We start from the raw sequence: 57,671 nt of genomic DNA on the forward strand, positions 1-57,671 counted from the left end.
TAGTACTACCAATGTTACCAGAAGCAGTAGCAGAACGTTGTTCATTTGTACCTGGAAGCGATCGCCTGTCTCTCTCATTTTTGATTGCCATTGAGCCAGAGTCTGGAGAAATCTCGGATTGGCAAATTCAACCCAGCGTGATTAACGTAGACGCCACTCTGAGTCGCCAACAAGCAGAAGCCATACTCACAGGTGAATCTCAAGATGCATCGCCCAAAATAGTAGAAATGTTGCAAGACCTAGAAACCTTGCGAAAAGCAATCAAACAACTGCGCTTAAATCGGGGTAGCTTGCAGTTAAATTTGCCACCCCATCAAAATCCCTACAACGATGAAGGGATTTTAGGGGCAGTATTAGTTAGTGAGTTACCTGTGCGATTCCTACGGAGCGCTACGCTATCGCTCTTGACCGAATTGGTGCTACTAGTTAACGAATTAATGGCAAAACATCTAAGTGCATTAGGTATACCTGGTATATGGCGAACTCAGGGTACACCCGATGCCGAAGATGTCCAAGAAATGCTGAAATTGGCTATTAATTTGGGGGTAGAACTGTCACTAGAAGCAGATGTAGAACTGCAACCCTTAGATTATCAACAATTAATTAGAGCTTTTGCCGAATCTCCATCGGAACAAGTTCTGACTTATTTGTTACAAGACACACTAAAGCCAGCTACCTATAGCACCACAAAAGGATCACACTTTGGATTGGCACTAGAGCAATATACCCACTGTAGTTCTCCCTTACGAAGATACCCAGATTTACTGATGCAGAGAGTATATTATCGGCTCATAGAACACGGCCGCGATCGCCGCAACACCCGCGTGAAAGACCGTGTTAACCTGCGTCACTCTTCGTCCCATGACGAAATCAACTGGAACGTTCTGCCGCCAGAGTTGCAACAAGAACTCCAAAGTGATTTAAATCGGGTGATCATTCAAATCAACGACCGCGAAAAAGAAGTCCAAGAAGCCGAAGCCGACTTAGCGGGACTGCAAAAAGCCCAACTCATGAAACAGCGCATCGGTCAAGTCTTTCAAGGCGTGATTACTGGCGTGCAATCATACGGCTTTTTCGTAGAAATTGAAGTCCCCGCAGCAGAATCCCCGCCTGGTGAAGACAAAAGCGCACCTTTACGAGTAGAAGGACTAGTACATGTCAGTTCCCTCAAAGACGATTGGTACGAATACCGTGCTAGACAACAAGCATTATTTGGCCGAAAAAATCGGGCTTCTTATAGACTAGGCGATCGCGTAGCCGTACAAGTTAAAAGTGTCGATTACTATCGCCAGCAAATTGATTTAGTAACTGTTAGCAGCGATGCCATAAAAGGATTAGAAGTTAATGATGCCAACGGTGATGGCTCAGATATCTACTTACCCAGTGATTTAGATGCTTATGCTGAGGATGAATAAATTGCCGGGGGAAGGGGAATAGTCATTGCTCATGAGGCAGAAACTTCACCCCTGCTCCCCCAACTCCCCACCTCCCCAACTCCCCACCGTCTCAAAATAACCACGTGTCAAATCACTCCAAACCCCTTATCTTAGGCGTATCAGGTGCATCTGGTCTCATCTACGCTGTGCGCGCTCTCAAATACTTGCTCACAGCAGACTATGAGATTGAGCTTGTGGCCTCTAAATCAACTTACATGGTCTGGCAAGCAGAACAGGAAATCAGAATGCCAGCAGAGCCAACCGGACAAGAGCAATTCTGGCGAGAACAAGCGGGAGTTCCTCTTGGGGGTAAACTAAGCTGCCATCCTTGGGGTGATGTGGGAGCCGGGATCGCTAGTGGATCTTTTCGTACCTTGGGAATGATCATCATGCCATGCAGCATGAGTACGGTAGCAAAGTTGGCAGTTGGTTTGAGTTCTGACTTACTAGAGCGAGCCGCAGATGTGCAAATTAAAGAAGGACGTAAGCTGGTTATCGTTCCACGGGAAACTCCTTTTAGTTTGATTCACCTGCGGAATTTAACAACATTGGCCGAGGCTGGAGTTAGAGTTGTCCCTGCCATTCCTGCTTGGTATCACAATCCTCAAACCATTGAAGACTTAGTTGATTTTGTAGTTGCTCGTGCTTTAGATCAACTTGATATTGACTGTATTCCCATTCAGCGGTGGCAAGGATAAGCAAGTTATCGATTAAAAGGTAAAAGTGTAAAAGTAAAGATAGAGTCAGCCGATGTTGGGATTGAGGATTTGGGATGTTCACAAAAGAATCTAAAATCTATTGGTGGTGTTTGTACTAAAAATCACAAAACCATAGTATTTCCCTGTTCCCTGTTACCCTTCTCCTATCGGAGACGCTTTCCCTTTCTTGAAGTAACTTTTACCTTTCGCCTTTTCTATGGCTGTAATTCGTTTAATTTTATTGGTAACCGTACTAGGAGTCCTAACACTATTGTTAGTACAAAATTGGTCGCCTGTCTTATCGTTAGTGTTTTTGGGTATACGAACTCAACCCTTACCACTGGCAATGTGGGTGTTGTTTAGCACTGTAGCTGGCGCTTTGACATCCTTGTTGATCTCAATTTTGTTGAAATTATCAAATTATTTTGGCAGACAACAACGCCAAACCCCGCTTAAATCAACAGCCACTCCACCTCGAAGAACAGCGATTCCTAGAGAAGAACCTACGCCTCCGCCTTATAGAGCTTCATCCACCGCTAATAAAACAGAGCCTGTTACCAGTAACGCCTTTGATGATTGGGAAACAAATGACGGTGACAACGATGATTGGGAGTTCGATGAAAAGCAAAGAGAAGCACCTACTCCCAGTTCTCAAACTCCACCAGTGAGAGAACCCCAAACTTATGAACGCCAACAAGAACCCATTAGCAGTTCTCAGTCTGGTTCAGTTTACTCCTACAATTATCGCGAGCCAAAAAATACTGCTGTAGGAAAAACAGAATCAGTTTACGATGCTGATTACCGGGTAATCATCCCTCCCTATCAACCACCAACTACTAATCAAGTTGATGATGATGACGACGACTGGGAGTTTTTTGAAGATGATGATGTTGAGGATGACGACAATAACACCCGTAAGTGATAGCTATGGCAAAAATGATGGCAACAGATTAATGGACATACCCCAGATGCAAAAAGGGATTCCCAATCCAAAATCGACAATAATATGAACGCTGACTTTTCAAAGACTAAATACTACACTTTTCACGAGACTCCTGCTTGACCCTACCGTTCATGGCAGCATCTTGCAAAGTCATAAAAGCATTAAAATCTTCCAAATCATACCGAGTAGTTAACAGATGCCGTAGTTGATTTTCTGCTTCAACAGTCAAATAGCCAGTTACTAAAGCCTGTTGTACTACGTCACGAATTCGAGTCATGGTTGATGCCTCTTACATACCACATTTATTCATTTGGTCTTACTCCGGTGGGATATGCAGTAGTTTTTGTGCTTCAGTCTTCAAGTTAATTAACCTTGTTTGGTAAATTTGAAAATTTAAGTCGCATTTTACACATTTATCTGCCAAGATTTTTGATTGAAGCCTGCCATCACTACATTTTAGAAGTTTACTACTATGCTGTTAAAACACAGCTTTATGTAAAACTAAAATTGACCCAACCCAGAGAAAACACTGTTATTTTGTAATGACATAATTTCTTCACTTAAAGTTTCAAAGAAGCTATATAAATTTTTCATCAAGTGGAGAAGGATATAAATAGCAATTGTCAAGTCACCTAAAGAAAGATATTAAATTTATGGTCGGTAAATATTCAGAAAATTTAGGATTTTTGTTAAATCCAATACACCAGAAAACTGTAATTACTGCATTTGCTGAAAATCAAAAAAATATTTATTCAGTTTAAAAATAATGAATGGTGAAAAATAACATACGTATATACGTATATTTGAGAACTATAAAGGCGTTAGGATAAGAATCTAGACAATTAATAATGGAGTAAAGAGACGGTGAGCAGCTTATTGCAAGGAGTCAACCTGTACTTAGTTGGCATGATGGGCGCTGGTAAAACTACCGTAGGGAAATTATTGGCGCAGCATCTAGGTTATGGGTTTGTAGATACTGATGATGTGATTGCCCAAGCAGCAGGAAGATCCATCACCCAACTCTTTGCCGAAGAAGGAGAAGCCGCATTTCGCCAATTGGAAAGTGATGTGTTAGCTCAAGTGTGCGCTTATACCAAATTGACTATAGCAACTGGTGGGGGCATAGTGTTGCAGCAAAAAAATTGGAGTTATCTACATCATGGTTTAGTCGTGTGGCTAGATGTACCAGTTGAGTTACTCTACAACCGCTTGGCTGAAGATACCACAAGACCACTATTGCAAGACGTTGACCCCAAAGCTAAACTGCGATCGCTCCTCGAACAACGCACACCACTTTATTCTCAAGCTGATGTCAAAATCACTGTAACTGAGGGAGAAACGCCAGAACGAATTGCCCAAAGAGTCATAGAGACGATTCCCAGTGTGCTGAAATCTCAAGTTGCTCATTAAGTTAAAACCAGCTTTTGTAGTCTGCGATCGCACAGGAGGTTTTATGCCAGAAACTACTTCTAATTTGAGGTTAAAAAACCTTTGTGAAAGTGATTGACAAACTTGTGCTTTACACATAAAAGATTGTTACGTGTAACAAATTCTTTTACACTGACTGGATATGTTTTAACTTTTAACAGCCCTTCGTGATGGTTAACGATTCTGAATACATCAGGCAAGCTGAAGCCACTCGTGTACGTGTACTCAGCGAAGCACTACCTTACATCCAACAATTCGCCGGACGCACTGTTGTTGTGAAATATGGCGGTGCGGCAATGAAAGATAGCACCCTTAAAGATAAGGTTATCCGCGATATAGTATTTTTATCTTGCGTTGGCTTGCGTCCCATTGTTGTACATGGCGGCGGCCCAGAAATTAATAGTTGGTTAAATAAACTGGGCATCGAAGCACAATTTAAAAATGGTCTACGTGTCACCGATGCCCCCACAATGGATGTTGTGGAAATGGTGTTAGTCGGTCGAGTCAATAAAGAAATTGTTTCCCTAATTAGCCGGGCTGGGGGCTTGGCGGTAGGACTGTGTGGTAAAGATGGCAACCTGATTACAGCCCGTCCTCAAGATCAAGAAGGCATTGGTTTTGTGGGGGAAGTGAGTAATGTGAATATCAAAATTTTGGAAACCCTCTCTAGTAGTGGTTATATTCCTGTAGTTTCTAGCGTCGCTACAGACGAAAAGGGTCAAGCCTACAACATTAACGCCGATACCGTAGCAGGGGAAATCGCCGCCGCCTTGGGTGCAGAAAAGTTAATTTTATTAACAGATACACCTGGCATTTTAAAAGATTACACAGACCCTTCAAGCTTGATTCCTAAAGTAGATATTCGAGAAGCCCGCGAACTGATTGCCAATGGTGTAGTTAGCGGAGGGATGATCCCCAAAGTGAATTGTTGTGTGCGATCGCTTGCCCAAGGTGTCAGTGCAGCACACATCATCGATGGTCGCATTCCTCACGCCCTACTACTAGAAATCTTTACTGATGGTGGTATCGGTAGTATGATTTTGGGTTCCCAGTTCACACCAAAACGCGATTAGGCTAGGGAGTTTAGGGCTAACTTTTCACGGTATCTGGAAAACCTCTCTCTAAATCTCTCTCCTGCGAGGAGGAGCCACTGCGTTGCGCGGGTTCCCCGCGTTGTAGCAAGTGGCGTTAGAGACTTTGACTTTTTGATTTAGATGACGTGATTGGATTATCCCTTTGTTACCTTGTCCCTAATTACCACCCCCGCCGATACCGTGAATCTTGGATAATCACCCGCGATCGCCCTCTAAATGGTGTGTGTTGTCGGGAGTTATTGATAATCACCGGATTCACTAAAGTTGAATCACGAATTACGGGATTAATCAAAATGGGATTAGTTCGCCGATAATTATGTCCCCAATTTGGCCTGACTGTAGAACGACTTGGCATTAATCCTGTGGATGGATTTACAGGCATGGGGGTAGGAATGGGACTACCATAAATGAAAGAACCCACAGCAGGTTGTTGACTTGATCTCCCACCGTAATTAATAATTACCTGTTGGGCTGATGCTGGGGCAATTGAAGCACTGATAACAGAGAAAATTACTCCTATTCTCAGCCAATTCAGTGGTGAATGTTTAATTTTTAGCATCTTTTATTACCTGCATTTAATAACCTGAATTTTTATGAATAAAATAGCCACAGCTACTTAGTTAAAATTTTAAAAGTTTATTGAGTTGAATTTTGTCAGCTTTCAAAAAGATTTCCCAAAGATTGCTGACAATCACAAAAGTAATGCAGTGTTGATTGGTGTACAAAACGTGAGTACAGAAAGTTTAGAAATTGCTAAAAGTCGTTATCAGACTGGAAAACTTGCCTTTGAAAATGGGCAATATCGAGAAGCCGTAGAAAACCTAGAAAAAGCCAGCGCCCTCTTATTTCGTAATTCTCGTCTTGGGGGTGAGGTAGAAATTTGGTTAGTTACAGCTTATGAAGCAGCCGGACGCACTGATGAGGCGATCGCCCTTTGCCAAGCCCTCCAACGTCATCCTTTTCCAGAAACTAGCAAACAGGCAAAGCAGTTACTCTACATTTTAAAAGCGCCAAAACTCCAACGCCCCAGCGAGTGGATGACAGAAATCCCCGATTTGGGGGCAATATCAGATAACGATACCAAAATTCGGGCAGCCGCCAAACCTGGAAAATCCTCGCCTCCAGCCCCTGCTGAACCAGAAATTGTTGACCTCAGCCAAGTGAATACCAAAGATAATCGCTTTATTTGGGTGGCACTAATTGTTATTGTGTTAACACTCTCTTACTTGGCTTGGATGAGTTTTTATTAATAGGAAACTGAATACAGAGGGGGTTCAAATGTATGTGGACTTTTAAAACCAGATTCTAGTCAAGATTAATTAAAAATATTTGACTTTTTGGGAGATATATAGTGATGAATTCTTCTCTTTTCAGAAAGATGTTTATGTGGTTCTTCAGAGCATTTAGTTTAGTGTTGCTAAAAATGGCTTTACTCATCAAGCTAATTGGACAGAATCTCATGAATCGCATTTTTCCTCTCAAAAATCCTATTCTGTGGCTGGTAGTATTAACTTCTTTGCTGCTAACTGGTTGTGTTCATTATGATGCCGGGGTAAATTTTCAGAACTCCAATCGTGGCGAACTAGTACAGCATATTAAGTTAGGAGAAAGACTCACCAGTTTCAGTGGTGCTTATGTTTATGAATGGTTAAACAGCATAGAACGTCGCGCCCGTCAATTAGAAGGGAGCGCCAAAAGGATTTCTAAAGAAGAAGTTATTGTGACAATTCCCTTCAGTAATGGACAGGAATTACAAGAGAAATTCAACGAATTTTTTAATTCCTCTGCCAATGAAAAAGCTGAAGATAGTCAGAGTGAACCTGAATCGGAATTACCGAAAATTGAATCTAACTTACTTTTATTTCAGAACAACTTTGTGCTGTTAGTGAGAAATCGCTTAATTTATGATTTAGACTTGCGATCGCTTTCCTTAATTGCCAGCAAAGGTAACGTCCTAGCCGATACAGGCGCAATTCTCGATTTGCAATTTGCTTTAAAAACCCCTTGGGGAGCCAGAAATATCCAAAAAATTGAAACTGCTATCGAGCCACAAAAGCAAGGTAAACAACTAGTATGGCAACTCAAGCCTGGCGAACTCAACCATATAGAAGTAGTTTTCTGGCTACCCAGTCCCTTAGGTATTGGTAGTTTGTTAATTATCCTGTTTGTTTGGGGCGGAATTTACCTAAGATATAATTTTATGCCAGATCCCAGGGTTCAATTTTCACCCAAGGTAACAGCCACAGAGTAAGAGAGACTAGAGGCTAGGAATGGTTGCTAGTCCCTAGTCCCCACTTCTTAAGGTGACAATCGCTCAATTTTCCAATTGCTGTGATCTAAGTGAGTATACAGCAGGCGATCGTGCAGACGACTGGGGCGACCTTGCCAAAACTCAATTTCTCTAGGGATCACTCGGTAGCCTCCCCAATGAGGTGGCCGAGGAACTTCCTGATTTTCGTATTTTTGCTGGAATTCTTGCAATTGTTGCTCTAAAACTTCCCTCCCAGGAATGACTTCACTTTGATTAGAAGCCCATGCACCCAAGCGACTATTGGGCGGACGCATCTCAAAATAGCTATCAGATTGTTCTGGGGAAATTTTCTCTACTGTACCCACAATTCTGACTTGGCGTTCTAGTTCTGCCCACCAAAAGACTAAAGCAGCTTGGGGATTTGCTGCTAGTTCTTGTCCTTTGTGACTGTTGTAATTGGTGAACAAAACAAAGCCCTGTTCATCAAAATCTTTTAGTAGCACCATTCTTGCTGAAGGCTGACCATCTGGTGTAGCAGTAGCAAGTGTCATTGCATTAGGTTCCAGAAGTTGAGCAGCTAATGCCTGTTCAAACCATTTTTTAAATTGAATAAAAGGATTGGGATCACTCTCAGTTTCGCTTAAACCTTCCAAGGTGTAATCTTTGCGAAGGTCAGCTACGGTCTTTTCCATTATTATTTACAGGCTTAGTTAGAAGATTGAATAAATTTCTATCCTCAATCATTAGTAGTAGTTACTGGTTGTTGAGGGACTGGATTTTTTTGGCAGATTGCATAGCGCCACCAGTTAAACTGCGGAAATACAATCCTCCGACAGTTGATAAGAATATTACATAAGCGATCGCTTGTACGAGATACAGATGTTCTCTGTAGCCAAACAAAGATTTGAGAATGATACCGGGGAATTGTCCATCTGGCAAGATTTGGTCAGTATTCCAAACCATTGGCCCTAAAACACAAGAGTGGATTTTGGTAAAATGTTCGTAATAGAAACAAATATTTTCCGAGGCGCGACTGCTGAGGGCTAAGTTAGCTATACCTTCATCAAAATGCTTCAAGGCGGAAACTACTAAACCAGCCACAATCAATACTAGAAAAATTCCCATCACCTGGAAAAATTGGCGGATGTTGATTTTGACACCCCATTTAAATAGTAATACTCCGATGAGCGTCGCCCCAGCTAAACCGCCAATTGCACCTAAAGCCGGGACTAATCCTTGTTGAAAATTAGCAGCGATAAATAAAACAGTTTCAAAACCTTCACGCACAACGGCGACTAATATTAAGCCAAAAATGCCCCAGCCAGCATTTGAGTTTTGTGTTAAGGCTTCTGTAACCGATCCTTCAACTTGTGCTTTCATAACTCTGGCTTGTTTAGTCATCCAGATCAGCATCCAACTGAGCATAGCGATCGCCAGGACACTAAACACAGCTTCTAGCATTGGTTCAACGACTGAGGTGTATTGAGGATTTACTGCCCCTAGTACTTGAATTAGCCAAGTGAACAACACACCTATCAAGGCACTAATAACAATGCCAACGCCGACACCAGCATATACCCAAGGGTTGAGTCGGGATTGGTTGGCTTTTTTCAGCAAAGCTAGCACAATGCCCACAATGAGGGCGGCTTCTACTCCTTCTCGGAGTGTAATCACAAAAGTAGGTAGAGCAGTAGTCAGATTCATGATGAGGGGATGAGGTAGATGAGGAGAATCGGGAGGATGAGAGGGATGAAATTTGAGATTTTAGATTCCAATCAAAAATTGTTTCCCACTCTCTACTCCCTACTCCCCTAATTATTAGCTGAAATCGCGGAGCATTTTTTTCAGTTCGAGATTATGCATCTCTTCTTGCCCAATCATGCCACGGGCAAATTCTTCTAGATAAATGCTGGCATTGGTTACAGTTATCAACAAACTTTTGTACAAATCCAGCGCTTTCTTTTCATGAGATAGACTTTCTGCCAAAATATCCTTGACTGTGTGCTGGTAAGTTTCTTCCATTTGGGCAATTTTTAGAGAGGGATGCCCGTCTAAACCTGTGAGAATTTCTCCTACTTGTTGGGCATGAAGTAGAGATTCACTGGCCTGCGCTTTGAAAAAATCTACGATGGGAATGCGATTAGGGCCAGTCACCATCAAGGAATAATGGGTGTAGCGTACTACTCCCGCTAGTTCAAATTCCATGATGGCGTTCAGTAGATTGATGGTTTTTTCGTTGTCAAGCTCTTGCATCAGTTGTTAGTTAAATTTACAAATGGGAAGTCATCAGTGTTGAGTTAAGAGGTATACTTTCTACAGGTATTCAAAGCCCAAGCTATTTACACTGTAAACCCCTTAACTATCGCCTCACTTCTCATTCATTCTAAACTCCTCTCTCTGCATCACCAATTAAGTTAATGTGATCACCTTCAGCGTGACTTTGCCATCGCCTGGTCTAATTACTTGATGTTTTCATGATTTTTTGTGAATTGTCTGCAATAGTTGTTACGAGCTTAGTAACATCCTCCGGTGTCTTCGCTGCTGTAGCTGGTGGAATAACGCTAGGCCAAGCTGCTTTTAATTCAGTGAAACTAGCCTCAATGGCTTGGTGTGCTTCGGGATTGTCTGTGGCTACTTGGCTAGAAATCCCTTGATATAGTTCATTGGCGTAGACTACAAAACCACGGGAATCTTGATATTCAATTGGTTCAGCTATTTTTTTATCTGCGATCGCTGCTGTATATTCGGCGTTCGCTGCATCTAGTAATTCGTTAATCGCCTGGAGGACAAATCCTGGTTTTGAGCGTTGTTCTGCCGGTAAAGCGGCGATCGCACCATCAACTGCTTGCATGGAAGCAGCCAAATCTGTGTTCACTTTGGCATCTTTGGGATTAGATTTGACGAAATTTTGCAAACTCACCAAAGTTGTCTTAAATTCTTTAACTTGACGCTCATTTAGTTGATCTTCGACATCAACATATATCTCTTCAACTGGATGTCCAATATGAGGTTCCGCTTGTTTGGGCTGATTTTTTTCTAGCAGTTCTTGTGCTACTAAAAGATGCCCTTTCATTAAACTCAATTTGGTCATGTAATCCACATCTTTGGCTTCACCTGTGAGTACCACTTCCTGAACAGTAACCGAATCTTTAATTTGGTCAAATTGTTCCTGAGTAATGACTTTTTTGCTCACCAAATCTTCAGGACTGCCATAGGGACGGTTAGCTTGAATTTTGTTCGATAATGCGGGGATACCTAACTTGGCTTCAAATTTATCCAACTCTGACAAGATAGCAGTGTTGATGTTAATTTGAGATTTACTACTATGACCAATGTGTCTCACAACCTCTGTACTTTGAGAACTGGGATTAGCGGCTGGCGTGGATGGATTTTCTGCGGTTGGTGTACTGTTACAAGCACTGAGAGTAACTATCATCGCAGTAGCAACACATAAGCCGACATAACGCAATTTGATCATTTTGGTTCCTAGCAAAACTTTAAGGGTATTAAATAAAACAATTCACAGCCATAACAGCAGTTGGGATAGATTTTACTGTTCTATGAAATGATATTTTTTGTCAACTAATTGCTGAAATATTCAAGATAATTTAATAATCTCTTTTAATTCTCAGATCTCATTTAGCGAGTACTTCAAATTGACCCATGCAACCTTTTTCGGCGATCGCGTCCTGATGAGGATGAAACATATACTTTCCTGGATAGCGAAAAGCAAATTCTAAAATGTGTCTTTCGGCTACACCCATGGTAATTACATCAGTTTTTTCACTGGGAGTCAGAGTCATCCCAGACCGATAGACATCAAAGAAATTGGCGTGGAGGTGAAAGGTTACTGCTGGGTCAAATTCAATAATATTCAGGACATATAGCCGAATCAACTGGTCTTGATAAATAGGGATGGGATGATGCATATAATGATCAGGCAAACCGTTGAAGGCGTAGTATTCGTTACGGTTATCATCATTTACGTCATACCCAGCCATGACTAAAACTATCTCATCAGCTGGGGGGCGTGGTGTTGGGGGGTCAACAATAAACATCCCATATAGCCCCTTGGCAATGTGACGGGTAACTGGTTCAATATGACAGTGGTACAAGTGAACACCATAGGGTTCAGCATCAAATTCATAAATTGTGGCACTACCATGTCTGACTGGGCGAACTCCGTCCATTTCTGCCGGATGAGTGCCATGAAAATGTAAAGAGTGAGAATGTCCGGCTTGGTTGAGAAATAACACCCGCACGCGATCGCCTTGTTTTGCGCGTAGCGTCGGCCCTGGTATCCCACCGTTTAAATCCCAAATATTGTAGGATACAGCACTATTAAGTTGAATTGTCGAAGTACCTGCAGTTAACTGAAATTCTCGGATAGTACGCCCATTTTCTTGCTTGATTGTCCCATAATCAAACTCTCTGAGCATCTTCATCGGGTGAGTAACGCCTTCAGTTGCTTCTATCTCTATAGACGGCACTCTGACGTTTAAGTTCTTTTGTAAATTTAGAAAATGCCAGAGTGTAGCAGCACTTGTCACTCCAGCACCTGCTAACCCCAGTTTCAACAGTTGGCGACGGCTCCAAAGTTTTTCTTGATCCAGTGCAAAGTTGTTGGGCATCACATAATCAGCGCAAATAGTAAAGTTGCGAAAAATTAGCAATTACTTTTGTGTATAGTATGGGATTCCAGAGTTATTGTCAATTATTATCAACTATTTGCCAAATCTGCTTGAACAGGCAACTCAAACTAAAAAAAGGTTTATGATTTACTCTGACAGTATTCGCAGAAGAAATTGTGAACTTTTAGTTGTTAGTTAGGATATACATTGATTTAAACTAAGTCTTTAAAATACATCTATGGGGTAAAAAGATTGTTAAAAACCGTTCTCAAATCAAAACTTGGATCACTAATCCTCATAGGGTTTTTCAGCTTTTATCTAGTTGTGGGAGCATCTGCACCGGCCTATGGGATGCACATTATGGAAGGCTACTTACCCGCTAGTTGGGCAATTTTTTGGTGGGTAGTAACATTACCATTTTTGATTTTAGGATGGCGATCGCTTACTCGCATCACCCAAGCCAACCCAGAACTAAAATTACTTTTAGCTTTAGCCGGAGCCTTTACCTTTGTCTTGTCAGCGCTAAAAATACCTTCAGTCACAGGTAGTTCTTCCCATCCTACCGGTACAGGTTTGGGAGCCGTACTGTTTGGCCCTTTAGCTATGTCGGTGTTAGGTACTCTGGTTTTATTATTTCAAGCGCTATTACTAGCACACGGCGGTTTGACGACACTGGGAGCCAATGCTTTTTCCATGGCGATCGCTGGCCCATTCGTTGCTTACTGGATATATCATCTGACAGTACAGCTTAGTGGGAAGCAAAGAATCGCAATTTTTTTAGCCGCAGCTTTAGCCAATTTACTCACTTACATTATTACTTCGATACAGCTAGCTCTGGCTTTTCCTGCACCAGTGGGTGGGTTTATCGCTTCATTCGCCAAGTTTGCCGGCATATTTGCCATTACTCAAGTTCCTTTGGCAATTAGTGAAGGATTGCTGACTGTATTGGTGTGGAACTGGTTACAATCCTATACGCCTCAAGAACTCGAACTATTGAAATTAATTAAAGGGGAACCTCAAAGCAATGAATCAGTCTAAAAAGGAATTGAGTAACTGGTTATTAGTAGCGGCAGTGATCATCTTAGCAGTTGCACCCCTAATATTTATCCGAGAGGCAGAATTTAATGGTGCGGATGGCCAAGCCGAAGCAGCAATTGGAGAAGTTCAACCTGAATATGAACCTTGGTTTCAACCTGTATTTGAACCACCTAGCGGTGAAGTAGAAAGCTTATTATTTACAACTCAAGCTGCTGTGGGTGCTGGAGTAATTGGTTATGTGATTGGATTATATAAGGAACGTTCCCGGCAGCAAAGGCATAAAGGATGACGCTGCAAATAGATACTCTGGCTTATACTAATCGCTTGCGATGGTTAGCGCCAGAGCAAAAACTCTTATTGGCGATCGCTTTATTAATTATCACTGCCTTAGCCCATCCCCCAGTGCAAATTTTAATTGCCATTTGGATTAGTACTTGGACAGTCATTTATGCCAAGATTCCGATTCAAGTTTATGTAAAACTAATTTATATTGCTACTATATTTTGGTTAACAAGTTTACCCGCTTTAGTAATTAATGGTATACATATTAATCACCTAAATCTTATTAAAGATGATGCCATCATGGGGTTGAATATTGGCTCTTATTACTTATATATTAGTCAACATGGTATAGAGCAAGGAACGACAATTTTCACACGAGCGATCGCTTCACTTGCTTGCTTATACTTTGTGATGTTAACTATCCCATTTACTGAACTTTTACAAACCTTGCGCCGCTATGGTTTTCCCATACTATTCACAGACATTTTATTATTGATGTACCGTTTTATTTTCGTCTTGCTAAACACAGCAAGAGAATTATGGATTGCCCAACAATCTCGTAATGGCTACCGCAATTTTACCATAGGCATAAAAAGTTTATCTTTGTTGATTGGGCAATTATTCAAACGTACCCTAGAAAACTATCGACAAATCTCTTTAAGTTTAGCATCGAGGGGTTTTAATGGAGAATTTCAAGTTTGGCATTCCCATCGCTATCATCTATCCAAACGGTATGCCATAGAAGCAATTTTTGGCTGTCTAATTCTCATAGGAATTGAATTGCATCTGACATTTATATAAAAAATTACTTCTTTATATTCTTTGGCTCTTTAGCATTGATGAAAATCTCAGAACATGCCCCAATCATTACTAGAATTTGAACAAATATATTACACCTATCCTGGCACAAAACAAACAGCATTACATAATTTAAACCTAAAAATTTCAGCAAACGCAAAATGTGCATTAATCGGTCAAAATGGTTGTGGTAAAACCACATTATTCTTATTAGCTAATGGTCTATATAAACCCCAAAAAGGTAATATTAAATGGCAAGGAAAAAATATTAAGTATGACCGAAACTCATTAATGCAGTTACGGCAAAAAATTGGATTAATTTTTCAAGATCCCGAACAACAAATAGTAGCATCAACTGTTATAGAAGATATTTCTTATGGCTTATGTAACTTGGGTTTACCAACAGCAGAAATTAAACAACGCGTTGAGCAAGTCTTAGTTGAGTTTGGATTAACTGAATTGTCCCAAAGACCTGTACATCATCTCAGTTTGGGACAGAAAAAACGAGTCTCCATTGCTGATGTCATGGTGCTGCAACCAGAATTATTATTACTAGATGAACCCACAGCATATCTAGATAAGTTACACACCCGTAACTTGATGGCTACTCTGAAAAATATTCACACTGCTGGTACAACAATACTTATGGCTACCCATGACTTAGATTTAGTCTACCGTTGGGCAGATTGGATTTTTGTTATGGATCAAGGACAATTAATTTTAGAAGGAACACCGCAGGACGTATTTGCTCAACGCGATATGCTGGAAGGTTTACAACTAGAAGTACCGCTAATATACGAAATATTATCTGCTGAAGGTATAGGTGAAGAGCAAATATTTTTAGAACAATTACGGCAAAAAATATGCAGCCGATTTCCTTCCTTTTAGCCTAACCATAATCTATCTACAGCGTTAAGTTTCATATTATGCAACTTGTTAGACTAACCAAAGTGCATAAAATTCTTGCAAATCTTTTAGATATTTATGGCGTTGAACGTAAAGCTTACCGACTCTCAAACTAGCTTCAACTATAGTCATTTTCATCTTTTCGCTAATTACGTTTGCAGACTGATATTATCTACGTCTAAGTAGGTATTAGCCCCAATTATTTGCAGATACGACAGCTAATTTCACTGTTCAACGTTGCTTATAACGCTTTAAATTTTACGAAAAATAGTTGTAAAATCAATTTTTTTAAAATCTTAGAGTTTTGAGGCTAGAGGCTAGAGAAAAAAAACTTGATAATTTATTTAGGCATTTTTCCGTAATTGAATGTCTAGAATCATGCTAAATAGCAAGTTGGTAAATTAAGATATTTGGTACATACTCAAGCTAAACCTAAAAATAAAATTAACTAAATTTAGTAATTAGATAAACAATTATATTATCTGATGGTGATTTTATTGTCTATCTTACCTAAGTAATACATAAAATCCCCCAATAGGGCATTGAAAAAGAGACAAAAATATTGTTTTCTATTAGATTTAATGCCAAAAAAAAATTGTGTAAGTCAATACATTCAACACAGGGCACATCATGCATATTCCTGATGGATTTATTTCTGCTCCCGTAGCTGGAGTAACTAGTTTAGCTAGTGCTGTAGCACTGGTGATTGCTAGCGCGCGATCGCAAACAGCTTTTGGTATCCGTCGTGCCCCTATACTGGGTTTAACTACGGCCTTTATTTTTGCCGCCCAGATGATCAATTTTCCCGTAGCAGGTGGTACTAGTGGTCACTTGGCGGGAGCAACCTTAGCCGCCATTGTCTTGGGTAGCCCTTGGGCTGGGATGTTATGTATATCCACAGTCTTAATTATTCAAGCTGTGCTATTTGCCGATGGTGGGATCACAGCCTTGGGAGCAAATATTTTGAACTTAGGCGTAATTGCCGTTTGGGTAGGCTGGGCATTAACCCAAACCTTACAACGGTTGTTAGGGGGTTCGAGAACGCGTTTACCCCTAGCTGCTGGCATTGCTGCCGGTGTGAGTATCGTTGTAGCATCTGTAGCTTGTGCCATTGAGTTAGTGCTATCGGGAACTGCATCCTTAGCTGTAGTTTTACCAGCCATGACAGGGGTACATATTCTAATTGGCATTGGCGAAGGCTTAATCACTGGTGGTGTACTGTTTTATTTAGCCACAGCCAGACCTGATTTACTTCCTGGAGAACAACAGCAATTTCAAGGATGGTTAGTACCTGTAATCAGCATTTTGTTGGTGGCTGGTGTGTTATCGCTGGTAGCGTCAGGGTGGCCTGATGGTTTGGAAAGAGTAGCAGAAGATATGGGCTTCATCGACTTAGCTGAACAAGTGCGAATACAAGTTCCAACACCTTTTGCTGACTATGAAAACGAAGCCTTAGGGGCCATTAGTACTAGTATTGCTGGGCTTTTGGGAGCGGTGGTTTGCTTTGGTGTGGCCTTTGGAATTGCCAAGGTAGTGAAACCTAAAAATGCTTAAAGTTGCTTTGCCGTTACGCTTGCATTTATCTTTAGTAATCGTCGTGGGGGCGGCTTTATTAAATTATGAGGCTTGGCCTTGGTTGGGCGTATATGGTGCGATCGCTTGTATCTGGGCAGCACTTTTGCGCGTACCACTGCCCCAATTAGGCGGATTACTGGGTACAGAATTAATTTTTCTGTCTTTCATGGCATTGCCTTTAGGATGGGAACGGGCGAGTTTTTTATTGGTACGTTCCCTCGTTTGTCTTGTTACCATGAACAGTTTTTTGTTAACCTTACCGCCCCATAGTTTCGGTATCGCCTTGAAAAGCTTACCTGTACCAGCCGCCATCAAAGAAAATCTACTTTTAGCTGGGCAATACCTAGAAATTTTGCTAGATGAAGTAACGCGGATGCAACGTAGCGCCCAACTACGAGGTCTAAATGGTGCTATGGGATGGTTGCGCTATACCAGCGCGGCGATGATTGGCGCGTTATATCTCCGCACTCTAGACAGAGCAGAGCGAGTGTACGCAGCAATGGTAATTCGTGGCTACAATGGGACATTACCTGTAGATTCTACATTCAAACCACAAGAGCGTTTTGTCTTATTAGTAGCTTGGGCGATCGCGGCTTGCTTGACCATAACTTCTTACAGGATTTAATCAGTTATTTTGAAATCTTTGAGTTCTCATCCCCCAATTCCTACAGGTAACCCCCACCCCACTGTAGTCGAGGTGCAAAACCTGGTATTTGCCTATGGTAATCGAGAGCCAGTATTGCAAGAAGTTTCCTTTCGTTTAAATGTAGGCGATCGCGTAGCATTAATGGGCGCAACTGGTTCTGGTAAAAGTACCTTATTGGAAAACTTGATTGGCTTAAAACAACCAAAATCAGGAAAAATCTTGATTAATAGCATCTCAGTAACACCGAACACTCTCCCCCGAGTACGCCGTTACATCGGTTTTGGCTTTCAAGATGCCAACGACCAACTGTTTATGCCCACAATATTAGAAGATATTACTTTCGGGCCGCGTAATTACGGTGTACCACCAGCCGTAGCCATTGATCGAGCCAGGCAATTATTAGCAGACTTTGGTCTAGAAGCCTACGCCAACCGTTCCGCTCATGAACTTTCTGGAGGACAAAGACGACTTGCAGCTTTAGCGGCGATTCTCGCTCTAGATCCCACAATTTTGATTTTAGATGAGCCAACTAACGGACTTGATCCAGCATGGCGACGGCATTTGGCACAAGTATTATTAAAATTGCCCGTTCAAGTAATGTTAATTGCCTCCCATGAATTACATTGGTTGGGTAAAGTAACTCAACGCGCCTTGGTACTCTCTGGTGGTCGTGTTCAAATAGATAGTGAAATTCAACCGCTGTTGCAAGAGAAAGATACTTTAGACCAATTGGGTTTACCAGTAGATTGGTAGCGATTGGGAGCAATACGAAGTTGGGGAACCGCAAGGGCGCACTGGCTTGTCTTGGCGTGAGATTATCCTCTAGTTAATTTATTGTCTGGGGTTCCTCAACCGTGGGAACTCCAACCGTTTTTTACTGCTCATTTATCAAATTATTAGCTAGTATTGTTTGGGTTTTAGTGGTGGTGGGGTACTTAATGTCTGTGTGGCGTAAATTAATTGTGATTGCTCCTATTGGTCTAAGTGTTGCTTTGTTAGTTAATGGTTGTGAAGATAAAATTTCTCAATGTCAGCAACTGATTCAGGTAGTGAATGCCGGCAATTCTCTAATTGATCAAAATAAAGGACAGCAAGTAGTAACCAGCTTGCAACTATCTAAGGATTTGCTTGTTATTACTCGCTCCTTAGAAGAATTAAAATTATCAGACCCCAATTTGCGGGAACTTCAAAGCAGTTTTGTGAGAGTATTTGAAAATTTAAGTCAAGCGATCGCCAAAGCCGCACAAGCACTTGGTGTAGCTAAAAATGCCGAAGCATCACCAGCCGGTAGGGAAAAACTCCAAAAAGCGAGAACAGAAATTGATACCGCTCTGACTTCAGTGGCCGAAACTACTGGCAAGGAATCAGATGCCTTAGTCGATGACTTGAATAAATACTGTGGTCAGAGTGAATAGGGCAAAAATACTTTTATTTGAGTAACTTTTATTACTTATTTTCTACAAATATTCCTGAGGAACACCAAGCCCATCTGTCAAGATAAATATTGGTGTTCAGTCAACTGGAATACAATGAGTGAGATAAGTTTACTGATGGTGGGTGTGTTAACAGCAGGGCAAACCTCTTTGCCCCATAACTTACCAGAACAGTCTGTAATTGATTTAGAACAAGAAGTACAGCAGTCAAACCAGGGACAAATAGCTCAAATATTCCCAGATGCTGACATCACACCCCCGGAATTTGTACCGTCGGATCATCATTCTCAAGACTTATCTACTGACTCAAATACAGAGTATCAAAATCTACTTAATAAAGTTGTCGAAAAGGCTCATGCTCAAAGCACTTCCATTTTGTCTAAATCTCAGAAATCCCGTCCTGTAATCTCAGAAATACCTCAACCAGAAAGCATAGCAGAATTTTCCCCATCTCTTTCGCCCTCCCCAGAGTCAGATCCAGATGAACCCATGTCTCAAATCACATCGGTGTCTCAACTGGATGATGTCCAACCCTCTGACTGGGCTTTTGGCGCTTTACAGTCGTTAGTGGAACGCTATGGTTGCATTGCTGGATATCCAGTTGGTACTTATCAAGGTAACCGTGCTATCAGTCGTGATGAATTTGCCGCTGGTTTAAATGCTTGTATAGATAAAGTTGAAGAATTAATTGCTGGTAATCAAACAAACACGATTAATCATGATGATTTGATAGCCCTGCAAAGGTTACAAACCGAGTTTCAGGAAGAATTACAGCAATTACAGCAGCGTGTGTCAGGACTAGAAAATCAAACTAGTCAATTGCAGTCTAATCAGTTTTCTACCACTACCAGACTATTTGGTCAAGCAATTTTTAGCGTCCAGGGAACAAACAGCCCAAATGTAGATTTATTTCCCAGAGATGGCATACCAGACCGTCAAGGGCAAACAAATCTCACTTTCACAAATAGCGTGCAATTAACCTTAGCTACTTCATTTACAGGACGAGATTTACTGTTAACAGGGCTATCAGCGGGAAATTTGGGTTCGTCTGCACCCTTGGTATTTACTAACATGGGGCGATTAGGTTTTGAGTCAAATACAGAAAATAATCTGGTACTCAACGACTTGTCTTACAGATTTTCTCTCTCCGATAACTTGGGAATTGTCGTAGGTACAGCCGGTGTTAACCCTAGCAGCACATTTCGCGGAATTAATCCCTTAGAAGGTTCAGGTGATGGCGCAATTTCTCAATTTGGTCAGCGTAACCCGATTTTGGGTATTGGTAACGGCACTGGCGGTATAGGTTTTGACTGGCAAATTAGCGATCGCCTCAGTTTACAGGGCGTATATAGTGCCGAAATTCCCAGCTTTCCCGGCAACAGCAATCAAGCCGGACTATTTGGTGGTAAATATACAGCAGGCGCTCAACTCACAGTTGCACCAAGCAATAACATCGATGTGGGGGTGCATTATCTTTACTCCCACTCCCCTAATGATTTATTAGGAACAGCCACTGGTGATGCTCAACTAATTTCACCTTTCGCAGAAACAACAGCTTTTAATACCCACGCAGTTGGGGCCACTGTCGCCTGGCGTGTCAACCCGAACTTACAATTAGGCGGTTGGGGCGGCTTTTCATCTTCCAAACCAGTAGACCTTTCAGGTAGCGTCGAAACTACCAACTGGATGGTATTTGCAGCTTTGCCTAATCTCCTGCGTCCTGGCAACTTAGGTGGCGTTCTCGTCGGACAACCCCCCAAAATTACCTCTAGCACCTTACCCGAAGGCTTCAATTTTCCCAACTTTTCCGATGGCGGCACACCGGGCGGACGCAGTGATACATCACTCCACGTAGAACTTTTTTATCGCGCCCAAATCAATGAAAATATTGCTGTCACACCAGGCTTATTCGTGATTTTCAATCCTGATCATAACGCTGCTAATGACCCCTTGGTAGTTGGGGCATTAAGAGCAACCTTCCGGTTTTAATTTTGTACTGATGTAAATGTAATCACAAGGGGTTAAACCCCTAGTACGTATTTCCCAACTATTAGCGATCGCCAGAAAAAAAGCAGGGATGCAGGGGTGAAGAAATTTTCCCATTTCTGCCTCATTTCTCTCATCTCCCTTAAATTAATGGAGCTAATTTTTCATGCAATTAAATTCATCAGCTACTAAGTTGGGTCTTGCAGTTATTAGCAGTAGCACTTTGGCTGCATTTATCTTGGCTGTAGGCGGAACCAGCGCTTCGGCTCAACTTACCATTCAAAGCACTGGTACATTATCAGGAACTCTCCAACTGCCTAGCTTTAATCCCAATTTCAATAACCGAGTTACTCGCATTGATACCGATTCTAGTGGTGCTTACTCGCGCAATATAGGTACTAGGAATAATCCCAATTATGTTCCTGTATATCAGTCAGACTATGTAAAGGTGCAAACACGCACCGATGGCAGTCTGCATTATTTTGTAGATTTTAAAGGCATTCCGGTAATTTCTGCAAATGGTATCCTCAATTCGCCGGTACTATCTGGCGGTGAATTGACATCGTTCAATTATCAAGGAAAAATACCAGGAACTTTATTTCAAGGTGTCGTTCAGGATGAGTTTGGACTCACAAGAGGCTTTTACACAGGTGTAGTGACCGATCCGAACACCGGACAACAGTATCAAGGCACTTTTGAAGTGAGTGGACAAGGGCCAAGATATAGCGATCGCAATGGTGGTGAAAGTCCCACTGTCTTTGATTTCAAATCTGATTTACCAGGTAAACCAACTGTCACCACCTGGGAAATGAATGACTCGCCCTTGGTAAGATTGACAATCAAAGTACCGGCAGATGCTACTCTCGTCACAGCACCAATTAGTAGTACACCAGCGCCAGCACCCGTCACAGCACCAATGAGTAGTACACCAGCGCCAGCACCTGTCACCGCAGCAATTAGTAGTACCCCAGCGCCAGCACCTGTCACCGCAGCAATTAGTAGTACCCCAGCACCGACACCTGTCACCGCAGCAATTAGTAGTACCCCAGCGCCAGCACCTGTCACCGCAGCAATTAGTAGTACCCCAGCACCGACACCTGTCACCGCAGCAATTAGTAGTACCCCAGCGCCAGCACCTGTCACCGCACCAATTAGTATTACCCCAGCGCCAGCACCTGTCACACCACAGGTATTAGCCTCACAGACACCTTCAATTGATACCAATGAGTTTAATTTCTCCTCACCCTCCATTACTCCCAATATAGAATTTAGTAATGGTAATTCATTTGCCGCCAATCCAGTAGGGTTAGAAACATCTGTTGTTAATCTAAGTAGTTGTTCACAAAACACCGTAAATTGTCCTACTAGACCCACTACATTGAAACAAGCAATTGGCCCTCGCAGTCGAGTTTTGATGCGTTAATTCACAGATATCAGTTTTTAATACTTGTTCTACATCTCCCGAATGTAATTCAGGGAGTTTTTTTTGGTTTTCTCATCTCAGCTGATCCTTGTGAGTGATTCCTTTCTCCCTTTCAATTTTCTAGCTATACTAGATACTTAAGTCTAATTATTCAAAAATTAACAGTAGCAATTTTCACAGTCCACCCCTCATAGTCACATTTTATCCTGCACACATTTTGCCAGTAAGCAACTATGAAAGAGGAATTGATCGCCACGTTTTTACAAATCTTACGCTTTAATATGCGTTGGATGACTTGGAATTTATTTTTGGCTTTTATACCTTTGGCTTTGAGTGTTTGGTTATTTCGCACCAGACGCGGACGTTCTTGGGTTTGGTGGCTAGGATTCTTGGTTTTCTTTGCGTTTTTGCCAAATGCGCCTTATTTATTGACCGATGTGATTCACTTCGTTGACGACATCCGCCGGATTGAATCAGTGTGGATGATTACCTTGGTGCTAATTCCTATTTATTTACTAGTAATTTTAGCTGGGTTTGAAGCCTACGTAATATCTTTAATTAATTTAGGTTATTATTTACATCGCATTGGTAAAAGCCAATGGATTTTGGGGGCGGAAATGATTACCCATGCTCTTTGTGCCATTGGTATTTATTGGGGTAGGTTTTTGCGTTTTAATAGTTGGGATTTCGTAACTCAACCCGATGCCATACTAACAAAAGGTATAGAAGAACTGCTTGGTAGACAGCCCTTAGTAATTACTGCTATTACCTTTGTAATTCTTGCTGGTTTGTACTGGATTATGAAACGAGCATCTTTGAGTTTTGTGGTACAACCACACCAGAGGATAGGCGTTCAGCCACGGCAAACTAATCAAACTAATAGTGACCTTTCTTAATTAGAGAAGAAAAGCCCCACAGACTAGAAGCCTGGGGCTACACAATCAAAGCCCACCTTCCTGGGCTGAAATCCTTATAGGCTGAGGAGGCAGTTTTTATTTGTATAGCCCTACTCTTCTAAGCGATCGCACACAATTTTTTGCCGATTTACGGAAGTTTTTGCGCGAAACTGGATATATCAAGTAATTGGTCATTAGCAATCAAGTTTTTTGCGTGCTGCGGCTAAGATTAAGCGTTGTTCAGCACGAGCGATCGCTCTATAAGTTCTCTCTACGGCTTCTGGTTCTACGGAAATAGAAGTAATACCAAGTTGCACTAATTGATCAATGATTTCTGGATAAATTGCTGGTGCTTGTCCGCAGATGGAACAAGGTATTCCCTCATTTTTTGCCATCTGGATCAATTGGGCGATGGCCTTGATTACTGCTGGATGACGTTCATTAAAGACTGTTGTTAGTTGTCCTTGTTCTCGATCTACTCCTAGCAATAGTTGTGTCAGGTCATTTGTCCCAATGGAAATTCCTGCTACACCGGCTTTGACATATTCTGGCAGCAAAAACAACACACTTGGCACTTCTGCCATCATCCATAGTTGAAACTGGGGTACTTGGGTTAATCTTGCTTGCTCAACTTTTTGCCGACAAAAAGAAAATTCTTCTACACTGCGAACAAACGGCAACAACAGGTGAATATTACTGTAGCCAGATTGCTGTACAGTAGCTAAGGCTGTCATTTCCAACTCAAAAACCGCCGAATTTTGCACATAACTGAACGTGCCGCGATCGCCTAGGGTCGAATGTGTTACAGAATGTAGTTCATGAGTTGATAATGGTAACTCGTGTGATGGCATCGAGTGCAGAGAAGGAGGCGATCGCCAATCTAAAGAACGATAAAAAACTGGTCGTGGTGCAAAAGCTCGCGCAAACTGCATAATCGCAAAAGACCATTTTTCTAACAGTTCTGCTTTGCGGCCACTTGTGATCCAACTATGGGGATGTTGTCCCTCTAAGATGTTGAGTAACATCATTTCGGAACGCAATAAACCCACTCCATCCACAGGTAAGCTTTGTGCTTGCTCTATTAAACTAGGCTGACTCAGGTTCACGAGTAACTCAGTAGCAATCATAGGTAGGTGAGGGGCTGCGTGACCCTTTCTGGGATTGGGGGATGATGGAGAAATGGGGGAATATGGGGAATTTAGTTCTTCAGTCTCTCCCTCTCCTGCTTTGTCTTTTTTGATACGATAAACTTCTCCCCGATCACCATCCAAAAGCAACCTTTCGCCGTTGTGAATCAGGACTGTAGCATCTGCTGCGTTAACAACTGCCGGAATACCTAATTCCCTAGCCAGAATTGCTGCGTGACTGGTTAATCCTCCCTGGACTGTGATAATACCTACAACTTGATGTAGTAAAGGCAACCAATCAGGGGTGATGGCCGATACTACTAAAATTACGCCTTGGGGTATTTGTTCTGGTTTATTGTGGGAATTGACAATTACATGAGCAGTTGCTGCTATCCGCCCCCCTGATGCCCCTAGTCCTTTGATGAACTGTAAACGAGGAATTGTCGATTGAGGGGCATTGACTTGAGTAAGGTAGAGATTGGGGGTTGGGGCTTCTTCAGAGATAGTCCATTTAATCGTAAAGTTTTGACCTATTTCACTCACAAGTTGAGTTCCCAGAGTGATTACTTGTTGTAAATATTCTTCTGATAAAGCGTACTGTTTTTGTTGGGCTTCCTCAAGGACATAGGCCACTATATCAGTATTATCTGCGGTTACAACTGACTCAGATGAATCCGCTGTGGCGCTAGTATCATCAAAACGATAAGCCAGCATTTTATTGCCTAGATGTCGCTCTAGTACCACTCCAGTTTCATGTTGAATATAATATGCATCGGGTAAGACATCACCTTTGGCGATCGCTAATCCTGACCCCCAAGTTGCTTCGATGGTCCACCCCGAAGAATTAGCATTAAGTAGACCACTAGCGATGGCATTGTGAACTGGTTGCACTAACACAGCTAAATTAATTTGTTGCAAACTAATGCCTGTCCGTCGCCAATATAGGAGACTCCTGGCACGAAACAGCTGACTCCAAGTACGCTTTAAAGCCGAGGCGATCGCGTCTTCATGGCAACGACAAAAAACCGACTCCAGCAATCCAGACGTATTTCCTACTGCCGACGTAGTTGTAGATAATGCCAAAGTGGGTCGCAAAATCACATGACTAGTTTGCCATTCTCTAGCAGCAGCCAAAATTGTCCTCACCCATTCCTGTGGGACATTTGCTGTCATAATTTCCTGACGTAACCGCCCAGCTACTTGCTGAAGTTGTCGCCAATTAGATACATCCAGATGCAAAGAAGAATAGGGCAAGTCTGCAACTAAAGACTCTGGACTGTTGAGAGTTGCTAAAAATTGTCGCAAAACTTCTGCCGAGATGACAAAACCGGGCAGCACCGGGTAGCCACGCTGCGTAATTCTGCTTAAATAAAATGCTTTGTCACCGACTTTGACGCGGTCTTGCAGTTTAATTTGGTTCAGCCAGTAGAGTTTATCCACTCAATTTGTTAGTTGTCTGTTGTCTATTTGTTGCTATGAGTATTCCGCCTTGGTACATTTTCGGTTTTTATCTATAAAATATTTATCAGCCAGAGTTTCTCCTATTTGTATTTGATAAGTACCTGAACAAAATTACTTAACCTTATTGTTTGCAACCTTCGATGTAACCCTTAATAGCCTATGTCCTTCTTGAGTTTATGTGAAATTTAGCAATGTGAGGTAGAATACTATCTAGCATGTAGTTTTTTATAGATCAATGCTCAGATAATCAGTATCAATATATATTCTGAGTTGCTAGTTTTTGCATAGTTTTCGTAAACTATATGATCAAGTAATCATATAAAATGTAGTATTTTTTACCATATTTACAATTGCTAAATACTTACTACCTTGCACCCGATAATTTGCTGAATATCATTTTTAGGTTATCCCTGGCTTTGTTGTTCGGAGCAATTATTGGTATAGAACGCCAAGTTAAGAAAAAACCAGCAGGTTTAAGAACTCATATGCTGGTAAGTCTTGGTTCAGCAATGTTTATCATTATACCTCTGCAACTAACTTTACTCGAACCAAGTGCTGATGCTATCAGCCGTGTTATCCAAGGTGTTGCAACTGGTATAGGTTTTCTGGGTGCTGGAGAAATTGTGAGCCAATCTTCTCAAGCGTCACAGCGCCCGGAAATTCATGGATTAACATCAGCAGCATCTGTATGGGTTTGTGCCGCTTTGGGAGTTGCTGCTGGAGTTGGTTTGTGGCAGCTAGGATTAATTGGTGCTATTCTAACTTTTTTAATCCTGAATGTATTTAAAAAACTAGAGAAACATCCTCCCACCCTATAATCTGTAAGCTCTCCAAGAATCACTTCTGAGAAAGGCGGATTTTGTTTTTAACTAGTAGTGCCTTGACACGACTGCAATGATGTAAAAAATTGTAGGTTGGGTTAAGCGCAACGTAACCCAACGCTGCCAATGATGTTGGGTTTTTTGACGTCAAAATTCCCAAATTACTTACGAAATATTTTAGTTACTTGTCCTCGAATTCTGTATCCAGTTGTAGGCAATATTCTTCATCTGTGCCCAGTTCTCGACGTTCTATAAATTCTATATTTAGAGTAGACATTAGTTCGTTATTCGTCTCAATTTCTGCATGAAATTGTTGATATGATTCCTCCATTTTTGCTTCTAGTTCAAGGTTTTCAGCTTCTGTATAAGCTAGGAAATCTTCAAGGGTTGGTTTGCTTTTATACATAAGTTGTGTGTCGTCAAAAGATGTGCAGGAGGTAGATTTCCCCGGCAATTATTTTGCTTTCTCTAAACGCGGTTGCGGAAATCAATCTTAACCTCTATGACAGAGTAACTGTCAAATCTTTAGATAGCTTGGTAGGTGCGTTAAACCAGTGTAACGCACCCAAATCTTTTGTGGAAACTATATTTTGACCACAGGAGCTTGTTTCAAATTAGCTACCAATTTCACCTTGAATTCATCTTCAAACACCGATTTTTTATAATCTAAGCTCCAAAGTTCCAAGGCACAATCGTCATCAGGTTGAGAGGGGAAAATTAATATTTGCAATTCCTGACTATGAGGAATGTACTCACATTGTATACGGGCGATCGCACCAATTTGTCGCCTATCGAGGGCAACGGCTAATCGCAACAGCGCACTGAGTTGGCTGACTATTTGGCGATGCTGTTTACTCAGCAAGTTACGGTAATTTTCGTGTTTTTTCTTGGGTTGTGATTTGCGGTGGTAACGCGCTAAATTAGCAATGATTTCAATTTCAGTTTCGGTGTAGCCAAGTAATTCACCGTTACGAACTAAATAGTAGGAATGCTTGTGATGAGATGAATGGCTGACATAGTGACCACAGTTGTGTAATATAGCCGCCGCCCACAGCATTTGCCGCTCGTTGTCTCCCCAGTTGTGTAGTGTGCCTTGGGTTTGGTCAAATAAACTCAGGGCAAATATGGCCACGCGATCGCTATGCTCTAAATTGAGATGGTATTTGTCCGCTTGTTTGAGGACACTGCGTTGACGCACTGAACCTTGATAGCGCAGTCGATCTTCTATCAAACCGTGGCATAGCATCCAGTCCACAATTACGCCTTCCCTAAGGGCGCGCTCGCACACTGTCACCGATTCCACACCCAATAAAGTCATAGCTTCCTGTAAGATCACAGCGCCAGCTAATATGACTTCTGATCGCTTCTCTGGCATACCGGGTATGGTAGATATTTCTATATTCTTCATTTTTCGCAAGCGGTTGACCCAATACCGCAAGTCTTTAAGACTAAACTCGTAACCGTTGAGGGTAGAAGGAATATAACCCAATTGTTCGCGGGCGTGGATAGTTGCTAAAGTCTCAATAGTGCCGGAGGTTCCTACCAAACGCGGCGATTCCCCAAACTTGGTGTTTGATAAGACATCTTCAGAGGAACGTTCTAGTGTACCGCGTGTATAGGCTTGCAAGTACTGAAACTCGGCATCGCTGATGGGATCAGTAGAAATTAATTCGCTGGTAAGTCGTACTGCACCAACTTTCGTGCTAGTGAGACTACGGGCTTCTTGACTGTCCCCCAAAATTAATTCTGTGGAACCGCCACCAATATCGATCATAATGTGGGGTTGGTTATTAAATTCCATCCCCGACAGCACACCTAGATAAATGCGCCGTGCTTCTTCTTGACCGGAAATTAAGTCAACGCTTAAACCTAATTCAGCTTCTACTCGATACAAAAAATCTCTCCCATTGGGGGCTTCGCGCACAGCACTAGTAGCTACAGCTACGATAGTTTCTGCATGAGCAGTTTTGGCAACTTCTTGGAAGCGTCTCAGGGCATTAATGGCTTTTTCAATTACTTCTGGTTTCAATTCTCCAGTAGCAAGATCACGATTGCCTAATCTGACAGTTTCTTTTTCTTTGGCAATAATGCTAAACGATGGTAACGTCGGGTCAATCTTCACTACTACCATGTGCAGAGAATTTGTTCCCAAATCAATGGCAGCAATAATCCGGTGTTGCTGAACCGATCGAGTAGTAATACTCTCCCAGTCAGCTGAAACTAAATTCAGCATCTAGTTTTCTCTCAATAAAGGAAGGACAGTAAAAAGGCGTGTATCAGGATACTTGGCACTGGTAGATGTGCAAAAAATAATTTTCAGTCTGACTCTGTGCAAAGGCTACTTGATCTAAGAATATTCACTCTGCTGCTAATAACTCAAGTGACTGACTTAAAAAGACTAAGTGCTGAGTAAGAATACTAGACCCTAGACCCTAACCCCTAGTTCCTTTGGTTGCGTTAGTTGATGACGGCTATTTAGATCTTTGATTCACAGTTGTCACTTGAGTTTGTGATTTTATAAATAGCAAATAACGTTATTCTATAGTTGTAAAGATGTGTGAATTCATCTATCTAAAGTTATTACTTGATTTTTGATTTCTATGTTGACTACCCCAGAACGCAACCAGGAACCAGTGTGGCTTGTGATTATCCGGCTTTTGCGGTGGCATAAACCAGAAGGAAGATTAATTTTAATGATTCCTGCTTTGTGGGCTGTATTTTTGGCAGCCGCTGGCAAACCGCCTTTACTTTTGGTGGGTGTAATTATATTGGGTACTTTGGCCACTAGTGCAGCGGGTTGTGTAGTTAACGATTTGTGGGATCGAGATATTGATCCAGAAGTCGAAAGAACACGCGATCGCCCCCTGGCTTCCCGCGCTTTGTCGATCAAGGTGGGGATTGTTGTGGCGATTATCTCTCTAGCATGTGCAGCCGCCCTCGCTTTTTATCTTAACCCCCTAAGTTTTTGGTTATCTGTAGCAGCTGTGCCAGTAATTTTGCTTTATCCAGGTGCAAAGCGGGTGTTTCCGGTACCGCAACTAGTACTTTCCATTGCTTGGGGTTTTGCTGTGTTGATTAGCTGGAGTGCAGTCACCCAAAATCTTTCTCAACCAACTTGGCTACTATGGGGTGCAACAATACTCTGGACATTGGGATTTGATACTGTTTATGCCATGAGCGATCGCGAAGATGATCGCCGCATTGGGGTTAATTCTAGCGCTTTATTTTTTGGTAATTATGCTCCTGTGGCTATTGGCATTTTTTTTGTAGGCACCATTGTGTTATTAGCTTGGTTAGGTGTTTTGATTCACTTGAAATTTGTCTTCTGGATTAGCTTGACCATTGCTGCTATTGGCTGGATTTGGCAGTCGCTACGCTTAACAAATCAAGACCTCCCCAATCCTGTGTATGGTGAAATTTTCCGGCAAAATGTGTGGATTGGTTTTATCTTGTTAGCTGGGATGATTGCTGGATCTGTTTGATCTGCAAATGGGTATGAGCCAGTATTTTCAACTAGTAGCTCAGGCAATAGATTCCGAAAAAAAAGCGACCTAGCCCACTCAGCTAGATCGTCTTTTTGTATTGAAAAGTCTTTGATCTAATACAGATAATACTTGAAATTTACTACCAAGATTTGATATTTATTTCTCAATTCTTATCTATTTTTTCGATATTTTCACGGATGGTAGGACTAGGGGCTAGAGGCTAGAAATTAATGACTCTAACTTTAACCTCTAAACTTCACCAAAATTTTATAATAACCCCGTATTTTCCCGTAATCCGCAAAGTTTTTATCAATATCTCTGATATTGTCTCCGCAATAGTACGAATTTAGTTTAGTAGTTGGGTAGATGACTAAGAAATTTAGCAGCCCAACTCGATGAAGCGATCGCACCTTGTCAAAGTAGCCATGATAGTTTTACTTTCTCTAGGCAGTCTGGGGATTGTCGGGGGAAGTTTTTTTCTGCGAAAGGCTTTTAGCAGTAGTAGTGAGACTGAAGTAATTACGGATACATCTCGTTATCAAGAAATTCGGCAGCAAATATTGTCTAATAACGACTACGTTAAACACTTTCCTGATGAGCTTCCTTCTGGTACTGAAAATGTCCGTATTGCTTATTCTACAGGAGTTTATCAAGGAAGCAGTTATTTTCAAGTGCGGCTAAAAAAGTCAACAGAAAATATAGAAAAATTACTTTCGCAATATAGACGTCAGGCAAAACATCAGTATCAAGGTGGTAGTACAAATGACCATGCTAATCAACCCAATGGTGTGCCGACAACGTTCTTTTACACTAGTGATGCTGCTGCGGAATCATTTCCAGCTAGCTACAAAATCTTGGTATTAGATGCACAAGACCAAGGTAAACCAGGCTTCAAGTGGCATCGTGGCAACAGTTACGGTGTAGCTATTGATATTTCAGCCTCAGAAATTGTCTATTGGGCAGAAACATGGTAATTCATTGTGATGAATCTGATGAGGAAAACCAGAGTTTTTAGTACCTTTAGCAAGTAAAAATAACGTCATGATAAAATACTTGCTAAATTATGGCACAACTAGGTAAACTCAGATAATCCTGTATTTTGAGTGAGTAAAACATGAAAGTTAGTGCGCGTAATGCTCTCAAAGGTAAAGTAAAGCACGTTACACCTGGAGCCGTTAATGCAGAAGTTGTCATTGAAATTACCCCCGGAGTTGAAGTTACTTCGATTATTACCAAGTCTTCATATGAAAGCATGGGTATAGAAGTAGGGAAAGAAGTGTATGCGATCGTTAAGTCAACTGATGTTTTGATTGGTGTGGACTAAATAAAAGTTTGTAGTGAGGACTTCAGTCCTCATCAGCCTCATCTGGAACAAACAGGACTAAAGTCCTGACTACGATCGCATATTTTTCTACTCCTGCATGAGAAATAGCTTCATTGTGTCTAAACGCACATACCAGGGAAATGGTTTGTCTTTCAAATTTATCCATTTTTCCTTAAATACTTCTGCTTGTAGATGGTAATCATGGGTGTTGGCTGAATTGTGCAATCTCAAATACAGCGTCATGCGGTGGGGGGTTTCCCGCTTCCTAACTAGCCAACAGGGAAAGGTATTCTCAGTGTTGGGGTTATCTGTGAAGCTGAGATGATGGGCGCGAATGCCTATATAAGCTGGAGACTGGGGTATTGGTGCTATCACTTTCAAGGTGCAATCCCAATCTAAAGCGGCTATTTCATGAGGAGATACTACCTTTACAGGGGAAAAGTTCTTGCAACCTGTTAATTGGGCGACAGTGTAAGTATTTGGATGGGCAAAAATATTTTGTTTATCATCGTTAGCGATAACTTGTCCTTGGGAAACCACTAACAATTGTTGACACACTTCATAAGCTTCTTCTAAGTTATGAGTTACAAATAGCGTTACCCCTGAATAGGTGCTGAGGGTTTCAATTAATTGTTCTTGTAATTGATGCCGCAGATATGTATCCAGCGCCGAAAATGGTTCATCTAATAGTAATGCTTCTGGTTGGATTGCTAAAGCCCTGGCTAAAGCTACCCGTTGTTGCTGTCCGCCAGAAAGTTGGTGAGGATAGCGATTTTCTAATCCTTCTAACTGCACTGCTAGTAGTTGCGCCTGTACCTGTTGCTTAATTGCGAATTTCGATAAGCCTTGAGGTAAGCCAAAAGCAATATTTTGCATCACAGTCATGTGAGGAAATAAAGCATAATTTTGCATTAAAAACCCAATGCGGCGATCGCGTGAAGGTAAATTAATTCCTTTTGCAGAATCAAACAACACCCGCCCATTTAAAATAATACGTCCTTTGGAGGGTGTTTCAATACCAGCAATGCAGCGCAAAATCATACTTTTGCCAGCCCCAGATCCTCCTAAAAATCCCAGGGTATTACCGTCGCCGCTAAAACATACTTGCAATCTAAAGCCTGGAAGCTGTTTTGTAATATCGACAAACAATCCTGATGAATCAGTTTGAGGGCAGGTTTGAGATATGGAATATTCCTGCTTTCTCCGCCCTTTAAGGAATGGGAAATGTTGTTGTTTTTGCTTCCCCCGATTTTCTTGCCAAAAATTGACTCCTATAATTCCAGATAAAGAAATACTCATGATGGCGATCGCCCAAAACCAAGCTTCATTCATCGCACCGGCTTCTACAGCAAAATAAATTGCCATCGGGATAGTTTGAGTTTGTCCGGGAATATTACCAGCTAACATTAAAGTAGCTCCAAATTCACCCAATGCCCGCGCAAAAGCTAAACTTGTGGCGGCAACAATTCCGGGAAATGCTAGGGGTAAACTAATGCGCCAAAAGATTGTTGATTCAGTAGCACCAAGGGTTCTGGCTACGCGTAAAAGATTGCCATCAATTTGTTCAAAGGCCCCCAATGCTGTTTTATACATAATGGGAAACGCCACAACTGTCGCCGCGATCGCAGCACCGTACCAGGTAAAAACAATGCTAAAATCCCAAGGTTGCATCAGTTGACCTACAGGGCCATTCTTCCCAAAAAATAGCAGCAATAAAAAGCCGACTACTGTAGGCGGTAAAATCAAAGGAGCAATGAAAATTCCTTCAATGAATGACTTACCTTGACCTCGATATCCCAGCATCCAGTAAGCAGACCAAATACCTAGAAAAAAGGTAATGAGTGTGGCAAGTAAGGAAGTTTTTAGTGATATCCAAAGGGGAGATAAATCCATGTTAATTAATTTGTAATCAACCCTATGGGACGCTACGAGGTGAGCGTATTTATTACCATAAGGGCTTTACGTAATTCGTATTGTGATGAATATGGGATAGCTACAAAAACCCATCTTACAAGAAAATTTTGGATATTTTTTATTTAAAGGTTTCCTAACTCACAATAAAACCATATTTTTTTAGCACAGTTTTGGCTGGATTACTGGATAAAAAATCGACAAATTCCTTGGCAGACGGAATATTTTTACTACTTTTAATTACTGCCATTGGGTAAACAATTGCCGAGTGATATTTTTCATCAGCAGCAACTATAACTTTGACTTTATTAGAAATTTTGGCATCTGTGGCATAAACTAAACCTGCATCGGCGTTGCCACTTTCTACAGATGCTAAAACTTGACGCACATTATTAGCTAAGACTAATTTAGATTGGATTTTATCAAAAATACCTAATTTCCTGAACACTTGATCGGCGTATTGTCCGGCGGGAACACTCCTGGGTTCTCCTACGGCAATTCTCCTGACTTTGGCATCTGTTAAATTGAAAAAGCTCTTAATAGCAGTATTATTATTGGGCACAATTAAAACTAAGCGGTTATTGGCTAAGTTAGTACGAGTACCTGGAACTAAAAGTCCTTTTTCTTCTAGTGCATCTACTTGTCTTCTAGCCGCAGAAATAAAGATATCTGCTGGCGCACCCTGTTCAATCTGTTGTTGTAATGCCCCAGAAGCCCCAAAGTTATATCTGATACTAACGTTTGGTTGACTTTGTTGATAAATGGGCTGAATTTCTTCTAGTGCATCCTTTAAACTAGCCGCCGCAGACACAAGTAAGGTGACATTTGACTGTGCTGTTAGGGGAGTGGGAGTAATTAAAGGTAAGGCGATCGCTAGGAAAAAGCTAGTAACGGCTATGCCAATCAAGGCCAGCATCTGTTTTTTATTCATATTTTTATTTTTGTTGTGTAACTAAAGTTTCTAGAAGGCTTGAGAGCTTCTTGTTTGTATTTACACATGAAAGAAATTTTAATTCTGTAGCAAGAATTACTGACATATTGCCAAAATAAATGCTCTAACTATTCAATTAACACATAAAATTTCGCCTTTTCACAAGAAAGAGGACTAAGTTTTGTCTTCAATCCAACTGAAACACTCTTGATAGAGGTTGTTACCGATATATTGACTTGACGCAAAAATACTTGCTTCTTAGGCGGTATGAGATTTGTCTTTGTGAAATACGCGAAATGCAGAGATATTTAAGATGATTCCTAAAAAGATTTTCAGGATTGATGCGGGAATAATACCGACAAGCATTCCCCCGATAATGGCTCCAATAATTGAACCAACACCCATCGGTGCAACGGTATTTTTCAAGATGGTGCGATTGCTAAAAGCGCCTCTACTACCATATTTAATCACCCCTACTAGTACTGTGGGGAAGCTAATCAATAAAGTAGCTGTCCCAGCTGTTCTGATGTCTACACCAAAGGCGAAAACTAAGGTAGGGATAATCACCTCACCGCCTGCAACCCCCAGTAAACTGCTGACTAATCCAATTGCTAACCCGAACATAATACCTGCGGGAATACGCCAACCCAAGGATGCAGGTAGCAGGGCTGGTATTTCTTGAGGTAAAAATCCTTCAATAATTAAGGCAATACCAATAATTACCAATAACCAAAAAATAATTTTCTCTAGCTGTTCGTTGGAAAGCTTTCCTGCCATTGTCGCCCCGAAAAAGGCGGTAATTACTGCACCAGCAATTAATGAAAGGATGACAGGTAGCAAGAGAAATACTAAATCGAAAGAAAGCAGACTACCCCGAATTGCCAAAGACGCAGCAATTGAAATCAAGCTAACTGCAAGATTTACAGGTACGGCTTGCTGTGCTGAATATCCCAATACACTGGCTAGGACTGGTAGACGAAACTCCGCGCCGCCCAGTCCAATTAGCCCTCCTAATATCCCTATGGGTACAGAGTAAAGAAAGGATAATTGAAAACGCCGTACTTGTACAGAGGAATTATTCTCTTTCATTGCTGTTGTGCTATTGCGGAAAAGCTACTTGTCTGTATTTACACATAAAGTGAGTTTTAATTCTGTAGCAAGTTTGGCTGATATATCAACGCTGATGATTGTTTAGTTAAGGCGTGAAAAAGTAGTATTCTATTGAGGCGATGGGCGATCGCAACTCTCAAATATATGTATCACATTGGTTTTGAGCGAGATGATTTAGGTGCATCACCTCCTGAAATGGCTTTTTTATCTGGTGATCCAGAACGGGCGCGTTTAATAGCTAATACGTATTTACAAGATGTACGCTTGTTATCAGAGCATCGCGGACTCAATAGTTATCTGGGATATTTACCTAATAATCGCCCCATTTTATCAGCTACCAGTGGCATGGGTGCGTCTTCGTTGAGTATTGTGGTGAATGAATTAGTACAAGTAGGTATCCGGCAAATTATTCGCATTGGGACTTGTGGCTCAATTCAACCTCACATCCCTGTCGGTAGTATTGTCATTAGTAGTGGGGCTTTGTGTCGTCAAGGTGCAGCCAACGATATTGCACCTGTGGAATATCCAGCCCTAGCTGATCCGTTTCTGACGGTGGCGTTGGTTCGAGCTGCACAGAAGCTCGGATTTGAACATTATTTAGGAATTACAGCTTCAGTAGATACCTTTTATGAAGGACAGGAACGTACCAATTCAGCGAATCCTCATTTACGGCGATCGCTCCACGGTATTACAGAAGAATATCGGCAATTAAATGTTTTGAACTACGAAATGGAATGCGGTACGCTATTTAAAATGGCGGGAGTGTATGGGTTTGCTGCGGCGGCTGTTTGTGGTGTAGTGGCCCAGCGCACTTTGGCTGAGAATGTGATTGTAGCTCAAAAAGACATGGCTGTGAATCAGGCGATCGCTACTGCCATCCATGCAGTAACTCACTGAGAATTATGATTCTTGCAAATCTACAGGATCTACGTAACCAACCACGTATTTTCGTCATTGCTACTGTAGAGAAGCAATCTCAAAGCCTTGATTTTCGTAGCAAGTGCGTAAGTCATAGTATAGTCTCAGTAGTTTTATCATGTCTTTATTTAATCTTTAATTAAACTCTCAGTAATTACGGATACTATATATTGTGTAAAGTGTAATTCCATTTTTTGGAGATATATAAATACACGATAAAAAGATATCAATACATCACCTCAAAATACACAAATTGACTAGATAGGTCAAAGAAAATATCTAGGTTTAGCTTTATTTACGCAAAAATACAGTGCGAGTAAGGTAAATTTTTACTGTCAATTTTTGTCTAGACTGGGTCATGTAGACATCAAACTCTATATATAAAAAAATGGAGATTCAAATAATATGAAATATGCTCAGAAGCGTCAGATTATTAAAATTCACCTGGCTCTAATAACACTAATACCAACACTAATATCTTTAGCATTTTCTCATCGGGCTACGGCTGATGATCCAGGATCATGTTTTATGATTACCACCTCTGGCAGAATAGTGGGATTGGGAAATTTATGTAGTAGTGTCAATACACCAAATAGCAACAATATTGATAACAACAACAATAGTCAGAATAATAAACAGGTTTTTCAAGTTCCCATCAAACGCCGCCTGGGTAGAACTCCTGTTATTGACGTCACATTTAATGATACAAAATTCTTTGAGATGATTGTAGACACAGGCGCCCACGGTACCTTAATTACTCAAAAGATGGCAAGTACCCTGCAACTTGAGACTACAGGTAGTATGGTAGCCCAAATTGCTGATGGTACTCGAGTAACATTCCCAACAAGTAAGGTAAGTTCTATAGAGGTAGGTGGAGTTGTAGCTAATAATCTAGAAGTAGCGATCGCTTCCAACGGTAATATCGGACTACTAGGCCATGATTTTTTTGGTAACTACGACATCAAAATTCGTGAAAAAGTCATAGAATTTCATACCCGATAAATTACTTTCGAGTTTTCCAGCACATAAATTACATACACAGATAGGCTCATATCCCTGACTTTTGCAAAAAATCGGGGATTTTTTAGTTGAGTATCACTATATATTATTCCTAATAAAATCCCATATTTTGTCCTATTAAAATCACAATTCCAAAAAGACTAAATAATGATTTTCTGTCTTTTTAATAATGGTTTTGTCCTTGACTTTAGCAATTTCCATGAATAAAAATAGCAGTAACAGTTAAACGAAATACAGTTTAATTGTTAGCAAGAAATACTTGAGGAGCTAATAAAATGGCAAACATTACTCTGTCTGAATTAAACATTGCTGGTTCTGAATTGTTCCAAGATTCCGAAAGTTTTCTCAATGAATTGAAAGATGTAGACGTCATCTCTGGTGGTAGCTACGGTTATGGTGGCGGCGGTTATTTCAGCGATGCTTCAACTCTGACTAAGTTAGCTGAAGCATTTGTGACCACATATGCAATTGGTCATGTTACCTACTTAGCCAAGTCATTCAGTTCTAACATAGGTTACTACTAATGGCTTTTATGGCTTCGGGTAACTAGAAGCTAGATGGCTCTTGGGGATTGAAAAGTAAAACTACTTGATGTGATAAACAAGAGATTTGTACTAGCAATCATCCCTGAGAGTCAAATTAAAAATCTCGCAATCAAAGTTTAAGGAGCTAATACAATGGCAAATATCACTCTGTCTGAATTAAACATTGCTGGATCTGACTTATTTCAAGATTCCGAAAGTTTTCTTAATGAATTGAAAGATGTAGATGTCATCTCTGGTGGTAGCTACGATTACGGCTTCAGCGATGCTTCAACTCTGACTAAATTAGCTGAAGCATTTGTGACAGTCTATGCAATCGGTCATGTTACCTACTTAGCCAAATCCTTCAGCTCTGGTGGATACTACTAATGGCTTTTATGGCTTCGGGTAACTAGAAGCTAGATGGCTCTTGGGGATTGAAAAGTAAAACTACTTGATGTGATAAACAAGAAATTTTTACTAGCAATCATCCCTGAGAGCCAGGTTAAAAATCTCGCAATCAAAGTTTAAGGAGCTAACACAATGGCAAATATCACTCTGTCCGAATTAAACATTGCTGGTTCTGAATTGTTCCAAGATTCCGAAAGTTTTCTCAATGAATTGAAAGATGTAGATGTCATCTCTGGTGGTAGCTACGGTTATGGCGGCGGTTACTTCAGTGACATGTCAGCACTGACTAAGTTAGCTGAGGCATTTGTGACAGTCTATGCAATCGGTCATGTTACCTACTTAGCCAAGTCATTCAGTTACGGTTACTAATGGCTGTTATGGCTTCGGGTAACTAGAAGCTAGATAGCTCTTCAGAAATTTAAAGTCTCTAACTCAGATCTTGCACTTAGCCCTGGCGATTAAAAATCGCGGCTATACAAATCAAGTCCGCCTGCGCGGACTCACGAAAAATCAAGGGTTTCCAACCCGCTTAGGCGGGTTTTGCCTGTGTAGCCGTGACTTCCAGTCGCCTGGTGCAAGATGTAAGCTTCCTTCAAGTCGGGAAACCCGCCCAACGGAGTGCCTTGGGAACCCGCGCAAAGCAGTGGCTCCTCCTCGTAGGAGAGAGATTTAGAGAGAGGTTTTCCAGATACCGTGAAAAGTTAGATTACATAGGACTCCTATTGAATTATTGAAAAAACTCTGTATACTCAAAAAATCTTTTTTCCTACTACCCACTCCCAGCCTACGCAAATAATTTTAGGAATCAAACCGGATTCCTATATATAACGCTTATTTATCAGTGAGAAATTCTTCTACGTTGGGTACATCTATCCAACTGGATGTTGTATGAGATTTATGAGATAAATCCATTAATAATTGCGAATAAACACCTTCTCTCAAAGATGGAATTATTGCTTGTTGGCGGTCAATTCCTTGTACCCATTGGTTTACGACACGGATAAATGCACAAATGCGTCCATCAGGGTAATGTTGGGGAAAGACTAAACGTTGGGGTATTTCGATTTCTTGCAGAGGTTGACCAGGTTGGGAACCCCAAACGCGAAATCCATGTATGTAGTCTTTTTGGTTTTCACTACCTAAGACTAATGTACCGCGATCGCCATACACTTCTAACCAGTGTGTCCTTGATGCATGAACCACAGAACTGATAGAGACTTGGCAAGGTGTACCATCTGCTAATTCCAGTGACAGCATACAAGTATCATCGGTATTCACTGGCTTTAATTCCCCGCTAGCAGGGTCAACACGTGTGGGAATAGCAGTACTTAAATGAGCGTTTAATCGGCGTACTGGGCCAAATAACCAGGAAATATAATCGAAGGCGTGGGAACCTAAAGACCCCAATGCACCACCTCCCTTATCTTGAGAAGAATACCAATTCCAAGGACGAGAAGTATCGGCGCGGGAGGAACCTAACCAGTCAATTTTAATTAAGCGCTTGTTTCCTACATAGTTTGTGGATAGTAACTCGGAAAATAATTGCCATCCTGGAACAAAGCGAAATTCAAAATCTACAGTAGCAATTACACCTTGCTTTTGGGCTAATTGCTCAAGTTCTTTCGCTTCCGATACATTTAATGTTATGGGTTTTTCTATTAATATATGTTTGCCTGCTTGCAATGCGGCCTTTGCCATTTCATAGTGTAAAAATGGCGGAGTGGCAATACTCACAGCTTGCACTGCTGGTAAATTTAAAATATCGTCAATGGTGTCGCAGGCATGGGGAATATTTTGGGAATTGGCGATGGCTTTGGCTTTATTAATATCTCGATGATAAACAGCGACTACTTCAGTGCGATGATGTGCTTTAAATCCGGGAAGGTGGACTTTTTGACCAAACCCAGTACCAATTACTGCTACACCAATTGTATTTTGATTTGTTTGTAATTCAGAAACCATAAATTTGATTTGTTAAAAAACTAGAGACTAGAGTTTAGGAATAGTAATTATCCAAATCGTCTATAAAAATCTGGTTTTAATTCCGTTGGCGTAGCCTGCGCTTTGCGCTTAAAAATACGTAGAGTGTGTTAGCGATAGCGTAACGCATCTCAATATAGGGCATGGTGCATTACGAACTCCGTTCTCACACACCCTACAATACCTAATTCTGTAAGCGCAAAGCGCAGGCTACGCCAACAAAAATCAAATAGTAATCCTATAGTAGGAACTATTATGTTCCCGGACGAAAGCGAATATCATCGGGTATATGATGGCGATCGCCTAATATTTCTAACAAAGGACCATTAACGTCAAATTTCACCATACTTACCGACGCGACCAAAATATTCACCCGATAGCGATAGCGCCCTAAATCAATTCCCAGTAAACTGCAAAGCATAATCCGAATCGTGGCTTTATGGGAAACCACTAAAACATTACCTTGGGGATGTTTTTCTTGAATTTCAGCAATTACAGGCATAGAACGGTTAGCAATATCTACCGCAGTTTCTCCACCTAGTGGTGCATTCCAAGCGGGTTCTGTCACCCATTTTAGATAGTTTTCTGCGTAATTCTCTTGGGCAAAAGATTTACTCTTAGTTTCCCATTGACCGTAACTACCTTCTCTAAGTCCGTCACGCAATTGCATATCCATACCGATAGCATCACAAAATGGCTTGGCAGTTGCAATTGTGCGCTTCATGGGGCTAACGTAAACAGCTTCCCACTTCAATTTTTGATAAACATCGGCAAAACTGGATGCCATCTGCATCCCTGGAGAAGTCAATTCCGCATCAGTTTCACCGCAAAAATTACCACTTTGACTATAAGTAGTTTCTCCATGTCGCAGTAAATATAAATTGAGTGTCATAGCTGGTATCGCAATGGGGAATAAAGGAGTTTGTACAAAAATAAACTACCATCAATCTTGCTATCGAGTATGTAAAACCATGACAAAGTAATCAACCAAAAAAGTTGTACAGTTACTAATTAAATGGCGTTTAGACAAATTCGTGTCATCAAGTTCAACCTTACCACTCTAGGCTTGCAAGTTCTCTCTGCTGGTTCTAATGCTTACACGCTAGACAATTCAAGCGTTACACTCTCGACATTAATTTGACATACGACAAATAAAAAGTAACTGTACAGTTGACACCTCTTTTTTCAGCCTCTTATTTTGGCGAAACTATTGAAGCTTTTTATGTCTCTGTCAGCCAATAAAATTGATATCCTTCTAGAGTAATACGATTATCACATTGCTCTGGCTTTATACCACTATATAAATCAACAAAGTTACTATAAAGGTTGAAGCCCGTATGTCTCAGTGACTCTAAATACAAGTATTGCGGATTTGCATCAAAGTTGGCGATGACCAGCACTTTTTCTGATGGACGCTGATGATTGAAACGAATAAAACATAGCAAGTGTTCATTCTCTATGTGTAGCAATTCGCGGTTATTAAAATCAGCAAATGCTGAAATTTCTTTACGAATAGCAATCATTTTTTTTGTAGCATTGAATACTGTGTATTCCACCGTGCCTTGTTTTTTGCGTAAGTCGGCTTTTTCCCAATTGATTTTAGGGCGGTGTACCCAGCGATTATCGTTGGTTTTGCTTGGGTCATCAATATAGCTGTAATCATTGAGTACAGCGATGGCATCACCATTATAAATTAGAGGGATTCCGCCAAAAGATAGAATAATTGCGTGCATTAATAGAATTCTATTAATTGCCAGGGCAATCAAATCCTCATCAGTAGTTTCCAGTGCCGACTCTAATCCCGCTAAAGAAGCTAGTGAACCACAAATACGCGCATCTCCCGTAGCTTCATTAGGCATAAACACCATTCCCCTAGATGAAGATCCATCAAACTGACCACTTAAGTAATCAACTAAAAATCTTCTATGCGCTCTCGGTTCGTAACCGGCTAGGCGAATATCGCTATCGTCAAAACCTAAACCAATGTCATCATGACAACGCACATAGTTTAGCCAAGTGGCGCGTTCTAATTTGTTAGGCAAACTTTTGATGCCTTGGTAAAGTAGCTTAGTGTTTTTAGTGGCGATTCCATCCCATATTAAAGCCATTAAAGTAGCATTATAAGCAATTTCACATTCTTTGGCGGCGATGGCATCCTCGCCAAAATACTTAATTACTTCCACAGGGGCGACGATCGCTTCGGCGATAAACAACACACCGGGCGCAGTCACTTGACAACAATCTTTCATTAACTGCAAAATCAAATGTGCTTTGCGCTCGTTTTGGCAAGAACTACCGATCTTTTTCCATAAAAATGCAACTGCATCGAGTCGGAGAACATCCACGCCTTGATTTGCCCAAAAAAGAATAATGTCGAGCATTTCAATAAAAACTTTGGGATTGCTGTAATTTAAATCCCACTGATAATTATGGAAAACCGTCATCACCCATTTTTCCATTTCGGCATTCCAAGTAAAATTGCCCGGATCTGTTTCCGGAAAAACCTCTGGCATGTTTTGCTCAAACATATCAGGGATTTCTCTGTTTTCAAAAATAAAATAGTAATCTTGAAAACTGCGATCGCCCATCTTCGCCTTTTGCGCCCATTCATGTTCGTCAGAAGTATGATTGAGTACAATGTCCAAAATGAGCGAAATATCACGCTTTCTGAACTCCTTAGCAATGCGGCGAATATCTTCTAAATCACCGACGCGATCGTCAATTTGTCTAAAATCACTGATGGCATAGCCCCCATCACTTTGACCATTAGGACACATCAAAATCGGCATAATATGCACCATATTGATGCCTAGCTCTTGAAAATAGCCTATTTTGTTTTCTAAATCTGCCAGGTTTTCGGCAAAACCGTTGGAATAAAGAGCCATCCCTACCCATTTTTGCGACAAAAACCAATTGTGGTCTTGCTCACGTTGAATATCCAACCGCTCTAACTCTGGAGAGCGATCAATATAGCCTTTCGCCATTGTTTCAACTAGCCGTAACATTTGCCGTTCAAAATCATCACGATGCCCGTATAGTGTAAAAAACAGCGAATAAATAGCGTAAAAGTTCGCACCAAGACGAGTATAAAAATGCCGCAAATCTTGCCGACGAATTTCCGGCTTTAAATCATCTAGTATAGAATTTAACAGTGAGTGGGAAATTTGTTCGTACATCGTATTTAGCTTAAATTATCCTAAAATCCTTTAGTTACATTGTTGACTGAATATTGATAAAATTCGCGCTCGGCAATAGTTGGCACCGCACTATAAATCAACCCAAGGATATTGTAATTTTTTGAGTTACCAAATTATTAATGGTGCCAAAATATTCCGTGGCAAATACAAAGGAATACCCAGAAATACTAAACCACACAATCTACGCCAATAAACCAGAGAAAGTGACACAACATAGCCCATCTTTGCATTTGTTGCTGTGGTTTTTCTCTCATGGCTGTTTATTTTTGATGTGAATATATGGCAGAGTTATCTACCACCCTATCAGGAAAAAAGCCGTATCAAAACTTAAAATTTGAGGATTTCGCGGTCATAACTGTCGGGAAGGGGTTCGATTTCCCAGACTATGCCTTCTCCTGCTTCTAAGGCAACTTCTACGTAGAGTTGTTCTACGGCCGTGGTAGCTATATCTTCATTGTTGGGAAAAGGTTGTAAATCTTCAGTAAGGAGTCGCAATTTAAAACCACCGGGTATGGCTGCACCTACGGTGGCGTTGCGTAACTCAAAGCGCCAATATGGGGCGTCTGGTTCACCTTGGGGTGTAATTATTAATTCATATACTTGCCCGGCGATGGCCAGCTGACGTGATAAGCTAACTCCTGGTTGTCTTTCTTCCACACTCCGCGCCCCAGCTGCACTTAATTGCAGATTTAACTTACCCCAGCCTAAATCTGCGGCTATTTGGGAAACACCTCTTTGCAACCATTGCGCCACTGACCGCTGTTCTGGTAAACCTAAACGTTGTTCATATAAACTTTGTCGCCAACCGCCATGTTCAATTAATTTACCCCACAAGGAAAAAGGGACGGCTAAACGCGGGGTAACGACTTCGGACTTTCCCAGGCGGTTAAGTAAATTTTGGGCTTGTGCTTGTGGTAATGTCGGTAATTCTGGGGTGAGACTGCGTGTAACTTCATGGGGACAAAATTCTTGGGCCACAGTCAATATACTAATATCAGCAATCATATCCATTGCATCTAAAGCGTAAGTGCGATCGCCTGGATCATAATTGCCTTTATTTTTCAGTTGTTCATGGGTACAATACCCCCAAACCCTGACATAGCCTTCATCTGGATCTACTTGTACTGCTAAGTAATAATCACCCACCCAACTCGGAATATCTACCCATTCTTGCGGTACACGCAATTCACTACTATCAATATTTTCACTGGGAACTAAGATAAATCTCGTTGCGTCTACTATGACTGCGGTGCCATTCACCAGTTCCCAAAAGCTGGATAAAGCTTTGGTATGAGGCCAAACTTTGGCTTGGGGTGTAAAATCCTCTTGCAACCAAGGCAAAACAGCACCTAAACACAGTTCATTAATATATGCTTGATAACTACCTGTTTCAGCAAAAGATTGACTGTGAAGTTGTGCTTGATGTTCTACATTGGCGGGAATTTCCAAAATCAGGTCTGTTGACGCAAAAGTTAAGATGGGGGTGTTAGCAGTCATAGGGTTTACTCCGGAGAAATCGGCGGCTAGTGTTGAATTTATTAGGGAAAATTCACTTCCCCGGTATAACAGACGTGACCATCTGTTCTAGCATAAGTCAGTGAGTGGGCGCATTATAGTAGTTGTGTAACCATTCCTCAATCACAGTACTCATACTTGTTAGTAGGTCTGTGGTGACAGAAATATGCAAAGTATTTTGACTCCAACTAGCTAAAGACCGCAGCAAAATTTCTTTAGCTTTAGTTAATCGCCGCGAAACTGTATACTGCTTTATGTCTAGCTGTTTGGCGATGCCGTCTTGATTTAGTTGTTGAGCGTAGTACAATTGCAAAATCTGTTGGACTTGTGGTTCTAATTGAGCGATCGCCTGAGCTAACACCTGTTTAATTTCAGTTTGCTGAGAAGTCCTGGTTTGGGCTTCTTCTTGGGCAACAATTTCATTTATTAAAGATTCTTGTTGTACCCCTGGTAGGTTATCAAGTAATTCCCAAGAATCATCACCACCTTTGGAGATATTTAATGAATCGGGTGTGGGATAAAGATATTTACGTACAGCCTTAGCAGCATTTACTAGCCAACTTTCTAAGGTTTGGATATTGACTTTTTGATTATTTTGTGAAGTGTAAGCTTGGGCCATGTCCTGCCAAAGTTGATCATCTGGTCGAGAAAGTTGGCGAGAGTTACCAGATATGGTAGGCACATAGAGAGTTTTAAAACATTGCCAAGCGACGATGTAACTATGAATGGTATCTGGAGATAAGCCAGCATTTTGCAAAGATTCTTGCAACCGTTTTTGGGATATCTTACGCAGCAAACCCCAATCTGTACAGATATCAACTTCCCGACGTTGGCGTAAAATATCGCGGATAGTACTCCCAAAAACAATACTGGCGTAGCCTTTTAAAGTACTGTTGTGACTGGGATTATAACCTTTTAGGACTTTATCAACTTGAGCGATCGCAATTTGAAAACAATCGGAAAGTTTATATTGCGTACTCACAAAGTTAGCGGCTGTTTTTTGAGAAATCCAATAGCAGGGTTCTTGTAAATAAGCAATAAGATGTTGCTGGGCGAGACATTTAGTTTCTGGAACTTGCCAAAACTTAAACCAATACAGCACCCAAAAATTTTCCGCAGATTCTTTTGGTGTCTTATTCAGACAACCTTGAATGCTGCGACGCAATTTTGATTCCGTAGCCCAATGACTAAAACGATCCGCCTCAAATTGTACGAAAGTCGAAAAAATTTCAATAATGCTTTGTCGAGGTTGCATAAAAAATTGTCAGCCGACCTATAGAAAGAGTGAAGGCGTTAAAAAAAGTCGCCTGCACAAACTTTACTACAAGGAAGAATAGTCATGTTTCGCCTAGTATTTAAATCTTTAACACTGGGTAGTATGGTAGCACTCTCTACTGCAACTACCGTTTTCGCCCAAGTACGCCCATTGCCAACACCACAAAGAACAAACTTTAGTTGTGGTCAGCATATGAGTACTTATGTGGTCAGACCATTGGATAATCGTCAAGGTGTTGGTATTCGTTGCGTTAAATTTAGCGAAGGTAGACCAGGAAGTAAAATTCCCCGATTAGCATGGTACGGCGAAGGCAATTGGGGTGGTTCCACTTATCGCCACGTAGGACAAGCTGTTTACAGAGGTTCTAATCTTGTTGGTTACGCTTCTGATATTCATGGTAATGGCGAAAATATCAACAATAATTTCCCCAATGGTAATATCAAGATCCAAATAGTTAATCCATCAATTATTCGTGTCACTGGTGCATGGAATGAACAATGGCAATTAGTTAGGGCGACCAGCTACAGACCATTACCCAGACCAAGAACTTGCGGTCAGCATTTCGATGAATACCAAGTTTCTGACTTGAATGGTAATCGTCAAGGTAGTGGTTTACGTTGTGTTCTCCGGGCTGGTATGAGAAATACCACTTGGTTTGGTAATGGTAATTGGGGCAATTCTACATATTCCCATATAGGCACACGTTCTTTTAATGGTTACGGTGCAGGTGATATTTGTGGTACTGGTTTTGGCCCAGTTTGTAATACCTTTGGCTGGGGTTCTTTGAAGTTAAATCCTGTAACTAGTGGGTTTAATGTCACAGGTGCTTGGAGTGAAAAGTGGCGTTTATAGACCAGAAATAAATATGGTACAAATTTAAATCTGCAACATTCCCTCTGGATTCACCGACAAGAGCGATCGCCTTTGTAAACCCTCACGATATAAGATTTCATTGGCTGCTAATAATCCACTACTTACCGCCCGTTCCATCAACCCACAAGGAAAAGGCATTTTCACCCAATCCCCCGCAAAGATTAAGTTAGGAACACCAGTACTAGATTCTGGGCGTTCAGCATAACTCTTGGGTGGGTATCCTGAAAAGTTATGTTGATTAACTATTTCTCGATGCAACATTTTTGCTTGTTTCAACTCAGGGACAATTTCATATAGTTCTTGTTCAAAAGTTGCCAACAAAGCCCCTTGAGTAGGAAATTCCTTTTCTTTATAACAATAGGCGTGTAACTCAACCACACTCCCGCCTGTGCGTTGTGACCAATCAATAAATTGTTGTTGGATGCGGTGATAAAGGGTGATGCTGTCAGTTAACTGGTAACCAGATAAAGAGGTAAAATTACTCTGTTCCCAGGCAAAATCACGGTCAAACCAGAAACGACAGACAGCAAAGGGATCAGCAATACTCAATTTTTCCACTTGCGATCGCACTTGTTGATCTACATCACCACTCACGCGCTTAAATAGTTGTTGCACACCAGGGACATCGGTAGCAAAGACATAATAATCTGCGGCGATTGTCTGCGGTGGTGCTGATTCATGATTCATTGCTATTAATTGCAACTCGTCATTTTGTCGTTGCACTACTTGAAACTTCGGTAAATTTTGTTTGGCTGGCCCTTTCAAAACTTTACCATCAGCTGCGAACACTGCTCCATGACAAGGGCAATGAAACTGACCATCGGCTGCTTGTTTAACAGTACAACCTTGATGAGTACAAGTTAAGGAAATGGCTTCTTTGCTATCAGATGGTACTGCATAGACTTCATCAGCCGCGCCAAAGTATTCTACCTTGCCATCAGTAATCACTGAGTTACGCTTGACCCAAAAAGGCACATGACTTTGATTACTGCCGAGATAATATTTTAAGGTATCAATCTTACCATCGACCGCCGGAATCTCACTTACAGTGGCCTCAGTAATAATTGTGCCACCATTACTCGTAATTGCCTGAGCAATGGGTTGCACTAAACTAGTACCCATATCATCTACAGTGCCATTAAAAGCTAGACCTTCCGGGTTACCAAAAAAATAAAAATGGAAGAACTGCATCAGTTCACCCACACTCATTTCATCTGGCGCATTCAAGCTAGATTTGGCAAAGGGTAGAAAATACAAGTCATATAAACCCTGGGGAAACTCAGTTTTTACCCAGTCAGCCACAGAGATATTGTCAAACCGCTGATAATTTTTTTCTCGCTGAAACCCAGTAATGGCCTGGAAGACTTGTAAATGCTTAAATTTCGTCAAATTAATGCCCCAGCGTAACCGATTAGGAGAGGCGATCGCTAAGTCTACAATATTCCAAGGAAAAGCCGAATTACTGGGACGAAATACCTCTGGTTGGTATTTATTATTACGGTAAACCAGAGAATAAAAGTTTAATGATTGAAAATTATTCGTGATTTCCAGTTCCGAAACTATACTTTTAAGATTGTAGTACTGGGGAAAAAAACCATGAAATCCATGTTCCATCATGAAGTTTTCACCAGCGGCTTCTATGGGCCAACTGGCAATTTTACCACCGAGTTGGGGGGCTTTTTCTAAAAGTGTTACCACAAATCCCCGCTGACTCAATTCATATGCACAAGCTAAACCAGCTAAACCGGCACCAACTACTACAACACTTTTATTTTTATTTAAGATTCGTGGCAAACTGAGGGTATCTTTTTGAAAGACAGTTGGCTTTGGTTTAGTAAACCGGGAGTATCCAGTTCCGCCAACAATTGCCCCAATACCAAACAATTTCAGCAGTGTACGACGGGAGATAGCAGATGATTCTGGCGAATTAAATAGTAAACTCATTGGTAAAAAGATTAATGCTTCACGAACAAGGACTGGCGTGAAATATGACTTTCAGTTATTGACCCTTTAGGGTATTTTTCTATTTTAATTTTTCATGAAACAAATTAATTTTGCTGACTCAAAAAAACACTAAATCTTTAACTATAGTTTTTGAGAATACCACATCTTTAACTTCTATAGTAAACCTTTTTATCTGAGGGGTTATCACACAGCAAAATTCGTTTTAACAAATGAGAAGATTATTTGATAGTCTAATATATTATTTAATAATTAGCTACCAAGACCTAAGTAATCTTCATAAAATGCATAAACCCATCGGGTAAGCCGTTAACAGTACACTAGACACTAATACTCATACTGACACTATAAATTATTTAATCAGTATAAAATTTACCCACTTCCCTACTCCCCACTCCCCACTTATGAAGTATTGGCGTGAAACCATAGCTGTGACTCAGCGCATCTTAATTGAACTGTTGCGTCGCAGACGCAGCTTAATTTTTTGGAGTATTTTCCCCATTTCCCTATTAATCCTCAGTGGATTTATATTGGCGGAACGCGCCGAACTACCACTAGCTGAAGCTTTTGCCTATGCTGCACCTTCAACTTTAGTAGGCGCGGCCTTATTTTTTAGTTGTTTGGGTGGTAGTGTAGCTACTGTAGTTGCCGATAGAGAACAACAAACCCTCAAACGCCTGTTTATTTCGCCCTTGAGTGGTACATCCTACTTCTTAGGAATTTTTCTCGCTCACAGTTGCATTGGCATAGGACAAACCCTATTGGTTTATACAATTGCCGCTTTTTGGGGTGCAACTTTCAATGGTTCTATTTTTTTAGGACTGGTAATTATTTTTATAAGCATTATTGCTTACGTAGGCTTAGGCTTTATTTTAGGTACACAATTAGCGCGGCGTACTGAAGATGTTAACGCTTTAGTAGCTGCCTTTGGTGTTCCTTTGCTAATTCTCGGAGGAGCATTTTTACCAGCTTCATTATTTCCCCCAACCCTGATTAATATTGCCAAATATAATCCTATCTATCATATGAATGAAGCCCTTGTAGGAGTTTCATCCCAAGGTCATGATATTACACAAATAAGCTCACATTTTTGGTTTTTATTAATATTTGCCCTAGTAATGGTTATTAGTGGCTGGTTATCTTATCGCCGAATGCTCATAGTAGAAAGAAGACTTTAATGAGCCAGTAGTGAGGACTTTAGTCCTCTAATTTTCTTATTATTAAACCTAAAACACTTTATGCTAAAAATCACCAATCTAAATAAATCCTACAGTAAAACAAAAGTATTGCAAAACTTAAACCTACACATCAACCCAGGAGAAATTTATGGATTACTAGGTGCAAATGGAGCCGGAAAAACAACAACAATCAATATTATTTGTAACTTACTCAAAGCTGATAGTGGTGAAATTACAATCAATAATCACCCAGTTTCCGAGACAACAAAAAAAATAATTGGCATTGCACCCCAAGAGAACTTACTTTATAAAACACTATCTTGTGCAGAAAATCTCAACTTTTTTGCAAATATTTACGGCTTAAACCGGGAAACACGCAAAAAACAAATACAGAAAACTCTCACATCTGTAAACTTATTAGATAGAGCCAACAGTCCTGTAGAAACTCTCAGCGGCGGAATGCGACGACGGTTGAATATTGCAGTCGCCTTAGTACATCAACCCCAATTAGTAATTTTAGATGAACCCACAACAGGATTAGATATTGAAGCGAGATATGAAATTTGGGAATTAATTAGACAACTCAAAAATCAGGGCATTACCGTTTTATTAACCACACATTTATTAGATGAAGCCGAGCGACTGTGTGACAGAATTGGCATTCTTAAACATGGGCAGATTTTAGCTGAAGGAAGTTTAGCCGAGTTACGCACATTAATTCCAGCCCAAGAAGTAATACTAGTACAAACAGACCAACAAGAGCAAGCGATCGCCCGCGCTCAAGAATATGGTTTTACCCACAAATATTATGGTAATGAGTTGGCTTTTTGGTTGCCTGAACCTCTAGAATTAAAAGAAATTATCGCCCGTTTTGAAGGAATAGTCATTGATTCTATTGCTCGTCAACCTGTGCGATTAGAGTATATTTATTTGGAAGTGACACAAGGTAATTAAACGTGAGTTCGACGGAACCTAACCTTGCGTCAGTGCCTGATATTTTTGCCAAATTGGGATGCTCCCCAAGAGTAGGATTTTTAGTTTCATATGCAAACGTAAATTTATTTTAAGAATTTCAAAGTTATCTCAAAAAATGAATATTTATTAATACAGCAAAAAAATAACAATCGTTACTTTTTGCATTTATCAATATGTTTTTGCTAGATAATTGAGATGTGTTGTCAAAGTAGCTCTTTGAGTTACAGACTACAAATAGAACACAAGTAATTATTCTTATGAATGCTATTTCTACAGTTGAATTAAAAAGAACCTCTTGGCAAACTGCTGTCATGTTTGCTTTGGGCTTTTGGTTGAGTGCTAGCTTAGTTTTAGATTGGGTAATTATGCCTAGTCTTTATCTTTCAGGCATGATGAGCCAAGCAGGTTTTGCTACAGCAGGCTATGTGATTTTTTGGAATTTTAATCGCTTGGAATTATTATCTGCGGCTGTAGTTTTAACTGGCGTACTGGCTTTAAGCAAAACTATATCTCGTTGGCATCCTAGCGTTATTATTTCTGGAATATTACTGCTGGCAATAGTTCTGTTGGATACCTACTTCTTAACTCCGCAAATGTGCGCCGTAGGAACTAGTCTGAATTTATTTGGATCAGCCTCGGCAATTCCGACGGAGATGAATTTACTCCACAGTGGTTATTTCTTTCTAGAAGCAATCAAATTAGTGGCAGGTGGTACACTCCTAAACTGGTGCTGGCGTCAGCAAGTTTAGAGATCCTCTACATAGATTATAGATGTAGCATTGACGGCTACAACAAAAGCCCTGATTTAATATCGGGGCTTTTTATTTAAGGTGTTGGTTGAGAATCTGAGGATGTTTCTTCATTATTAAACCACAGCAAACGTGCGGCGAGGATAGCAAACCCGATTGCCGCGATCGCTTTTAGTAAACGTGTGGGTAATAACTCTGCTACAGCACCCCCAGCTAATGATCCCAAAAGGCTAGTTAACAGTAACGCGCCAGCCGTACCGAAAAATACTGCACGAGGAGATCGAGAACGTCCGGAAAGTGCGATCGCAGCTAGTTGACTTTTATCACCTAATTCCGACAAAAAAACTGTCACGAAGCTGAGTCCTAAAAGATGCCATTCCATAGTTTTGGGGAGTAGGGAGTAGGGAATAGGGAGTAGTGAATGGGGGATAAGGAAGAACGCTTCGGCGGCTAATAATTACCAATTACATCCCAGGCGAGCATCAGGGAAATTAGCAATAACATTACTCCGGCTGATTTTTCTACGGTTTTGGGACTAAGACGTTTGGAGATCCAACTACCTAAAAGTACACCTAATAAGCTGGTGGTTATCAGTGCAGCCGCAGATCCAAGAAACACTACCCACGGTGAATGTGATTCTGCACTCATTAATAAGGTGGATAGCTGGGTTTTATCGCCAATTTCTGCGAGAAATATAGTAATGAAAGTAGTACCAAAAATTGCTGCTACTGATTCCTGCTTTTTTTGATGATCGACAACTACAGGCTGGAGTGGTTCAATAATTACGGCAGTTAAGTTCGTTTCGTTGTCATCTTTTAGTTCTGGCTGGTTTTCAGGCTCAGATGTGACAGAAAAACTTACAGGTACAGAGTCAAGTTTCACAGGCAGTAGTTTGGTTGTGGGGTTGCTTTCATAATTTTCTCATTTTCTCAGATTTTTGTAATAAATTGCAACCCCCAAGGCCAAAAATGTCATGTTCAAAAACCAATGGCTTTGTCAAAACGAAGAATTTCTAAACTGCGATCGCCATATACTCCTTCTATTTGCTGGCGACAACAGTCAATGGCAAAATTGTTGAGTTCTTCTGATTCGATGCCATACATATCCTGAAAAATTTCTGGATCTACACGACAGAAACGTGGACGATGAGAGTAGATGCGGCATTCTCGGCTGGTATGGTCGAAGTTAATGCACCATCCATCTTCACCTACCATACTCAGATATTGTTCCAACTCTGCGGGTGAAAGATAGTCTTCTATATCTGGACGATCTGCGGGATCAAGATTACAACAGGCCCCACATTGCTTGACACATTGCCAGTTTGCCATTTTATGTCTTTTCCTATAATTTTGTTAAGTAAATTAAATGTAACAGGCCGTGAACAGATATGATTAATAGCAGATTTGGCAACTGATTTACTGTATTTTTCAAGCCGATTAAGAGGACAAGGGAAAAATGTTTGACGCTTTAAGCAGTATTAATTGGGAAGTTATTTTTCAGCTAGTTTCCGTTTCATTAATCATCATTGCTGGCCCAGCCGTTATCTTTGTGCTAGCGTTTCGTAACGGCAACCTTTAAGAGTGCTGAGTGCTGAGTTCATTCCAGATTTATGACTCAGCATTCTGGTTTGATAATGCCTGAAGTGCAGCTTGAATAATACTGTCATATTGTGGTTGAGAGATATCCACCTCGATAGCATCTTCTCGATTTGTGCCTAGTAGACCGATTGTACGTCCTGGGTGCATGACTAAAACTTTGCCTTGAGAGTTTTTAATTCTTAATTCTGGTAAACCAGCGTTTTGATAGATACCACAAGTATAGGGGCGCTGGTTGAGTTGGAATTTGCTTTTTAATGTTTGAGTTGAAGAATTATAAAATAGACGATCAGGCGATAACCTTCTAGAGTTAACCTGAGGCAATCTTACACCTAGTAACTCTAACTCAATACTTGTATTACCATTAAAGTGATTTTCTCGCAACTTGTAAGCAATATCAATTTGTGATGGTAGGGGGAAATAGTCGCGCCAACGCCAAGCGATCGCTTTAAATTTATACTGTTGTTCATGTATACTTTGGGCCAGTGTGAGCTTGATATGACCCTTTCCTACAGTTTGTTGCTCCACAACTTGGACTTGAGATGTCCAAAATATGGGATCAGGGTTATCCATACCGCAAGGATGCAGGGCATTCAACTGTTGATAAAGCTGCTGATTTATTTCGGAAAAATCAACTTGAGCATCAATTTTTAGTAGTGGTTTGAGGTGCTGTGGTTCTAGACATTGGTTAGCAAACTCACACAACCGCCATCGCAATTTGGGTAAGTTCTCGGCTGGTAAAGAAAAACCTCCGGCTGCTTTGTGTCCCCCAAATTTACCTAGTAAGTCGTGACAACATTCCAACGCCTCGAACACATTAAACTCAGGAATACCACGAGCCGAACCGCGAATCAGTTGCTCATCTTCATAGGTACCAATAAACACAGGAACACCGTAGCGTTCCAGCAAGCGGGAAGCGACAATGCCAATTACACCATGATGCCAGTTGGGTTGCACAACCACCAATACTCGGTCTTGTGGTAATGATGACACAAATTCCGTTTCTACATAAGCGATCGCTTCTTGTTCAATTTCCTCGCATAATTGTTGGCGCCTAGTGTTCGTTTGTTCGCACTGCATAGCGCGTTCCAACGCTATCCCCATATCATCTGTCGTCAGCAACTCAATCACAGTCTGAGGATCACCAATGCGACCAATGGCGTTAATTCGTGGCCCCAGGCGGAAACCGATATCTTCGGGTTTGAGGGATTTAGGAGATGTGGAGGATGATTTTGGTACAAGTCCTAACTTCTCCACCCCCGCTTCTCCCCTGGACTGGACACCAGCCATTTGAATTAATGCTTGTATCCCAGGTAAATGAGATTTGGGTAACTGTTTTAAACCACGTTTTACCCAGCGACGGTTGACACCTGTTAAGGGGGCTAAGTCTGCGATGGTTCCTAAGGTAAATAAGGCTAACATCGGGCTGACTAAACCTTTCATTTCTCCTAACTGTTGGGCTAGAGATACCGCCAAAATATACGCAACACCCACACCTGCAACACCGCGATAAGGTGAGGATTCGGCTATAAGTTTGGGGTTGAGAATGGCGTTGGCTGGGGGTAGTTTTTGAGGGATGTCGTGGTGATCAGTAACAATTACTTTTACACCAAGTTCTCTGGCTCTGGCGATGGGTTCAAATGCAGAAATCCCATTATCTACAGTCAAAATTAGTTCTACACCTTCACTGTGAAACTCTTCCACAATTCGCTTATTAATGCCATAGCCTTCGTGCATCCGACTAGGAATGGCATAATTTACCTGAGCGCCTAAACTGCGGAGACTACGCAACAGTAATGCAGTACTAGTCATACCATCAGCATCGTAATCACCACAGATAGCAATTTTAGCTTTCGTTGCGATCGCCTGTTGTAATAACTCCACACTCACTGCTAAATCGGGAAAGTCTTCTAATGGTGAAGGTAAAATTAAAGACTCTGGATCTAAAAATGCTTGTGCTGCTTCTGGTGTAGTGATGCCACGATTAATTAATAGCTGGCTAATAATCGGGGAAATATTGTTGATTGTCGCCAACTTCTGGGCAAATTCTGGTTGCTGAGGATAAATTTGCCAACGCTGGTTAGGTAGGCGCTTGGATGATGTTGCTGGTTTAGGGAAAGCTTGATCTAGCACAATAGAAATTAAAAATATACAGTTATGAGTTGCGAGTGTGGCATGAAAAGTTTTTGCTTAACTCATAAGGAATATGAATTAAATAACATGCAAGTCTAGTTTTTGACCTCACCCCGCCTTTGACTTGCGTCAAAGTCTCCCCTCTCCTTACCAAGGAGAGGGGTTGGGGGTGAGGTTCTGTATTTTATTAAATCCACATTCCTAACTCATAACATTTTTGTTAGCCGTTACAACACATCTACACGACCATCGTTAAGAATATAAATAGAGCGATCGCCTGGAAAACTCCACGTAGGACGAAATTCTACTTGCAATGTGCCAAAATTGGGTTTCGATACATTCGCCTGTACCGACAAACCAGTGTCATCCCAGAAAATCAGTGACAAATTTGGCGTTGTCCCATGTCCATGTTCCAATGTTAATTCCTGTCCGGGTTGCAAGGCAATTGGATCAGTAGCGGCAAGTTTTTGTAATTGAATCACGCGAGGAGTGCGATTTACTACTTGAACTCGAACACGTTGTCCTGGTGTAAACTGCATGGGACGCGGCCCACATTGAGCAGCGCAGGTTCCAGCTAATGTGACACTAGGGTGATTAGCGGATGTCAACAGCAGTGCTGTGGTGAATAAGGTTGCTAGTATTAGCTTAGACATGGATTTAAACTTGACAAAATTGGTAATTATTGATATTTGAGTACTTCAGCCTAACACTGTACTGAGAAATTGGGTATACTCTTCGTCAATTATATTACCAATTTTGATTACAGACGACCCACACAACCGCTTCACTGCTTACCTAAACTTCCGCCATGTAATTTAACACTCAGAAATATCTGCTAATTTTACTAACAGACTATCTGCTAAATTCAATAATTCTGCATTATTTAGATCAACATGATCGTCATCACCAGCTAACAGATTTCTGACTATAGATAACCTGTCATTTCCTGCGGCAATTCTCCAACATTCTGCTAAATTGACTGCAAAATCAAAAAGCGATCGCTCTCCTAAATACTGCCTGACACTGACAGCTACATCATCATCACTGACTAAAAATTCTTTAATAACATCTAATACCCTATTACCTAAAATTTCATCATGTCCCCATGTTTCTAGCCAATCACTATTTGCATCTTCAACATAAAAATGAACATAATCTACACCGTATGTTAGCCAGTCATGCTGCATTCTGCGGGCAGTTGTTAAAACTTGCGAAAATTCTTCCACGGGATTTCTGTAACTATGAGTTTCTTGTCGGTTAGCCATAAAAGCTGTGATGCGCTGATAAGTATGTAGGGCCAAACACAAATCTTCGATTATTGCACCGTTAAGAGCGTCAGGAAAACTTCAAATACTTGCCACCTGAAAGATAGTCACTGTTATACAGTGCTATATTAACTAACTGCTTGATGAAATTGACATCTTTGGGATTGTAACTTAAAAATAATCCTCTCTCTATTTCCCATGAATGCAGTGTATTTTGCCAATAATGATACTTTTGATGATTAAACTCTTCCGAAACACTGGTAACTTGAATACATAAGGGTTTTTGCTGATGACTACTGATGATTAAATCTGTGGCCATAGAAAGGTCGGCGATGTAACGATGCCAAACACTACCTTCACGCTGAACAATATTGTGAGCTATAGCTTTAATAATATCATCATCTAGCTGATTAAATTCTCCTGCCATGAGTTTTTGTTTCCAAATATAAAATTTGGCATCGGTTGCATT

Annotated in this window: 58 protein-coding genes (2 of these 58 cut by a window edge); 32 read left to right on the forward strand and 26 right to left on the reverse strand. The window is 41.0% G+C overall.

Annotation, left to right across the window (positions count from 1 at the left end):
- From ACM0OT_RS09695 to ACM0OT_RS09705, 3 genes are all read left to right on the forward strand, one after another.
- A protein-coding gene (locus ACM0OT_RS09695) for a ribonuclease R family protein (protein ID WP_414564160.1) crosses the window boundary here: on the forward strand, positions 1-1,415 show its 3' portion. 943 nt of this gene lie to the left of the window's left edge; only the last 1,415 of its 2,358 coding nucleotides appear in the window; its start codon lies beyond the left edge, outside the window; its stop codon occupies positions 1,413-1,415.
- A gap of 104 nt (positions 1,416-1,519) precedes the next feature.
- The gene (locus tag ACM0OT_RS09700; RefSeq protein WP_414564161.1) at positions 1,520-2,134 is read left to right on the forward strand and encodes a flavin prenyltransferase UbiX; all 615 of its coding nucleotides are present in this window, start codon (positions 1,520-1,522) and stop codon (positions 2,132-2,134) included.
- A 217-nt stretch (positions 2,135-2,351) separates the two neighbouring features.
- Positions 2,352-3,056, forward strand: a complete 705-nt coding sequence (locus tag ACM0OT_RS09705; protein WP_414564162.1) for a LapA family protein — start codon at positions 2,352-2,354, stop codon at positions 3,054-3,056.
- A 106-nt stretch (positions 3,057-3,162) separates the two neighbouring features.
- On the opposite strand, the gene ACM0OT_RS09710 is transcribed toward ACM0OT_RS09705, so the two are convergent.
- The gene (locus ACM0OT_RS09710; protein ID WP_414564163.1) at positions 3,163-3,354 is read right to left on the reverse strand and encodes a hypothetical protein; all 192 of its coding nucleotides are present in this window, start codon (positions 3,352-3,354) and stop codon (positions 3,163-3,165) included.
- 587 nt (positions 3,355-3,941) lie between these two features.
- Between ACM0OT_RS09710 and ACM0OT_RS09715 the strand changes: the two genes are divergently transcribed.
- Complete coding sequence (locus ACM0OT_RS09715; protein ID WP_414564164.1) at positions 3,942-4,487, forward strand: shikimate kinase; 546 nt, start codon at positions 3,942-3,944, stop codon at positions 4,485-4,487.
- 185 nt (positions 4,488-4,672) lie between these two features.
- The gene (gene argB, locus ACM0OT_RS09720; RefSeq protein ID WP_414564165.1) at positions 4,673-5,578 is read left to right on the forward strand and encodes an acetylglutamate kinase; all 906 of its coding nucleotides are present in this window, start codon (positions 4,673-4,675) and stop codon (positions 5,576-5,578) included.
- A 181-nt stretch (positions 5,579-5,759) separates the two neighbouring features.
- Here argB and ACM0OT_RS09725 read toward each other — a convergent pair whose 3' ends face one another.
- Positions 5,760-6,158, reverse strand: a complete 399-nt coding sequence (locus ACM0OT_RS09725) for a hypothetical protein (RefSeq protein ID WP_414564166.1) — start codon at positions 6,156-6,158, stop codon at positions 5,760-5,762.
- A gap of 169 nt (positions 6,159-6,327) precedes the next feature.
- Between ACM0OT_RS09725 and ACM0OT_RS09730 the strand changes: the two genes are divergently transcribed.
- Positions 6,328-6,849: a tetratricopeptide repeat protein gene (locus ACM0OT_RS09730; RefSeq protein WP_414564239.1), complete on the forward strand. Its 522-nt coding sequence runs from the start codon at positions 6,328-6,330 to the stop codon at positions 6,847-6,849.
- A gap of 104 nt (positions 6,850-6,953) precedes the next feature.
- On the forward strand, positions 6,954-7,850 hold the full coding sequence (locus ACM0OT_RS09735; protein ID WP_414564167.1) for a DUF3153 domain-containing protein: 897 nt from the start codon (positions 6,954-6,956) through the stop codon (positions 7,848-7,850).
- Between the two features lie 47 nt (positions 7,851-7,897).
- On the opposite strand, the gene pdxH is transcribed toward ACM0OT_RS09735, so the two are convergent.
- From pdxH to ACM0OT_RS09760, 5 genes are all read right to left on the reverse strand, one after another.
- Entirely contained in the window at positions 7,898-8,542 is a 645-nt protein-coding gene (gene pdxH, locus ACM0OT_RS09740; protein WP_414564168.1) for a pyridoxamine 5'-phosphate oxidase, read from the reverse strand.
- 61 nt (positions 8,543-8,603) lie between these two features.
- On the reverse strand, positions 8,604-9,554 hold the full coding sequence (locus ACM0OT_RS09745) for an FTR1 family iron permease (protein WP_414564169.1): 951 nt from the start codon (positions 9,552-9,554) through the stop codon (positions 8,604-8,606).
- Positions 9,555-9,668: 114 nt separating this feature from the next.
- Positions 9,669-10,103 (reverse strand): ferritin-like domain-containing protein, encoded by a 435-nt coding sequence (locus ACM0OT_RS09750; RefSeq protein WP_414564170.1) that lies wholly within the window; start codon positions 10,101-10,103, stop codon positions 9,669-9,671.
- A gap of 202 nt (positions 10,104-10,305) precedes the next feature.
- Entirely contained in the window at positions 10,306-11,328 is a 1,023-nt protein-coding gene (locus ACM0OT_RS09755; RefSeq protein WP_414564171.1) for a ComEA family DNA-binding protein, read from the reverse strand.
- A gap of 157 nt (positions 11,329-11,485) precedes the next feature.
- Complete coding sequence (locus tag ACM0OT_RS09760; protein ID WP_414564172.1) at positions 11,486-12,481, reverse strand: multicopper oxidase domain-containing protein; 996 nt, start codon at positions 12,479-12,481, stop codon at positions 11,486-11,488.
- A 351-nt stretch (positions 12,482-12,832) separates the two neighbouring features.
- Here ACM0OT_RS09760 and ACM0OT_RS09765 point away from each other — a divergent pair, with 351 nt between their 5' ends.
- The 11 genes from ACM0OT_RS09765 to ACM0OT_RS09815 all read left to right on the forward strand — a co-directional run bounded on the left by ACM0OT_RS09765 (position 12,833) and on the right by ACM0OT_RS09815 (position 23,464).
- On the forward strand, positions 12,833-13,519 hold the full coding sequence (locus ACM0OT_RS09765) for an energy-coupling factor ABC transporter permease (RefSeq protein ID WP_414564240.1): 687 nt from the start codon (positions 12,833-12,835) through the stop codon (positions 13,517-13,519).
- Positions 13,506-13,808, forward strand: a complete 303-nt coding sequence (locus ACM0OT_RS09770; protein WP_414564173.1) for an energy-coupling factor ABC transporter substrate-binding protein — start codon at positions 13,506-13,508, stop codon at positions 13,806-13,808. Before ACM0OT_RS09765 ends, ACM0OT_RS09770 begins: the two co-directional genes overlap by 14 nt.
- Positions 13,805-14,602, forward strand: a complete 798-nt coding sequence (gene cbiQ / locus ACM0OT_RS09775) for a cobalt ECF transporter T component CbiQ (RefSeq protein ID WP_414564174.1) — start codon at positions 13,805-13,807, stop codon at positions 14,600-14,602. The genes ACM0OT_RS09770 and cbiQ overlap by 4 nt, the downstream gene beginning before the upstream one ends.
- A 54-nt stretch (positions 14,603-14,656) precedes the next feature.
- The gene (locus ACM0OT_RS09780; RefSeq protein ID WP_414564175.1) at positions 14,657-15,487 is read left to right on the forward strand and encodes an energy-coupling factor ABC transporter ATP-binding protein; all 831 of its coding nucleotides are present in this window, start codon (positions 14,657-14,659) and stop codon (positions 15,485-15,487) included.
- Positions 15,488-16,135: 648 nt separating this feature from the next.
- Positions 16,136-17,059 (forward strand): energy-coupling factor ABC transporter permease, encoded by a 924-nt coding sequence (locus ACM0OT_RS09785; protein WP_414564176.1) that lies wholly within the window; start codon positions 16,136-16,138, stop codon positions 17,057-17,059.
- Entirely contained in the window at positions 17,052-17,705 is a 654-nt protein-coding gene (locus tag ACM0OT_RS09790) for an energy-coupling factor transporter transmembrane component T family protein (protein ID WP_414564177.1), read from the forward strand. Before ACM0OT_RS09785 ends, ACM0OT_RS09790 begins: the two co-directional genes overlap by 8 nt.
- A gap of 9 nt (positions 17,706-17,714) precedes the next feature.
- On the forward strand, positions 17,715-18,479 hold the full coding sequence (locus ACM0OT_RS09795) for an energy-coupling factor ABC transporter ATP-binding protein (RefSeq protein ID WP_414564178.1): 765 nt from the start codon (positions 17,715-17,717) through the stop codon (positions 18,477-18,479).
- A gap of 185 nt (positions 18,480-18,664) precedes the next feature.
- Positions 18,665-19,141 (forward strand): hypothetical protein, encoded by a 477-nt coding sequence (locus ACM0OT_RS09800; protein ID WP_414564241.1) that lies wholly within the window; start codon positions 18,665-18,667, stop codon positions 19,139-19,141.
- 114 nt (positions 19,142-19,255) lie between these two features.
- Positions 19,256-21,148 (forward strand): iron uptake porin, encoded by a 1,893-nt coding sequence (locus ACM0OT_RS09805; RefSeq protein WP_414564179.1) that lies wholly within the window; start codon positions 19,256-19,258, stop codon positions 21,146-21,148.
- Between the two features lie 163 nt (positions 21,149-21,311).
- Entirely contained in the window at positions 21,312-22,568 is a 1,257-nt protein-coding gene (locus ACM0OT_RS09810; protein ID WP_414564180.1) for a hypothetical protein, read from the forward strand.
- A gap of 233 nt (positions 22,569-22,801) precedes the next feature.
- Positions 22,802-23,464, forward strand: coding sequence for a DUF1361 domain-containing protein (locus tag ACM0OT_RS09815; protein WP_414564181.1), 663 nt, complete (start codon positions 22,802-22,804; stop codon positions 23,462-23,464).
- A gap of 194 nt (positions 23,465-23,658) precedes the next feature.
- Here the strand turns inward: ACM0OT_RS09815 and ACM0OT_RS09820 are convergent, their stop codons facing one another.
- Positions 23,659-26,031 carry a putative PEP-binding protein gene (locus ACM0OT_RS09820; protein ID WP_414564182.1) on the reverse strand — a complete coding sequence of 791 codons (2,373 nt, stop codon included), beginning with the start codon at positions 26,029-26,031 and terminating at the stop codon, positions 23,659-23,661.
- Positions 26,032-26,402: 371 nt separating this feature from the next.
- Here ACM0OT_RS09820 and ACM0OT_RS09825 point away from each other — a divergent pair, with 371 nt between their 5' ends.
- Entirely contained in the window at positions 26,403-26,870 is a 468-nt protein-coding gene (locus tag ACM0OT_RS09825; RefSeq protein WP_414564183.1) for an MgtC/SapB family protein, read from the forward strand.
- A gap of 184 nt (positions 26,871-27,054) precedes the next feature.
- Here the strand turns inward: ACM0OT_RS09825 and ACM0OT_RS09830 are convergent, their stop codons facing one another.
- Positions 27,055-27,204, reverse strand: coding sequence for a hypothetical protein (locus ACM0OT_RS09830; protein WP_414564184.1), 150 nt, complete (start codon positions 27,202-27,204; stop codon positions 27,055-27,057).
- Between the two features lie 252 nt (positions 27,205-27,456).
- Positions 27,457-29,106, reverse strand: coding sequence for a Ppx/GppA phosphatase family protein (locus ACM0OT_RS09835; RefSeq protein ID WP_414564185.1), 1,650 nt, complete (start codon positions 29,104-29,106; stop codon positions 27,457-27,459).
- A gap of 367 nt (positions 29,107-29,473) precedes the next feature.
- Here ACM0OT_RS09835 and ACM0OT_RS09840 point away from each other — a divergent pair, with 367 nt between their 5' ends.
- The 3 genes from ACM0OT_RS09840 to ACM0OT_RS09850 all read left to right on the forward strand — a co-directional run bounded on the left by ACM0OT_RS09840 (position 29,474) and on the right by ACM0OT_RS09850 (position 31,682).
- Positions 29,474-30,355 (forward strand): 4-hydroxybenzoate solanesyltransferase, encoded by an 882-nt coding sequence (locus ACM0OT_RS09840; protein WP_414564186.1) that lies wholly within the window; start codon positions 29,474-29,476, stop codon positions 30,353-30,355.
- 398 nt (positions 30,356-30,753) lie between these two features.
- Positions 30,754-31,332, forward strand: coding sequence for a hypothetical protein (locus ACM0OT_RS09845; RefSeq protein WP_414564187.1), 579 nt, complete (start codon positions 30,754-30,756; stop codon positions 31,330-31,332).
- Positions 31,333-31,472: 140 nt separating this feature from the next.
- Positions 31,473-31,682, forward strand: a complete 210-nt coding sequence (locus ACM0OT_RS09850; RefSeq protein ID WP_414564188.1) for a TOBE domain-containing protein — start codon at positions 31,473-31,475, stop codon at positions 31,680-31,682.
- An 87-nt stretch (positions 31,683-31,769) separates the two neighbouring features.
- Here the strand turns inward: ACM0OT_RS09850 and modB are convergent, their stop codons facing one another.
- The 3 genes from modB to ACM0OT_RS09865 form a co-directional block, all read right to left on the reverse strand.
- Positions 31,770-33,575: a molybdate ABC transporter permease subunit gene (gene modB / locus ACM0OT_RS09855; RefSeq protein WP_414564189.1), complete on the reverse strand. Its 1,806-nt coding sequence runs from the start codon at positions 33,573-33,575 to the stop codon at positions 31,770-31,772.
- A 154-nt stretch (positions 33,576-33,729) separates the two neighbouring features.
- Entirely contained in the window at positions 33,730-34,524 is a 795-nt protein-coding gene (modA, locus tag ACM0OT_RS09860) for a molybdate ABC transporter substrate-binding protein (protein ID WP_414564190.1), read from the reverse strand.
- Between the two features lie 258 nt (positions 34,525-34,782).
- Positions 34,783-35,613, reverse strand: a complete 831-nt coding sequence (locus ACM0OT_RS09865; RefSeq protein ID WP_414564191.1) for a sulfite exporter TauE/SafE family protein — start codon at positions 35,611-35,613, stop codon at positions 34,783-34,785.
- A 165-nt stretch (positions 35,614-35,778) separates the two neighbouring features.
- Between ACM0OT_RS09865 and ACM0OT_RS09870 the strand changes: the two genes are divergently transcribed.
- From ACM0OT_RS09870 to ACM0OT_RS09890, 5 genes are all read left to right on the forward strand, one after another.
- Positions 35,779-36,531, forward strand: a complete 753-nt coding sequence (locus ACM0OT_RS09870) for a nucleoside phosphorylase (RefSeq protein ID WP_414564192.1) — start codon at positions 35,779-35,781, stop codon at positions 36,529-36,531.
- Positions 36,532-36,957: 426 nt separating this feature from the next.
- A complete protein-coding gene (locus tag ACM0OT_RS09875; protein WP_414564193.1) occupies positions 36,958-37,554 on the forward strand; it encodes a TIGR02281 family clan AA aspartic protease in 597 nt (198 codons plus the stop codon).
- 293 nt (positions 37,555-37,847) lie between these two features.
- Positions 37,848-38,096, forward strand: coding sequence for a hypothetical protein (locus ACM0OT_RS09880; RefSeq protein ID WP_414564194.1), 249 nt, complete (start codon positions 37,848-37,850; stop codon positions 38,094-38,096).
- 153 nt (positions 38,097-38,249) lie between these two features.
- Positions 38,250-38,483: a hypothetical protein gene (locus ACM0OT_RS09885; protein WP_414564195.1), complete on the forward strand. Its 234-nt coding sequence runs from the start codon at positions 38,250-38,252 to the stop codon at positions 38,481-38,483.
- Positions 38,484-38,636: 153 nt separating this feature from the next.
- Positions 38,637-38,873, forward strand: coding sequence for a hypothetical protein (locus tag ACM0OT_RS09890; RefSeq protein WP_414564196.1), 237 nt, complete (start codon positions 38,637-38,639; stop codon positions 38,871-38,873).
- A gap of 462 nt (positions 38,874-39,335) precedes the next feature.
- Here the strand turns inward: ACM0OT_RS09890 and ACM0OT_RS09895 are convergent, their stop codons facing one another.
- From ACM0OT_RS09895 to ACM0OT_RS09915, 5 genes are all read right to left on the reverse strand, one after another.
- Positions 39,336-40,466 (reverse strand): Gfo/Idh/MocA family protein, encoded by a 1,131-nt coding sequence (locus ACM0OT_RS09895; protein WP_414564197.1) that lies wholly within the window; start codon positions 40,464-40,466, stop codon positions 39,336-39,338.
- 271 nt (positions 40,467-40,737) lie between these two features.
- The gene (locus ACM0OT_RS09900; protein WP_414564198.1) at positions 40,738-41,376 is read right to left on the reverse strand and encodes a histidine phosphatase family protein; all 639 of its coding nucleotides are present in this window, start codon (positions 41,374-41,376) and stop codon (positions 40,738-40,740) included.
- A 328-nt stretch (positions 41,377-41,704) separates the two neighbouring features.
- Positions 41,705-43,660, reverse strand: a complete 1,956-nt coding sequence (locus ACM0OT_RS09905) for an alpha-amylase family glycosyl hydrolase (protein ID WP_414564199.1) — start codon at positions 43,658-43,660, stop codon at positions 41,705-41,707.
- A 348-nt stretch (positions 43,661-44,008) separates the two neighbouring features.
- Positions 44,009-45,178 carry a DUF1822 family protein gene (locus tag ACM0OT_RS09910; protein WP_414564200.1) on the reverse strand — a complete coding sequence of 390 codons (1,170 nt, stop codon included), beginning with the start codon at positions 45,176-45,178 and terminating at the stop codon, positions 44,009-44,011.
- Between the two features lie 97 nt (positions 45,179-45,275).
- The gene (locus ACM0OT_RS09915) at positions 45,276-46,451 is read right to left on the reverse strand and encodes a sigma-70 family RNA polymerase sigma factor (protein WP_414564201.1); all 1,176 of its coding nucleotides are present in this window, start codon (positions 46,449-46,451) and stop codon (positions 45,276-45,278) included.
- Positions 46,452-46,535: 84 nt separating this feature from the next.
- Between ACM0OT_RS09915 and ACM0OT_RS09920 the strand changes: the two genes are divergently transcribed.
- The gene (locus ACM0OT_RS09920) at positions 46,536-47,324 is read left to right on the forward strand and encodes a hypothetical protein (protein WP_414564202.1); all 789 of its coding nucleotides are present in this window, start codon (positions 46,536-46,538) and stop codon (positions 47,322-47,324) included.
- Positions 47,325-47,348: 24 nt separating this feature from the next.
- Here the strand turns inward: ACM0OT_RS09920 and ACM0OT_RS09925 are convergent, their stop codons facing one another.
- Positions 47,349-49,289 carry an FAD-dependent oxidoreductase gene (locus ACM0OT_RS09925; RefSeq protein WP_414564203.1) on the reverse strand — a complete coding sequence of 647 codons (1,941 nt, stop codon included), beginning with the start codon at positions 49,287-49,289 and terminating at the stop codon, positions 47,349-47,351.
- Between the two features lie 422 nt (positions 49,290-49,711).
- Between ACM0OT_RS09925 and ACM0OT_RS09930 the strand changes: the two genes are divergently transcribed.
- From ACM0OT_RS09930 to ACM0OT_RS09940, 3 genes are all read left to right on the forward strand, one after another.
- The gene (locus tag ACM0OT_RS09930) at positions 49,712-50,485 is read left to right on the forward strand and encodes an ABC transporter permease (protein ID WP_414564204.1); all 774 of its coding nucleotides are present in this window, start codon (positions 49,712-49,714) and stop codon (positions 50,483-50,485) included.
- Positions 50,486-50,545: 60 nt separating this feature from the next.
- A complete protein-coding gene (locus ACM0OT_RS09935) occupies positions 50,546-51,439 on the forward strand; it encodes an ABC transporter ATP-binding protein (protein ID WP_414564205.1) in 894 nt (297 codons plus the stop codon).
- Positions 51,440-51,717: 278 nt separating this feature from the next.
- On the forward strand, positions 51,718-52,209 hold the full coding sequence (locus ACM0OT_RS09940) for a hypothetical protein (RefSeq protein WP_414564206.1): 492 nt from the start codon (positions 51,718-51,720) through the stop codon (positions 52,207-52,209).
- 76 nt (positions 52,210-52,285) lie between these two features.
- Here the strand turns inward: ACM0OT_RS09940 and ACM0OT_RS09945 are convergent, their stop codons facing one another.
- The 3 genes from ACM0OT_RS09945 to ACM0OT_RS09955 all read right to left on the reverse strand — a co-directional run bounded on the left by ACM0OT_RS09945 (position 52,286) and on the right by ACM0OT_RS09955 (position 53,537).
- The gene (locus ACM0OT_RS09945) at positions 52,286-52,591 is read right to left on the reverse strand and encodes a TMEM165/GDT1 family protein (protein ID WP_414545597.1); all 306 of its coding nucleotides are present in this window, start codon (positions 52,589-52,591) and stop codon (positions 52,286-52,288) included.
- Positions 52,592-52,659: 68 nt separating this feature from the next.
- The gene (locus ACM0OT_RS09950) at positions 52,660-53,091 is read right to left on the reverse strand and encodes a TMEM165/GDT1 family protein (protein ID WP_414564207.1); all 432 of its coding nucleotides are present in this window, start codon (positions 53,089-53,091) and stop codon (positions 52,660-52,662) included.
- Positions 53,092-53,186: 95 nt separating this feature from the next.
- Positions 53,187-53,537, reverse strand: a complete 351-nt coding sequence (locus tag ACM0OT_RS09955; RefSeq protein WP_414564208.1) for a YkgJ family cysteine cluster protein — start codon at positions 53,535-53,537, stop codon at positions 53,187-53,189.
- A gap of 127 nt (positions 53,538-53,664) precedes the next feature.
- Between ACM0OT_RS09955 and psb30 the strand changes: the two genes are divergently transcribed.
- On the forward strand, positions 53,665-53,787 hold the full coding sequence (gene psb30 / locus ACM0OT_RS09960; RefSeq protein ID WP_414564209.1) for a photosystem II reaction center protein Ycf12/Psb30: 123 nt from the start codon (positions 53,665-53,667) through the stop codon (positions 53,785-53,787).
- A gap of 29 nt (positions 53,788-53,816) precedes the next feature.
- Here the strand turns inward: psb30 and ACM0OT_RS09965 are convergent, their stop codons facing one another.
- From ACM0OT_RS09965 to ACM0OT_RS09980, 4 genes are all read right to left on the reverse strand, one after another.
- Positions 53,817-55,937: a single-stranded-DNA-specific exonuclease RecJ gene (locus tag ACM0OT_RS09965; RefSeq protein ID WP_414564210.1), complete on the reverse strand. Its 2,121-nt coding sequence runs from the start codon at positions 55,935-55,937 to the stop codon at positions 53,817-53,819.
- A gap of 227 nt (positions 55,938-56,164) precedes the next feature.
- Positions 56,165-56,590, reverse strand: coding sequence for a hypothetical protein (locus ACM0OT_RS09970; RefSeq protein WP_414564211.1), 426 nt, complete (start codon positions 56,588-56,590; stop codon positions 56,165-56,167).
- A 162-nt stretch (positions 56,591-56,752) separates the two neighbouring features.
- Positions 56,753-57,202, reverse strand: coding sequence for a hypothetical protein (locus tag ACM0OT_RS09975; protein ID WP_414564242.1), 450 nt, complete (start codon positions 57,200-57,202; stop codon positions 56,753-56,755).
- Between the two features lie 70 nt (positions 57,203-57,272).
- Positions 57,273-57,671: the 3' portion of a hypothetical protein gene (locus ACM0OT_RS09980; protein ID WP_414564212.1), read on the reverse strand. Its footprint extends 294 nt past the window's final position; the window shows 399 of its 693 coding nt (coding positions 295-693); its start codon lies off the right edge, out of view; it ends in the stop codon at positions 57,273-57,275.

The organism is Anabaena sp. CCY 9613 (genome assembly GCF_963920895.1).
GTDB lineage: Bacteria > Cyanobacteriota > Cyanobacteriia > Cyanobacteriales > Nostocaceae > Cyanocohniella.

Bases quoted from the DNA above. Each gene is read 5' to 3' on its own strand.
- ACM0OT_RS09880 (WP_414564194.1), top strand. From the start codon at position 37,848: ATGGCAAACATTACTCTGTCTGAATTAAACATTGCTGGTTCTGAATTG.
- modB (WP_414564189.1), bottom strand. From the start codon at position 33,575: ATGGATTTATCTCCCCTTTGGATATCACTAAAAACTTCCTTACTTGCC.
- ACM0OT_RS09790 (WP_414564177.1), top strand. From the start codon at position 17,052: ATGCTTAAAGTTGCTTTGCCGTTACGCTTGCATTTATCTTTAGTAATC.
- ACM0OT_RS09935 (WP_414564205.1), top strand. From the start codon at position 50,546: ATGCTAAAAATCACCAATCTAAATAAATCCTACAGTAAAACAAAAGTA.
- ACM0OT_RS09705 (WP_414564162.1), top strand. From the start codon at position 2,352: ATGGCTGTAATTCGTTTAATTTTATTGGTAACCGTACTAGGAGTCCTA.
- ACM0OT_RS09810 (WP_414564180.1), top strand. From the start codon at position 21,312: ATGCAATTAAATTCATCAGCTACTAAGTTGGGTCTTGCAGTTATTAGC.
- ACM0OT_RS09745 (WP_414564169.1), bottom strand. From the start codon at position 9,554: ATGAATCTGACTACTGCTCTACCTACTTTTGTGATTACACTCCGAGAA.
- ACM0OT_RS09915 (WP_414564201.1), bottom strand. From the start codon at position 46,451: ATGCAACCTCGACAAAGCATTATTGAAATTTTTTCGACTTTCGTACAA.
- ACM0OT_RS09710 (WP_414564163.1), bottom strand. From the start codon at position 3,354: ATGACTCGAATTCGTGACGTAGTACAACAGGCTTTAGTAACTGGCTAT.
- ACM0OT_RS09750 (WP_414564170.1), bottom strand. From the start codon at position 10,103: ATGCAAGAGCTTGACAACGAAAAAACCATCAATCTACTGAACGCCATC.
- psb30 (WP_414564209.1), top strand. From the start codon at position 53,665: ATGTTTGACGCTTTAAGCAGTATTAATTGGGAAGTTATTTTTCAGCTA.
- ACM0OT_RS09830 (WP_414564184.1), bottom strand. From the start codon at position 27,204: ATGGAGGAATCATATCAACAATTTCATGCAGAAATTGAGACGAATAAC.
- ACM0OT_RS09895 (WP_414564197.1), bottom strand. From the start codon at position 40,466: ATGGTTTCTGAATTACAAACAAATCAAAATACAATTGGTGTAGCAGTA.
- ACM0OT_RS09815 (WP_414564181.1), top strand. From the start codon at position 22,802: ATGAAAGAGGAATTGATCGCCACGTTTTTACAAATCTTACGCTTTAAT.
- ACM0OT_RS09875 (WP_414564193.1), top strand. From the start codon at position 36,958: ATGAAATATGCTCAGAAGCGTCAGATTATTAAAATTCACCTGGCTCTA.
- ACM0OT_RS09780 (WP_414564175.1), top strand. From the start codon at position 14,657: ATGCCCCAATCATTACTAGAATTTGAACAAATATATTACACCTATCCT.
- ACM0OT_RS09940 (WP_414564206.1), top strand. From the start codon at position 51,718: ATGAATGCTATTTCTACAGTTGAATTAAAAAGAACCTCTTGGCAAACT.
- ACM0OT_RS09930 (WP_414564204.1), top strand. From the start codon at position 49,712: ATGAAGTATTGGCGTGAAACCATAGCTGTGACTCAGCGCATCTTAATT.
- ACM0OT_RS09765 (WP_414564240.1), top strand. From the start codon at position 12,833: ATGCACATTATGGAAGGCTACTTACCCGCTAGTTGGGCAATTTTTTGG.
- ACM0OT_RS09800 (WP_414564241.1), top strand. From the start codon at position 18,665: ATGTCTGTGTGGCGTAAATTAATTGTGATTGCTCCTATTGGTCTAAGT.
- ACM0OT_RS09760 (WP_414564172.1), bottom strand. From the start codon at position 12,481: ATGCCCAACAACTTTGCACTGGATCAAGAAAAACTTTGGAGCCGTCGC.
- ACM0OT_RS09770 (WP_414564173.1), top strand. From the start codon at position 13,506: ATGAATCAGTCTAAAAAGGAATTGAGTAACTGGTTATTAGTAGCGGCA.
- ACM0OT_RS09845 (WP_414564187.1), top strand. From the start codon at position 30,754: ATGAAGCGATCGCACCTTGTCAAAGTAGCCATGATAGTTTTACTTTCT.
- ACM0OT_RS09970 (WP_414564211.1), bottom strand. From the start codon at position 56,590: ATGTCTAAGCTAATACTAGCAACCTTATTCACCACAGCACTGCTGTTG.
- ACM0OT_RS09805 (WP_414564179.1), top strand. From the start codon at position 19,256: ATGAGTGAGATAAGTTTACTGATGGTGGGTGTGTTAACAGCAGGGCAA.
- pdxH (WP_414564168.1), bottom strand. From the start codon at position 8,542: ATGGAAAAGACCGTAGCTGACCTTCGCAAAGATTACACCTTGGAAGGT.
- ACM0OT_RS09900 (WP_414564198.1), bottom strand. From the start codon at position 41,376: ATGACACTCAATTTATATTTACTGCGACATGGAGAAACTACTTATAGT.
- cbiQ (WP_414564174.1), top strand. From the start codon at position 13,805: ATGACGCTGCAAATAGATACTCTGGCTTATACTAATCGCTTGCGATGG.
- ACM0OT_RS09920 (WP_414564202.1), top strand. From the start codon at position 46,536: ATGTTTCGCCTAGTATTTAAATCTTTAACACTGGGTAGTATGGTAGCA.
- ACM0OT_RS09905 (WP_414564199.1), bottom strand. From the start codon at position 43,660: ATGTACGAACAAATTTCCCACTCACTGTTAAATTCTATACTAGATGAT.
- ACM0OT_RS09735 (WP_414564167.1), top strand. From the start codon at position 6,954: ATGAATTCTTCTCTTTTCAGAAAGATGTTTATGTGGTTCTTCAGAGCA.
- ACM0OT_RS09955 (WP_414564208.1), bottom strand. From the start codon at position 53,537: ATGGCAAACTGGCAATGTGTCAAGCAATGTGGGGCCTGTTGTAATCTT.
- ACM0OT_RS09840 (WP_414564186.1), top strand. From the start codon at position 29,474: ATGTTGACTACCCCAGAACGCAACCAGGAACCAGTGTGGCTTGTGATT.
- ACM0OT_RS09835 (WP_414564185.1), bottom strand. From the start codon at position 29,106: ATGCTGAATTTAGTTTCAGCTGACTGGGAGAGTATTACTACTCGATCG.
- ACM0OT_RS09910 (WP_414564200.1), bottom strand. From the start codon at position 45,178: ATGACTGCTAACACCCCCATCTTAACTTTTGCGTCAACAGACCTGATT.
- ACM0OT_RS09865 (WP_414564191.1), bottom strand. From the start codon at position 35,613: ATGAAAGAGAATAATTCCTCTGTACAAGTACGGCGTTTTCAATTATCC.
- modA (WP_414564190.1), bottom strand. From the start codon at position 34,524: ATGAATAAAAAACAGATGCTGGCCTTGATTGGCATAGCCGTTACTAGC.
- ACM0OT_RS09850 (WP_414564188.1), top strand. From the start codon at position 31,473: ATGAAAGTTAGTGCGCGTAATGCTCTCAAAGGTAAAGTAAAGCACGTT.
- ACM0OT_RS09785 (WP_414564176.1), top strand. From the start codon at position 16,136: ATGCATATTCCTGATGGATTTATTTCTGCTCCCGTAGCTGGAGTAACT.
- ACM0OT_RS09975 (WP_414564242.1), bottom strand. From the start codon at position 57,202: ATGGCTAACCGACAAGAAACTCATAGTTACAGAAATCCCGTGGAAGAA.
- ACM0OT_RS09890 (WP_414564196.1), top strand. From the start codon at position 38,637: ATGGCAAATATCACTCTGTCCGAATTAAACATTGCTGGTTCTGAATTG.
- ACM0OT_RS09870 (WP_414564192.1), top strand. From the start codon at position 35,779: ATGTATCACATTGGTTTTGAGCGAGATGATTTAGGTGCATCACCTCCT.
- ACM0OT_RS09755 (WP_414564171.1), bottom strand. From the start codon at position 11,328: ATGATCAAATTGCGTTATGTCGGCTTATGTGTTGCTACTGCGATGATA.
- ACM0OT_RS09885 (WP_414564195.1), top strand. From the start codon at position 38,250: ATGGCAAATATCACTCTGTCTGAATTAAACATTGCTGGATCTGACTTA.
- ACM0OT_RS09925 (WP_414564203.1), bottom strand. From the start codon at position 49,289: ATGAGTTTACTATTTAATTCGCCAGAATCATCTGCTATCTCCCGTCGT.
- ACM0OT_RS09725 (WP_414564166.1), bottom strand. From the start codon at position 6,158: ATGCTAAAAATTAAACATTCACCACTGAATTGGCTGAGAATAGGAGTA.
- ACM0OT_RS09945 (WP_414545597.1), bottom strand. From the start codon at position 52,591: ATGGAATGGCATCTTTTAGGACTCAGCTTCGTGACAGTTTTTTTGTCG.